General features: G+C 71.6%; 55 protein-coding genes. 31 read left to right on the top strand and 24 right to left on the bottom strand.

What is annotated here, in order from left to right; all coding sequences use genetic code 11:
• Positions 1-319: 319 nt before the first annotated feature.
• Complete coding sequence (locus ACFXBC_RS06275; RefSeq protein ID WP_385019272.1) at positions 320-3,514, bottom strand: sacsin N-terminal ATP-binding-like domain-containing protein; 3,195 nt, start codon at positions 3,512-3,514, stop codon at positions 320-322.
• Positions 3,515-3,806: 292 nt separating this feature from the next.
• Here ACFXBC_RS06275 and ACFXBC_RS06280 point away from each other — a divergent pair, with 292 nt between their 5' ends.
• Positions 3,807-4,217: a hypothetical protein gene (locus ACFXBC_RS06280; protein WP_385019274.1), complete on the top strand. Its 411-nt coding sequence runs from the start codon at positions 3,807-3,809 to the stop codon at positions 4,215-4,217.
• Between the two features lie 359 nt (positions 4,218-4,576).
• Here the strand turns inward: ACFXBC_RS06280 and ACFXBC_RS06285 are convergent, their stop codons facing one another.
• Together ACFXBC_RS06285 and ACFXBC_RS06290 are read right to left on the bottom strand one after the other, a co-directional pair.
• Positions 4,577-7,633: a BTAD domain-containing putative transcriptional regulator gene (locus tag ACFXBC_RS06285; protein ID WP_385019276.1), complete on the bottom strand. Its 3,057-nt coding sequence runs from the start codon at positions 7,631-7,633 to the stop codon at positions 4,577-4,579.
• A gap of 113 nt (positions 7,634-7,746) precedes the next feature.
• Positions 7,747-8,697, bottom strand: coding sequence for an aldo/keto reductase (locus tag ACFXBC_RS06290; RefSeq protein WP_385019278.1), 951 nt, complete (start codon positions 8,695-8,697; stop codon positions 7,747-7,749).
• Positions 8,698-8,751: 54 nt separating this feature from the next.
• Here ACFXBC_RS06290 and ACFXBC_RS06295 point away from each other — a divergent pair, with 54 nt between their 5' ends.
• Both ACFXBC_RS06295 and ACFXBC_RS06300 read left to right on the top strand, forming a co-directional pair.
• Positions 8,752-10,932 carry a hypothetical protein gene (locus tag ACFXBC_RS06295; RefSeq protein ID WP_385019280.1) on the top strand — a complete coding sequence of 727 codons (2,181 nt, stop codon included), beginning with the start codon at positions 8,752-8,754 and terminating at the stop codon, positions 10,930-10,932.
• Between the two features lie 185 nt (positions 10,933-11,117).
• A complete protein-coding gene (locus tag ACFXBC_RS06300; protein WP_385019282.1) occupies positions 11,118-11,681 on the top strand; it encodes a GNAT family N-acetyltransferase in 564 nt (187 codons plus the stop codon).
• Positions 11,682-11,765: 84 nt separating this feature from the next.
• On the opposite strand, the gene ACFXBC_RS06305 is transcribed toward ACFXBC_RS06300, so the two are convergent.
• Positions 11,766-12,683 carry an NmrA family NAD(P)-binding protein gene (locus ACFXBC_RS06305; RefSeq protein ID WP_385019284.1) on the bottom strand — a complete coding sequence of 306 codons (918 nt, stop codon included), beginning with the start codon at positions 12,681-12,683 and terminating at the stop codon, positions 11,766-11,768.
• Positions 12,684-12,777: 94 nt separating this feature from the next.
• On the opposite strand from ACFXBC_RS06305, the gene ACFXBC_RS06310 reads away from it, so the two are divergent.
• Complete coding sequence (locus ACFXBC_RS06310; protein WP_385019286.1) at positions 12,778-13,353, top strand: TetR/AcrR family transcriptional regulator; 576 nt, start codon at positions 12,778-12,780, stop codon at positions 13,351-13,353.
• A 78-nt stretch (positions 13,354-13,431) separates the two neighbouring features.
• Here the strand turns inward: ACFXBC_RS06310 and ACFXBC_RS06315 are convergent, their stop codons facing one another.
• Positions 13,432-14,067: an FMN-dependent NADH-azoreductase gene (locus tag ACFXBC_RS06315; protein WP_385019288.1), complete on the bottom strand. Its 636-nt coding sequence runs from the start codon at positions 14,065-14,067 to the stop codon at positions 13,432-13,434.
• Between the two features lie 222 nt (positions 14,068-14,289).
• On the opposite strand from ACFXBC_RS06315, the gene ACFXBC_RS06320 reads away from it, so the two are divergent.
• On the top strand, positions 14,290-14,712 hold the full coding sequence (locus ACFXBC_RS06320; protein ID WP_385019290.1) for a winged helix-turn-helix transcriptional regulator: 423 nt from the start codon (positions 14,290-14,292) through the stop codon (positions 14,710-14,712).
• A 214-nt stretch (positions 14,713-14,926) separates the two neighbouring features.
• Here ACFXBC_RS06320 and ACFXBC_RS06325 read toward each other — a convergent pair whose 3' ends face one another.
• The 6 genes from ACFXBC_RS06325 to ACFXBC_RS06350 form a co-directional block, all read right to left on the bottom strand.
• Entirely contained in the window at positions 14,927-15,559 is a 633-nt protein-coding gene (locus ACFXBC_RS06325; protein ID WP_385019292.1) for a hypothetical protein, read from the bottom strand.
• Between the two features lie 35 nt (positions 15,560-15,594).
• Positions 15,595-16,293, bottom strand: coding sequence for a class I SAM-dependent methyltransferase (locus tag ACFXBC_RS06330; protein WP_385019294.1), 699 nt, complete (start codon positions 16,291-16,293; stop codon positions 15,595-15,597).
• A gap of 259 nt (positions 16,294-16,552) precedes the next feature.
• On the bottom strand, positions 16,553-16,762 hold the full coding sequence (locus tag ACFXBC_RS06335) for a DUF397 domain-containing protein (protein WP_385019296.1): 210 nt from the start codon (positions 16,760-16,762) through the stop codon (positions 16,553-16,555).
• 113 nt (positions 16,763-16,875) lie between these two features.
• Positions 16,876-17,082, bottom strand: coding sequence for a DUF397 domain-containing protein (locus tag ACFXBC_RS06340; protein WP_385019298.1), 207 nt, complete (start codon positions 17,080-17,082; stop codon positions 16,876-16,878).
• 116 nt (positions 17,083-17,198) lie between these two features.
• Positions 17,199-17,408, bottom strand: coding sequence for a DUF397 domain-containing protein (locus ACFXBC_RS06345; protein ID WP_385019300.1), 210 nt, complete (start codon positions 17,406-17,408; stop codon positions 17,199-17,201).
• Positions 17,405-18,244, bottom strand: a complete 840-nt coding sequence (locus tag ACFXBC_RS06350; RefSeq protein ID WP_385019302.1) for a Scr1 family TA system antitoxin-like transcriptional regulator — start codon at positions 18,242-18,244, stop codon at positions 17,405-17,407. Before ACFXBC_RS06350 ends, ACFXBC_RS06345 begins: the two co-directional genes overlap by 4 nt.
• Before the next feature lie 168 nt (positions 18,245-18,412).
• Between ACFXBC_RS06350 and ACFXBC_RS06355 the strand changes: the two genes are divergently transcribed.
• The 11 genes from ACFXBC_RS06355 to ACFXBC_RS06405 all read left to right on the top strand — a co-directional run bounded on the left by ACFXBC_RS06355 (position 18,413) and on the right by ACFXBC_RS06405 (position 24,729).
• On the top strand, positions 18,413-18,613 hold the full coding sequence (locus tag ACFXBC_RS06355) for a hypothetical protein (protein ID WP_385019453.1): 201 nt from the start codon (positions 18,413-18,415) through the stop codon (positions 18,611-18,613).
• Positions 18,607-18,810: a hypothetical protein gene (locus ACFXBC_RS06360; RefSeq protein ID WP_385019304.1), complete on the top strand. Its 204-nt coding sequence runs from the start codon at positions 18,607-18,609 to the stop codon at positions 18,808-18,810. The genes ACFXBC_RS06355 and ACFXBC_RS06360 overlap by 7 nt, the downstream gene beginning before the upstream one ends.
• Positions 18,807-19,214 (top strand): hypothetical protein, encoded by a 408-nt coding sequence (locus ACFXBC_RS06365; protein WP_385019306.1) that lies wholly within the window; start codon positions 18,807-18,809, stop codon positions 19,212-19,214. Before ACFXBC_RS06360 ends, ACFXBC_RS06365 begins: the two co-directional genes overlap by 4 nt.
• Positions 19,211-19,735, top strand: a complete 525-nt coding sequence (locus tag ACFXBC_RS06370) for a GNAT family N-acetyltransferase (RefSeq protein WP_385019308.1) — start codon at positions 19,211-19,213, stop codon at positions 19,733-19,735. Before ACFXBC_RS06365 ends, ACFXBC_RS06370 begins: the two co-directional genes overlap by 4 nt.
• 257 nt (positions 19,736-19,992) lie before the next feature.
• Complete coding sequence (locus tag ACFXBC_RS06375) at positions 19,993-20,214, top strand: hypothetical protein (protein WP_385019310.1); 222 nt, start codon at positions 19,993-19,995, stop codon at positions 20,212-20,214.
• Positions 20,198-20,710, top strand: a complete 513-nt coding sequence (locus ACFXBC_RS06380) for a DUF6879 family protein (RefSeq protein WP_385019312.1) — start codon at positions 20,198-20,200, stop codon at positions 20,708-20,710. Before ACFXBC_RS06375 ends, ACFXBC_RS06380 begins: the two co-directional genes overlap by 17 nt.
• Positions 20,707-21,540 carry a helix-turn-helix domain-containing protein gene (locus tag ACFXBC_RS06385; protein WP_385019315.1) on the top strand — a complete coding sequence of 278 codons (834 nt, stop codon included), beginning with the start codon at positions 20,707-20,709 and terminating at the stop codon, positions 21,538-21,540. The genes ACFXBC_RS06380 and ACFXBC_RS06385 overlap by 4 nt, the downstream gene beginning before the upstream one ends.
• Positions 21,541-21,646: 106 nt before the next feature.
• Entirely contained in the window at positions 21,647-21,784 is a 138-nt protein-coding gene (locus ACFXBC_RS06390) for a hypothetical protein (protein ID WP_385019317.1), read from the top strand.
• Between the two features lie 14 nt (positions 21,785-21,798).
• Positions 21,799-22,986 (top strand): cupin domain-containing protein, encoded by a 1,188-nt coding sequence (locus ACFXBC_RS06395; RefSeq protein ID WP_385019455.1) that lies wholly within the window; start codon positions 21,799-21,801, stop codon positions 22,984-22,986.
• Positions 22,983-23,888, top strand: coding sequence for an aldo/keto reductase (locus tag ACFXBC_RS06400; RefSeq protein WP_385019319.1), 906 nt, complete (start codon positions 22,983-22,985; stop codon positions 23,886-23,888). The genes ACFXBC_RS06395 and ACFXBC_RS06400 overlap by 4 nt, the downstream gene beginning before the upstream one ends.
• 238 nt (positions 23,889-24,126) lie before the next feature.
• Positions 24,127-24,729 (top strand): phosphotransferase, encoded by a 603-nt coding sequence (locus tag ACFXBC_RS06405; RefSeq protein WP_385019321.1) that lies wholly within the window; start codon positions 24,127-24,129, stop codon positions 24,727-24,729.
• 99 nt (positions 24,730-24,828) lie between these two features.
• Here ACFXBC_RS06405 and ACFXBC_RS06410 read toward each other — a convergent pair whose 3' ends face one another.
• Entirely contained in the window at positions 24,829-25,740 is a 912-nt protein-coding gene (locus ACFXBC_RS06410) for a DUF3027 domain-containing protein (protein ID WP_385019324.1), read from the bottom strand.
• A 440-nt stretch (positions 25,741-26,180) separates the two neighbouring features.
• On the opposite strand from ACFXBC_RS06410, the gene ACFXBC_RS06415 reads away from it, so the two are divergent.
• Genes ACFXBC_RS06415 through ACFXBC_RS06430 form a run of 4 tightly spaced genes read left to right on the top strand, consistent with a single transcriptional unit; the run spans position 26,181 to position 29,627 of the window.
• Positions 26,181-27,530 (top strand): MFS transporter, encoded by a 1,350-nt coding sequence (locus ACFXBC_RS06415; RefSeq protein WP_385019326.1) that lies wholly within the window; start codon positions 26,181-26,183, stop codon positions 27,528-27,530.
• A 27-nt stretch (positions 27,531-27,557) separates the two neighbouring features.
• A complete protein-coding gene (locus tag ACFXBC_RS06420; RefSeq protein ID WP_385019328.1) occupies positions 27,558-28,040 on the top strand; it encodes a DUF2771 domain-containing protein in 483 nt (160 codons plus the stop codon).
• 4 nt (positions 28,041-28,044) lie between these two features.
• A complete protein-coding gene (locus ACFXBC_RS06425; protein WP_385019330.1) occupies positions 28,045-28,758 on the top strand; it encodes a futalosine hydrolase in 714 nt (237 codons plus the stop codon).
• Positions 28,755-29,627 (top strand): 1,4-dihydroxy-6-naphthoate synthase, encoded by an 873-nt coding sequence (locus ACFXBC_RS06430; RefSeq protein WP_385019332.1) that lies wholly within the window; start codon positions 28,755-28,757, stop codon positions 29,625-29,627. The genes ACFXBC_RS06425 and ACFXBC_RS06430 overlap by 4 nt, the downstream gene beginning before the upstream one ends.
• A 143-nt stretch (positions 29,628-29,770) precedes the next feature.
• Here the strand turns inward: ACFXBC_RS06430 and ACFXBC_RS06435 are convergent, their stop codons facing one another.
• A complete protein-coding gene (locus tag ACFXBC_RS06435) occupies positions 29,771-30,154 on the bottom strand; it encodes a cold-shock protein (RefSeq protein ID WP_328318150.1) in 384 nt (127 codons plus the stop codon).
• Between the two features lie 279 nt (positions 30,155-30,433).
• Here ACFXBC_RS06435 and ACFXBC_RS06440 point away from each other — a divergent pair, with 279 nt between their 5' ends.
• Positions 30,434-30,742 (top strand): hypothetical protein, encoded by a 309-nt coding sequence (locus tag ACFXBC_RS06440; protein WP_385019334.1) that lies wholly within the window; start codon positions 30,434-30,436, stop codon positions 30,740-30,742.
• Here ACFXBC_RS06440 and ACFXBC_RS06445 read toward each other — a convergent pair.
• Positions 30,712-31,353: an HAD family hydrolase gene (locus ACFXBC_RS06445; RefSeq protein WP_385019336.1), complete on the bottom strand. Its 642-nt coding sequence runs from the start codon at positions 31,351-31,353 to the stop codon at positions 30,712-30,714. The two genes, ACFXBC_RS06440 and ACFXBC_RS06445, sit on opposite strands and share 31 nt — an antisense overlap.
• Positions 31,354-31,440: 87 nt before the next feature.
• On the opposite strand from ACFXBC_RS06445, the gene ACFXBC_RS06450 reads away from it, so the two are divergent.
• The 4 genes from ACFXBC_RS06450 (at position 31,441) to ACFXBC_RS06465 (ending at position 35,574) form a co-directional block, all read left to right on the top strand.
• Entirely contained in the window at positions 31,441-32,445 is a 1,005-nt protein-coding gene (locus ACFXBC_RS06450) for a FecCD family ABC transporter permease (RefSeq protein ID WP_385019338.1), read from the top strand.
• Positions 32,442-33,542, top strand: a complete 1,101-nt coding sequence (locus ACFXBC_RS06455) for a FecCD family ABC transporter permease (RefSeq protein ID WP_385019340.1) — start codon at positions 32,442-32,444, stop codon at positions 33,540-33,542. The genes ACFXBC_RS06450 and ACFXBC_RS06455 overlap by 4 nt, the downstream gene beginning before the upstream one ends.
• The gene (locus ACFXBC_RS06460; protein ID WP_385019342.1) at positions 33,539-34,486 is read left to right on the top strand and encodes an ABC transporter ATP-binding protein; all 948 of its coding nucleotides are present in this window, start codon (positions 33,539-33,541) and stop codon (positions 34,484-34,486) included. Before ACFXBC_RS06455 ends, ACFXBC_RS06460 begins: the two co-directional genes overlap by 4 nt.
• Positions 34,487-34,575: 89 nt before the next feature.
• Complete coding sequence (locus tag ACFXBC_RS06465; protein WP_385019344.1) at positions 34,576-35,574, top strand: ABC transporter substrate-binding protein; 999 nt, start codon at positions 34,576-34,578, stop codon at positions 35,572-35,574.
• A 161-nt stretch (positions 35,575-35,735) separates the two neighbouring features.
• Here the strand turns inward: ACFXBC_RS06465 and ACFXBC_RS06470 are convergent, their stop codons facing one another.
• Positions 35,736-36,257 carry a DUF4232 domain-containing protein gene (locus ACFXBC_RS06470; protein WP_385019346.1) on the bottom strand — a complete coding sequence of 174 codons (522 nt, stop codon included), beginning with the start codon at positions 36,255-36,257 and terminating at the stop codon, positions 35,736-35,738.
• 391 nt (positions 36,258-36,648) lie between these two features.
• Complete coding sequence (locus tag ACFXBC_RS06475) at positions 36,649-37,830, bottom strand: hypothetical protein (protein WP_385019348.1); 1,182 nt, start codon at positions 37,828-37,830, stop codon at positions 36,649-36,651.
• 225 nt (positions 37,831-38,055) lie between these two features.
• On the opposite strand from ACFXBC_RS06475, the gene ACFXBC_RS06480 reads away from it, so the two are divergent.
• The gene (locus ACFXBC_RS06480) at positions 38,056-40,590 is read left to right on the top strand and encodes a helicase-associated domain-containing protein (protein WP_385019350.1); all 2,535 of its coding nucleotides are present in this window, start codon (positions 38,056-38,058) and stop codon (positions 40,588-40,590) included.
• Here the strand turns inward: ACFXBC_RS06480 and ACFXBC_RS06485 are convergent.
• Both ACFXBC_RS06485 and ACFXBC_RS06490 read right to left on the bottom strand, forming a co-directional pair.
• Complete coding sequence (locus ACFXBC_RS06485; protein WP_385019352.1) at positions 40,553-41,449, bottom strand: VanZ family protein; 897 nt, start codon at positions 41,447-41,449, stop codon at positions 40,553-40,555. The two genes, ACFXBC_RS06480 and ACFXBC_RS06485, sit on opposite strands and share 38 nt — an antisense overlap.
• Before the next feature lie 79 nt (positions 41,450-41,528).
• A complete protein-coding gene (locus tag ACFXBC_RS06490; RefSeq protein WP_385019457.1) occupies positions 41,529-42,353 on the bottom strand; it encodes an alpha/beta fold hydrolase in 825 nt (274 codons plus the stop codon).
• Between the two features lie 416 nt (positions 42,354-42,769).
• On the opposite strand from ACFXBC_RS06490, the gene ACFXBC_RS06495 reads away from it, so the two are divergent.
• A complete protein-coding gene (locus ACFXBC_RS06495) occupies positions 42,770-44,524 on the top strand; it encodes a DNA repair helicase XPB (RefSeq protein ID WP_385019354.1) in 1,755 nt (584 codons plus the stop codon).
• A gap of 78 nt (positions 44,525-44,602) precedes the next feature.
• On the opposite strand, the gene ACFXBC_RS06500 is transcribed toward ACFXBC_RS06495, so the two are convergent.
• Positions 44,603-44,749, bottom strand: coding sequence for a hypothetical protein (locus ACFXBC_RS06500; protein WP_385019356.1), 147 nt, complete (start codon positions 44,747-44,749; stop codon positions 44,603-44,605).
• Between the two features lie 168 nt (positions 44,750-44,917).
• On the opposite strand from ACFXBC_RS06500, the gene ACFXBC_RS06505 reads away from it, so the two are divergent.
• Positions 44,918-45,355 carry a VOC family protein gene (locus ACFXBC_RS06505; protein ID WP_385019358.1) on the top strand — a complete coding sequence of 146 codons (438 nt, stop codon included), beginning with the start codon at positions 44,918-44,920 and terminating at the stop codon, positions 45,353-45,355.
• Positions 45,356-45,377: 22 nt separating this feature from the next.
• Here the strand turns inward: ACFXBC_RS06505 and ACFXBC_RS06510 are convergent, their stop codons facing one another.
• From ACFXBC_RS06510 to ACFXBC_RS06525, 4 genes are all read right to left on the bottom strand, one after another.
• Positions 45,378-45,539 (bottom strand): hypothetical protein, encoded by a 162-nt coding sequence (locus ACFXBC_RS06510; RefSeq protein ID WP_385019360.1) that lies wholly within the window; start codon positions 45,537-45,539, stop codon positions 45,378-45,380.
• A 159-nt stretch (positions 45,540-45,698) separates the two neighbouring features.
• On the bottom strand, positions 45,699-46,727 hold the full coding sequence (locus ACFXBC_RS06515) for a S66 peptidase family protein (protein ID WP_385019362.1): 1,029 nt from the start codon (positions 46,725-46,727) through the stop codon (positions 45,699-45,701).
• Between the two features lie 85 nt (positions 46,728-46,812).
• Positions 46,813-48,027: a methyltransferase domain-containing protein gene (locus ACFXBC_RS06520; protein ID WP_385019364.1), complete on the bottom strand. Its 1,215-nt coding sequence runs from the start codon at positions 48,025-48,027 to the stop codon at positions 46,813-46,815.
• Between the two features lie 83 nt (positions 48,028-48,110).
• Positions 48,111-50,282, bottom strand: coding sequence for a SpoIIE family protein phosphatase (locus tag ACFXBC_RS06525; RefSeq protein WP_385019366.1), 2,172 nt, complete (start codon positions 50,280-50,282; stop codon positions 48,111-48,113).
• Between the two features lie 508 nt (positions 50,283-50,790).
• Here ACFXBC_RS06525 and ACFXBC_RS06530 point away from each other — a divergent pair.
• The gene (locus tag ACFXBC_RS06530) at positions 50,791-51,384 is read left to right on the top strand and encodes a transglycosylase SLT domain-containing protein (RefSeq protein ID WP_385019368.1); all 594 of its coding nucleotides are present in this window, start codon (positions 50,791-50,793) and stop codon (positions 51,382-51,384) included.
• Between the two features lie 354 nt (positions 51,385-51,738).
• Complete coding sequence (locus tag ACFXBC_RS06535) at positions 51,739-53,826, top strand: HelD family protein (RefSeq protein WP_385019370.1); 2,088 nt, start codon at positions 51,739-51,741, stop codon at positions 53,824-53,826.
• 70 nt (positions 53,827-53,896) lie between these two features.
• On the opposite strand, the gene ACFXBC_RS06540 is transcribed toward ACFXBC_RS06535, so the two are convergent.
• On the bottom strand, positions 53,897-54,589 hold the full coding sequence (locus tag ACFXBC_RS06540) for a copper homeostasis protein CutC (RefSeq protein ID WP_385019372.1): 693 nt from the start codon (positions 54,587-54,589) through the stop codon (positions 53,897-53,899).
• A gap of 139 nt (positions 54,590-54,728) precedes the next feature.
• Between ACFXBC_RS06540 and ACFXBC_RS06545 the strand changes: the two genes are divergently transcribed.
• Entirely contained in the window at positions 54,729-55,397 is a 669-nt protein-coding gene (locus ACFXBC_RS06545; protein WP_385019459.1) for a hypothetical protein, read from the top strand.
• Positions 55,398-55,516: the final 119 nt, after the last annotated feature.

The following is a 55,516-nucleotide window of genomic DNA, read 5'->3' on the forward strand; positions in this document are numbered from 1 at the left end:
CGGCGGCCACCGTGGCCGTTATACGATTTTTTGGTCCCCATGTGGAGACGGGGACGGGGGTTGGTTTCGACAATCCGGGTGGCCCATGTGGTCTGTGTCGTCTGGTGACTTCACAGACCAGACAAGCGACGTGGGTGAAAGGTTGTGCCCGATGTGAAGATTTCGAAACCGTGCGGAAACCGAAGGGTGACGGCGCCCCTTCGGGACCGGCCCCGCCGAACCACCCGCCCCCGCCGGACCAGCAGCCTCAGGCGGATCAGCAGCCTCAACCGAACCAGCAATCCCAGCCGAACCAGCAGCCCCCGCCGGCCCACCCGCCTCAGTCGAACCAGCGGTCCCGCTCCAGCTCCTCCGTCCGGGACGGGTCCTCGATCAGTGCCGCCACCTCGAACCGGCGCGGCCACTGCCCCGCCGCCCAGGCGAGCCCCGCCGCCACCCCCTCAAGCGTGGCCGCGTGCACCACACCGTCGCGCGTCCGGTGCCAGTCCAGTTCGACGCCGTTCGCCAGCAGTTCGCCGTGCTCGACGTACGTACGCGGTGTGCCGGCCCCGAGCAGCGCCCGTACCGCGTCCGGGACCTGGTGCTCCTCCCCCGCCGTGGTCACCTCGGCCTCCACGCTCTCGCTCAGCCTGGCGACCTGGAGCAGCTCGGCCAGCTCGGCGGCCCGGTCCGGGGCCACCGGGAGCAGCGCGGCGCCCGAGGTCAGCGGGAGCAGGTCGGGGGCGTCCGCGACCAGGGCGTCGGCGGCGTCCACCACCCGCACCTCGCCGTCCACCACGGCCCGCAACTCGTCCGGCAGCGTGACCTGTTCCGGGTCGAGCAGCGCCAACCGGCCGTACAGCGCGTGCAGCTGACGGGCCGACACCGTACGGTCCGGATCGGCGAGCCGGGTCAGCAGCTCGGCCGCGCCGCCGGGCTCGTCGAGGAGGGCGGCCACGGAGGTCCGTACCCCCAGGGCGCGCAGCACCTGCTCGTCGTCGAAGCCGGTGGCGTCCGCCTCGTCGTAGAGACCGGCCAGCAGCGGATCACCGCCCGCAGCCCGCAGCCCGGCCGGGCGGCGGCCGTCGAGCACCGGGTGACCCCGCAGCCACCAGGCGGTGTACGGGCGTACGGACTCGGTCGTACCGTCCGGGAGCAGCACCCGGACCGGCTGGGTCAGGGCGTCCCGCAGCGGCGGCCGGGAGAGCAGGGCGAGCGCCTGCGGCCAGCGGTCGTCGTCGACCAGCTCCAGGTCCCGTACGGCGACGATCTCCGTGGCCACCGGCGGCAACGGGGTCTGCGCCAGCTGGTCGAGCACGTCCTCGCACCAGACGTCCACCGCGTCGAGCAGCCCGGCGTCGTCCGGCTCGGCGAAGTCGCCCTCGCGCGGTTCGAGTTCATCGGGGTCCAGGACCACATCGGTGGTGCGGACCAGGGCGAAGGTGGCGAGCACCCCGCAGGCGGTCAGCGGCTGCTCGCCCCAGCGCTCGGCCAGCTCGGCGTCGCACAGGGCGAGTTCGCCCTCGCGCATGACCGAGGCGAACGGGGATCCTGGCAGCACCAGTTCACCGGCCGGCACGGTCTCGCCGTCCTCGTCGGGGAGCGCGAGCGCCCCGAGCCAGGGCTCGTCGCCGGGCTCCAGCTCCGCCTCACGGACGAGCCCGAGCACCACATCGGCGAGTTCATCGGCGTCCAGGGCGCCTTCGTCGTCCTCGTCGTACCAGCTCTCCCCGGCCTCCATGGAGGCGGCGACGGCGGCCCGCACCTGCGGGGTCGTCAGGACGGTGCGCGGGGTGGCGGGCAGCGCGCCCAGCTTCTCCAGGAGCGGATGCGCGGCCTCCGGGTGGGCGACCTTCAGACCGAGGCGGGCCAGGTCGGCGGGGGTGTCGGCCAGCGGCAGCAGCACCTGCCGGGGCCCGACGGCGGTACGGCCTGAGGCGAGCGGCACCGGCAGCCCGGAGAGCCGGTCCGGGTCGACGCCGGCCAGGGTCTCGTACAGCCGCCGCCACCAGGACGGCGGGCGTTCGGCGCCGCCGATCCGGTCGATGGCGTCACCGAGCGGCAGCCGGCCGACGCTCAGTGTGCGCAGCTCGGTACGGCGTTCGAGCCCGGCGGGCAGCAGCGTCGGCAGCACTTCGGCCAGCACGCGTACGGTGTCCTCGCCCGCGCCCTCGACGACCTCGGCCTCGAAGGGGCGCAGGGCCCGGCGGCGCGCGCCGCCCGCCTCGTCGTCCGCGCCTTCCGTGTCCTCCGGTGCCACGTCCTCCAGCGGCGCGGCGGGGGCGAGGAACGCCACCCGGTTCAGCCGCTCCAGGATCGCGGCCCGCAGCGCGCCGTCCAGCTCGCCCTTGCCGAGCGGGCCCGGCACCAGGTCGAGGGTGGCGACCGACACCGGCTCCCAGCCGCCGAGCAGCTCCGCGTAGCCGTCGGCGGCCCGCTGCACCAGGAAGTCCGTGAGCGGCCCGGGGGCGGGGTGACGGCGGGTGGTGTCCAGCGGCAGCGAGGCGATGAGCAGCGCGGGCACACCGAGCGGTTCGTCGGTCGGGGTCGGCGCGTGGACGACGGGGGCGGTGCCGGGGCGTACGGGGGCGCCCTCGCCGTCCACCGGGACGGCCCAGGTGACCGACCAGTGCGGGCGCAGCCGTTCCTCGACGGGCCGGTCCGCGAGCAGCGCGCGCTCCAGCGGCCCGTGGTGGGCGACGGTGCGCCAGCGGTGGATCCCGCCGCCCGCCGCGCTGTCGTCGATGTGGACGTACGCCCCGTGCTCCGAGCGGGCCAGGGTGCGGATACCGTCCGGGGTCTCGACCACGATCTCGGCGAGGCCGGGCAGGGTCAGCAGCAGCGCGTCGTCGATCGCGGCGACCAGGCGCCGGGCCAGGTCCTCCGCGCCGGCGTCGCGCAGCGGCAGGATGACGACGGTGTCGTACCCGTCGGGCGCGGTGCCCTCGGCGGGCAGCGGGAGCCGCAGCAGCGGTACGTGCCCCTCGCGCCGCCGCAGTTCGTCGGCGAGGCCGCCGTCCGATGTCTGCTCCGCCGCGGTACGGGCCGCTTCGGCCGCCAGTGCGCGGGCCTCGGCGAGGGACCACCGGACGCCGCCGTGCCGGCCGACGACCGCGGGCTCGTCGCTGACCGCGAGGACGGCGGCGAACCCGACACCGAAACGGCCGACCGCGGCGTGGGTGTCGGCTGTTCCTGAGCCGGGCCGCTTGGCCGAGGCACGGAGCGTACTCAGCGACTCGACGCCGGCGGCGTCCAGCGGCGCCCCGGTGTTGGCGGCGACGAGTACGGCCGGCCCTCCGCCATCGCCCGGCCGCAGGGTGAGCCGGAACCGGCCCGGCACCCCCGCACGGGCCGCCGCGTCGGCGGCGTTCTGGGCCAGCTCGACGACGAGGCGGTCCCGGTAGCCGCCCAGCGCGAGGTCCTCCTCGGCGTTGGCGTCCTCGCGGAAACGGGCGGGGGCGGCGGCCCAGGCATCGAGCACGCCACGCCTCAGGCGGGCCGTCCCGAAGGGGTCGGCTGCGTCTGTCGCTTCCACGGTCACGGCTTGTGCTCCTCTGTGGGGCGGGGGTACGGATCTGCGGGGCGGGGGTACGGAGGACCGTCCCGGTCCCGGGTGAAGGTATCGCGTACCAGGGTGCGGGGAGGGGCGCGGGTGGCGCGCCCGGGGTGGGCTTGGCTTGATCCTCTCCCCGCGGCTCCCCCGACTTGTTGGCGCTCTGTTGGCGGAGGCCGGGACGCTTCTCCACGTGGCCCACTGACGGGCCGCGCGCCCCGTGTCGGGTGTTCCGGCCACCCGTGCGGGGGCGCTGATCAGCAAAGGAACAGGTATGAAGCGTACGTTGCGCACCTCTGCGGTCTCCCTGCTGGGAGCCGCCGTAGCGGTCATCGGTATGGCCACCGCCGCATTGCCGGCGCAAGCAGCCACCGCCAAGTCATCGGACTGCACGGGGGGATACCTGGCCCGTGGGAACGGTGAACAGGACCTGGTCGGTCACCTGGGCTTCTGCCCGTACGGCGACATCGTCATGGTGATGGACATCACGGCTGACGGCTACAGCGTGGGCGCTCGGGTCGACGACGGGAGCGGAAAGTACCGTTACTGCAAGGCCAGCGGCCTCGGCAAGAAGAAGACCTGCAACTTCGACCTCCGTGAGAACAGGACCATAAAGATCCACGGGTACCTGTCGAAGAAGGGGCACAAAACCATCTGGCTCCAGAACTACACCTTCGACAACTGAGCCTGCCGCCCGCGCGGAAGGGCTGAACTTCCTCCGCCCCTCATCACAGGGGAGTGAGGGGACCGCACCGGCGGCAGCTGTGCAGGTGCCGGGCGTCGGAAGTTTCCCGGGCGTCCAGGATGGCGCAGGCGTCAAGGGTTACGTGAACGGGGACGGGCCCCCCCCCGCGGGGGCCGGGGGGCCCCGGGGGGGGGCGCGCGTGCGGGGCTGGGGGGGTGACGGGGGGGGGCGAGCCCGGGGGGGTGTGGGTGTGGGCGGCGTGGGCGCGGGCCGCCGGGGGCGCGCTGTGCTGTGTGTGGGGGGGGGGGGGGGCGCGCCCCCCCCCCCCCCCCCCCCCCCCGTCTCTCTCCGTGCTCCGCTCAGCCGGCCTGCTCCGGCACCTCGGGCAGCCCCAGCAGCTTCCGCAGCCCGGGCAGTTCGGAGCTGTCGGTGCCGGCCAGATCGTCGAGCGCGGCCCGCCACTGGGCCCGCGCCTCGTCCCCGCGCCCTGCCGCCGCGAGCACCCGGCCGTACTCGTGCCGTGCCAGGCCACTCGCGTGGTGGTCGCGCCGCTCCACGGCCCGGTCGACAAGTGCCGCCGATTCCGCCACCGCCCCCTCCGTACGCCTGAGTTCGCGCAGCGTCCGGATCAGACCGAGGCGGGTGTGGGTCTCGGCGTGCCAGTCGGAGAATTCCCGCAGGCCGGTCAATCCGCGCTCGAAATGACGCCGGGCCGCGGCGGGGTTCCCGGCGCGCAGCAGGGCGTAACCGATGTTGCAGTACGCCGTGTTCCTGATCCTCGGATCATCGGTACGCTCCGCGAGGGCGAGGCTGCGCTCATGGCAGTGGACGGCCTCGGCCGGGTCGCGTTGTTCGACCAGGTTGCCCAGATTGCCGAGTACGACCGACTCCCCCACCGGGTCGTCCAGTTGACGGGCCAGCCGCAGTGCCTCCCGCAGGGCCTCCTCCGCCTCCTGGGGCCGGCCGAGCAGGTTGAGGAGTGTGCCCCGGTGGCTGAGTGACCGCCGCACCCCGACCAGGTCGCCCGACGCCCGGAGCATGCCGAGGCCGCGGTCGATCAGCGAGAGCGCCTGCTGGAGGCGGCCGGAGAGGAAGTGGAATCCCGCGAGGTCGCTGAGGGCGAGCGCCTCCGCGCGGACGTCCCCGCTCGCGCCGGCGGCGAGCACCGCATGGGTGGCGAGCACTTCCATCTCGCCGAGCCTGCCCTGCCGTTGCAGGAAGGGGAAGAGCTGCCTGACCACACCGGCCGACGCGGCGCGGTGGTCGGTCGGCGGGTCATCGGCCGCGACGGTCTGCCCCACCAGCGCGACGATATTGGCCACCTCCGCCTCGGCCCAGGCGGTGATGTCGGCGGGGAAGGCGTCGTCCTCGCCCTCGTCGGTGCGCCCCTCCGGCGGGGCGTACATCCGGTCCTCCCGGTCCTGGCTGGGCGGCAGGACCGCGCAGAGCAGGCGCCGGGTGCCCGCCGCGTACCATCGCAGGGCCGTACCCCGCAGAACGGCGGGCGAGGGCGTCCGCGTGGCCGCTTCCTCGCGGGCGAACTCCCGCACCAGGTCGTGCGGGAGGAACCGCTCCGGTACGGGCTCCTCCAGGAGGGCCGTCTGTACGAGCCGGTCGAGCGCGTCCGCCGCTCGCGTGGGGGAGAGCCCGCTGAGCCGGGCCAGCAGCGGCGAGGTGTAGTCCGGCAGGTTCACCGCGCCGATGCGGCACAGGGCGCGTGCCGCGTCCCGGTCGGCGGACCGGTCGGATGCGCGCAGGGCCTGGACGGCGACCGTCAGCGGGCGCCGCACGCTCAGGTCGTCGTACTCCAGGTGCTCCAGCAGACCGTCCCCGGCCAGCCGGTCCGCCAGCCGGTCGGGGGCCAGCGTGCCGCGCGCCGCGAGCCGGGCGGCGACCACCCGGAGCGCCAGCGGCAGCCCGCCGGTGAGGCGGACGAGCTGGTGGTCGGGGCCCACGCACTCGCGGCGGCCGGACGCGGCCCGCAACAGCGCGGCGCTCTCCGGCGGTGTCATCGGCCGCAGGGTCATATGCCGTGCGCCGTCCAGCGCGGTCAGCGGATATCTGCTGGTGACCAGCACCCCGCATCCGGCGCCCGCGGGCAGCAGCGGCCGGACCTGGGCGGCGCCCGCCGCGTCGTCCAGCACCATCAGGGTGCGCGTGGGCGCCAGGAGGGAGCGCAGGAGCGCGGTGCCCGCGTCCGGGTCCTCCGGGATGGACTGCGGCGCCCGCCCCAGGGCCCGCAGCAGCGCGGCGAGTGCGCCGCGTGGCGAGAGCCGGGAGCCGTCGGGCGCCGCCCCGTGCAGATGGACGTAGAGCTGCCCGTCCGGGTAGGTGTCGCGCAGGTCGTGCGCGACCTGCGCGACGAGCGCGCTCTTGCCGACGCCGGGCATACCGCTGACGACCGCGAGGCGCGGCCCGTCACCCGCCGATCCGTCGCCGACCGGCCCCTCACCCACCGGGCCCTCACCCACCGGCCCGTCACCCACCGGCCCATCACCCACCGGTCCGTCGCCCGCCGATCCGCCCAACGCCGCACGGAGCGCGGCCCGTTCGGTGTGCCGCCCGGTGAAACAGCCCGGCGCCGGCGGGACCTGCGCGGGGACGACCCGGGCGGCTCGCGGATCGCCGGCGTGGGGCGCGGGGGCGGCCGTGCGGGCGGGCCCGAGTACCTCCCGGTGCGCGGCGGCCACCGCGGCTCCCGGCTCGGTGCCGAGTTGTTCCGCGAGGGTGCGGCGCAGCACCCGGTGCACCTCCAGCGCCTCCGCCTGGCGGTCCGACCGGTGCAGGGCGAGCATCAGCTGCCGGTGGAACGCCTCGCGCAGCGGGTACTGATCGGCCAGCTCCGTCAGTCCGGGAACCAGCCCGGCGGCGGAGTGGCCGAGCGCGAGCCGGGCCTCGGCCCGCCACTCCAGCAGCGACAGCCGCTCCTCCTCCAGCCGCCGCACATACGAGTCGTCGGCCAGTGGCGCCCGTACGCCGTCCAGCGGGGCGCCGCGCCACAGCGCCAGCGCCGCCCGGGACTCATGGAGCACCTCGGGCCACCGCCGTGCGGAGCCCGCCGTCCTGGCCGCGACGACGTGCCGCTGGAAGACCCGTACGTCCAGCTCGTCCTCGCTCACCGAGAGCCGGTATCCGGTGTCGAGCGCCCGCAGCCGGTGCGGGTCGTCCAGCATCCGGCGCAGCCGGGCGGCGAAGTTCTGCAACGAAGCTCGGGCGGTGGGCGGCGGGCTGTCGCCCCACAGCATCTCCCGCAACGCCCCGGTGGACACGGCCCGGCCGGGCTCCCGCAGAAGAGCGGCGAGCAGTACGCGGATCTTGGTACCGCCCACCCGGTGGGGCTCCCCGCTGGCGGGATCGAACAGGCAGACCTGCCCCAGCAGCCCGAACCGCAGTGCGGTGCCGCTTCCCTCCAGCATCGTTCCTCCCGCGCCCACGGATCTGCGCTGTGGCCGAATCGTAGCTCCGGTGCCCGTGCCGGGCCCGAGGCCGCCCCCATGATGGTGGCAACCTGGGCCGAGCACGGTTGCCGTCAGGCGGACGCGGCGTCCAGCGACCGCAGTTCGTCCTCGGAGAGGTGCAGGTCCGCCAGGGCGACGAGGGCCGGCACCTGGTCCACCACCCGGGCGGAGGCGATCGGTGCGACCACGGTCGGCTGCTGGGCCACCCAGGCGATGGCGACGGTGGCCAGCTGTACGCCGTGTGCCGACGCGATCTCCTCCATGGCGGCGAGAACCCTGGTGCCGCGCTCACTGTCCGCGTAACCACCGGCCAGGCCGGGCATGTCGCGCACGTTGTCCAGCGGGCGGCCCGGCCGGTACTTGCCGGTCAGGAACCCGGAGGCGAGGGCGAAGTAGGGGACGCAGGCCAGTCCCTCCCGCTGGACGATGTCCCGGCGTTCGCCCTCGTAGGTGTCACGGGAGACGAGGTTGTACTGGGGCTGGAGCACCTGAAAGCCCGTCAGGCCCTCCTGGCGGGCGAACCGCAGCATGGCGTCCAGGCGTTCCGGGCCGATGTTGGACGCCCCGAGGGCCCGCACCTTACCGGCGCGCACCAGGCCGTCGAACGTCGTGACGACGTCCTCGACCGACACGGACTCGTCGTCGAAGTGGGCGTAGTACAGGTCGATGCGGTCGGTTCCCAGACGCCGGAGCGAATCGTCCACGGCCGACTCGACATTGGCGGGCGCGAGCCCCTTGCGCTCCGGGTGGTCACCGACCTTCGAGGCGATGACGATGTCGTCCCGGTTGCCGCGCGCGGAGAGCCAGTTGGCGATGATGGTCTCCGACTGCCCGGGCTGGTTACCGGGGAACTGGTAGATGTACGAGTCCGCGGTATCGATGAAATTCCCGCCTGCGGCGGCGTAGGCATCGAGCACGGCAAATGATTGCTCCTGGTCGGCCGTCCAGCCGAACACGTTGCCGCCCAAGCACAACGGGGCGACGGAAATACCGGACCGGCCGAGGTTCTTGTGATCAAACATGACCTCATTAGACACCTGGCGCGACAACGGCAGACGGCGGCAGTGGGGGGATACGTGACGGAGAACAGTGCGCGGGAGAACGAGGGGAAAGGAAAAAAAGAGGACAGGGAGAAGGAGAACGACGGGGCGCGGCTGTCGTCGACGGTCGGCACCCTGGGCGCTTGTACGGCGGCGATGGCGCTTGCTCTCAGTCTGGCGGCGACCACGGAGGCCGTGACCGGGGATTCGGTCGTCTGGTGGCAGCTCGCCCTGGTTCCGTTCGTGTTCTTCATAGCGGTCAGAGCGGAGACAGTCTCCCGGCGGGCGCTCCAGCACAACAGGCGCGTCCTGGCCTCACGCCCCCTGAAGGGCGCGGCGCTGCACGAGCACCTTGAGGACCACACCTACGTGCTGTATCTGCGGGCCTTCGGCCGCGACCGGGAACTGGCCACCACCCAGCCGGTGCGTGGCATGTGGGCCTGGGCGCTGGCGCTGACCGGCCTGTCGTCGGTGGACTCCCGGCGTACGTGGGAGGAGCGCATCGTCCTGCCCTTCCTGCGCCTGGGCCGCGTGATCAGCGTCGGCGAGCCCGGCGAGGCCCTGCCTCCGCTCGGCGCTGCCCGCTTCTATCTCCCGCAGGACAACTGGCGGGCCGCTGTCTCCGAAGCGATCCGCCGGTCCCGGCTCGTCGTCATGGTGGCGTCGGTCAGCCCGGACGAGTCGGCCGATGGCACCCTCTGGGAGTACACGGAGGCGGCACGTCTGCTGCCGGCCGAACAGATCGTGCTCATCGTCCTCGACGACCCCGACGGCTATGACCGCTTCCGGGGACTCACGGCAGCGTACGCGGACCGGCGGTCCCGCGAACCCGGCCCGCCAGGAGCCCAGTCGGGGCGGGCCCTGGTTCCACTGCCGACGCTTCCCGACCACGGCGGGATGGTCCGGGTCGCCCGGCGCTCCCGGCGTTCGCGTTCTCCGCTCCTCGGGGCGATCGTGTTCGGTTCCGGCCGCGAGCCCGAGTTCGTCCCGCTGACCGGGGCCGCGCGGCCGGTGGCCCGGCTCTCCCGGCAACTGGCCGTGCGAAGAGTGGTCCGCGACTTCGTGGCCCGGCTCGAACTGCGGCTCCCGGGGCGGGCGGTCGTGCCCTGGGGCGTCCCCCGGGAGCTGCGCTGGATGCTCCTGGCCCTCCCGCTCTGGCTCCCCTACGCGAACTTCGTGGGCAAGAGCCATCGCGAGGGCCCCGGTGTCAAGGCCGTCTTCATCGTCCTGCCTCTGCTGTTCGTCTACGGATACTTCAGAACACGTATCGAAACCGGTGCACAGGAACTCGACCGGGGGGTGCGGATCCTGCCCCCGGAGGTCGCCACAGCCGCGCCCCCGGAGACGCGGGGCGGGCGGACCGTGCCACGGATCGAGCCGACACGGTCCTTCGTGCAGCGGCAGTGGACCACCTGGTTCTACGGAACGACGGGTCTGGCGGCCCTCATCCCCCTGGGCGCGGCACGGTACGGCAGCGACGTGTGGCTGTGGGGCTGCCCCGTGCTCGTGGGCGTGAGTGTGTACGGGTTCCGCGTGGCCCGGCGCCGCGCCACCGCCTACCGGCGCCGCCTGCGTACCCCCGAGGACATCCACGCCGAGGAGAGCGTGCTGCTGCTCCATCCGGAGACCGGCCTCCCCGGCTGGGACGAGCGGGCGTGGCGGGCTGTCGAGCAGTGGTTCCCGCGGTGCGGGGAATTCGTCGCCGTGGGCCCGGCGGACGACCCCCCGCCAGGCAGCGGGTGGGCGCGCCTGGACCTGCCCGCGGACGACGTCCGCCCCGTCCTGTCCGCCGCCCTGGTGCACGCCTGGCTGGTGGTCGCGGTGGCTGTGCCGGACGCAGAGAACATATGGCGGTTCTGCGAAGCCGTACGCCTACGGAACCCGCCGCACGTGGTGCTCCTCGTGACCGGTGGTGGCGAGCAGTACCGGCGGTTCGCGGCCGGTGCCGCAGCCGAGTTCCGGCGCGGGGCCGGGCGCTTCCCGCCACGCGGGCCCGGCGCCCGCAGGTTTCCCCGGCTGCCGGACCTCCCGCCTCTCGCGCCGGAGGCCGACGGAGCCCAGCTGACCGCCGTGATCCGCTTCACCCAGGGCTGGGATACCCACCCGCACACCTTCGAACCGCCGCTCCCGTTCACCGATGCGCGGTCCGTTCCGTCACGTCTGCGCTTCCGGGACGAACTCGGCCCGCATCTGGCCCCGTTGCGCGTGCGGACGTGACGAGACGGTCGCCGCTCCCGACCCGCCGTGCGAATCAGGCCGCCCGGCGGGCCGTTCCGTACCGTACGGAAGCGGCGACCTGCTACTGCCTCCCCCTCAAGTCGCAGCAGTATCAAGGGATTCCTGTCGGCACCGCCCGAATAAATCCGTTGAACCGCCCGGCCCGCCCGGGCAGGATCCGCTCCGTGGACACCTATCTGGAGACCGACCGCCTGGCCCTGCGCCGCTTCACAGCCGACGACGCGGACCTGCTGATCGAGCTGGACAGCGACCCGGCGGTGATGCGCTACCTGAGCGGGGGCGAGCCGACCGCCCCGGAGACCGTCCGCGAGCGCCAACTGCCAAGCGTTATCGCCGGATACGAGAAATGGCACGGCGATCTCGGACTGTTCGCCGCGCACGAGAAGGACGGCGGCGCGTTCATCGGCTGGTTCTGCCTGCGCCCCGAACCGCAGGGCCCGCTGGACGAGGCCGAACTCGGCTACCGGCTGCGGCAGGCGGCCTGGGGCAAGGGGTATGCGACCGAAGTATCACGAGGTCTGCTGGAGAAGGCCTTCACGGGACTCGGCGTACGCATGGTGTGGGCCGAGACGATGACCGTGAACCAGGGCTCACGCAACATCATGGAGAAGCTCGCCATGACGCTCGTCGAGACCACCCCCACTCCCCCCGACATGGCGATGGTCGAGGGCGCCGAGCACGGGGGCGTGCGGTACGAGATCACCAGGGAGCAGTGGCAGCGGCAGTAGCCGCACCGCACGCCGACGCGCCCCCTGCTCCGTACCGGCGCGAACCGTGTGCCACGCCCCGCTGTCGGGAACCGGGCGGTCCCGTCAGGCCGTCAGATGCTCGCGCGCCCAAGTGGCGAACGTGGTCAGGGGGATCCCCAGCCGCCGGGCGAATTCGGGTCGCGCCGGATGGCCGAAGGCGTTGGTCCACTCATGTCCGGCGCCCCAGCTGGGCATGCCCGCCGCGAGTGCTTCCTCCAGGCTCATCGACGGCGCGACGACGGGCACGCCCCACACCGCGGACAGGGTCTCCGCGATCTGCCTCATCGTGAGCCGGTCACCGGCCAGCTCCAGCTCCACCTGGTGAAAACGGTCGGGGTCGCCCAGTGCGCGAGCGGCTGCCGCGCCGATGTCCTCATTCGACACCACCGCCACTTCCGTGTCCGGCTTCAGCACCGTGGCAAGGCCCCCGCTGGGCCCGTGGGGCACGAGCGCGGGGAAGTTGTCCATGAAGAACGCGGGCTTGATCACGGTCCAGCGCTCGAAGCCCGCGCCGCGCACCGCCTCCAGGATCGCCTGCTTGGTGTCGAAGTACTCCTCGACCGCCGCCCAGCGGCCTTCGGCCCAGCCGGGTGCCCGGGTGTGCTCACCGACCCCGCTGGTCGAGGACTGCACGAACTGCCGTACCCCCGCCGCTTTCGCCGCGTGGATCAGGTTCGTAGCCTGCGCCAGCTCTCCCGCGAAGTCGACACTCGTCTCGGTCATGGGCGGCATCTGCACCGAGAACACCGCGCGGGTCCCTTCGAGCGCGGGGCCCAGGGAGGCCCGGTCGGAGAGATCCGCCTGCACCAGTTCGGCGCCCAGCGCCTCGATGGCCAGGGCGGGCTCCGTACGCGGGTTGCGTACGAGCGCACGTACCGGCGTTCCGGCGGCCAGGAGAGCGCGGGCGGTGGCCCCGCCCTGACGACCGGTGGCTCCGGTGACGAGGACGGGTGCGGATGCGAGTGCGGCGTCGGTGGTCATGGTTTCTCTCCCCACGGAAGAAGAAACGGCGGGGCCCGCCGTTTAGACTCGCCTAAGATATGGCGGGCCCCACCGTTTAGCAAATGAGGAGACCATGACCGGCCAGCGAGCGGACGCCCGCCGTAACTACCAGCGCATCCTCGCCGTCGCCGAGGCCGAGGTCGCCGCGCACGGCGCCGACGCCTCGCTCGAACAGATCGCCCGCACCGCCGGCGTCGGATCAGCCACCGTGCGCCGCCACTTCCCCACCCGCCGGGCCCTCCTCGACGCCGTCTTCCAGGAGCGCATCGAGAAACTCTGCGCGCACGCCCGCCAGTTGATCGGATCCGACGACAGCCGCGCCGCCCTCCTGGACTGGCTGCAGGGCCTCGTCGCGTACGCCGTCTCCGCCCGCGGACTCGCCGACACCCTCACCTACGAGCCCCCTACGGACGAACCCGCCACGCACTCCTGCGGCAACGCACTCGAAGAAGCCGGCACGCCTCTGCTCCAGCACGCCATCCGCGACGGAGCGGTCGAGCCCGGCGTCACCTTCCACGACCTGCTCACCCTGAGCGTCGGCATCGCCCTGGCCACCGAACACCACAGCAGACCCGCGGCACAGGCGGACCGTCTCTTCCGCCTCGCCGTCGAAGGCGTCAGCCCTGCGCGGAGGACCCCCACGTCCTGAAGGCGGAAGCCGGCTCTTGTCACGACGGGAGGGCTGCCCGGCGGCGTCGCGGGCAGTGGTCCGTGACCGTGGGGAATGTCAGGCGGCGTTCGCGGTGGCGACCGCCGCGGCGATCTCACGGACACGGTCGTGTGCGTCGGCCATGGAAGCCTCGTACATCGGGAGGAACTGTGCCAGGGACGGTGCGTGGGGGGCCATGGTCATCTCGGGCGCCACAGTGGTGACATCGAGCCCCAGTTGCCCCTCGTGTCCGAGCACCGCCTCAGTGGTGGGCACGACGTAGTCCAGGCCGTGATTGGGCGCGCCAGGACCGTAGCTGCCACCTCGGGCGGAGATCAGCACCGCGGGACGGCCGGCAGCCGGGGACGGCCTGAAGGTGCGGCCGTAGACCATGATGTGGTCGAGCCAGGCCTTGAACACCGACGGCATCGAAAGGTTGTACATCGGCACCGTGAACAGGTAGGCGCTGGCGCCGAGGAACTCCTCGATGAGCTCGTCCTGCAGTGCGGCCGCGGCAGCCTCCTCGTCGGTGTGATGGGCGGGATCGGTGACGCGGGCGGTGATGCCGGCGGCACTGAGATGGGGCACGGGGGCCGCGGCGAGGTCGCGGTGGACAACGTTGCCGCCCCAGCCTTCGAGGAAGGACCGGGCGACCTGACGCGAGACCGAGCCCTCGCCGAGTGCCGAGGAGTCAATGTGAAGCAGGTACGACATGGAGGGGGTTCCCTTTCGGTAGCGCCGTGTTCAGTAGTGGCGCGTTCAGTAGTGGCGGAGTGCTCAGAAGTGGCGTGCTCAGTAGCGGCGCGAGAGCGCGCTCCAGTGACCGACCGGAGCGAGTCGTCACCGTGAAGTGGTACGCCGTGAAGTGGTACGGGGTCGCCGACCGGGTGTTACATACTGGTCGTGCGGTTGCACACCAGATGAGAGGCGAGTGGGATGGCGTCAGCGCGACAGGTCAGTGGCCCGTGCCAGACATGGCCGGAGAACAGCGCGTTCATCCGTGAGGTGCTCGATCGCATCGGCGACAAGTGGACCGTGCTGGTCGTCAGTACCCTGAGCGCCGGCCCGCTGCGCTACTCCGACTTGCAGGCGAGCGTCCCGGGTATCTCCCAGCGGATGCTGACCCAGACCCTCAAGCACCTTGAGCGGGACGGACTGATCACGCGGACCGCGTACGCCGAGGTCCCGCCGCGAGTGGAGTACGAGCTGACGGATCTGGGGTGGTCCCTGCTGGAAGCGGTGACGGCGCTGGCCGGCTGGGCGGCCGCCCACCACAACGAGATCGCCGGCAACCGGGCCGCCAGCGAACTGACCGGAGTCGGCCGAGGCAGGACAGCGGTCAGCGGATCGGCGGGCTGAGCCCTCGGCGGGGCTTCACGTTCTCCTCCGGCTCGTGGGCGGCGCACCCGGGTCCCACTCGAACGACCGTATGACGATCTGCGATCCCCCGGGCCGGGTTGGCTGCTCAACCATTCTGCTCACCTCACCATGAGTGCGTAACACCATCATGGGTGAGTAAGAGAGACCTTACAAAAGGCACGTTGAAGTACGTCAGCATCGCCTGTCCGGCACCTCAGGCCGGGATCAGTTCGGTGCGAACGATGGTCCGCGCACGCTCGTTCAGCGCCTGCGCGTCGCGGTTCCTGAGGTGCGGGGCGATGAGGTTGAACATGTCGGCCATGCGCTTGTCGATGCGACCGGAGTTCACCTGCGGATAATCGTCCAGCGCAAGCTGCCACGAACTGCACGCCGCCTCAAGGTGGCCGATGGCCAGCTGCCGTTCCGCGAGAATCGCACGCTCCTTGACACGGGTCCGGCGATAGACGCCGTACCGCAGCTTGTCCGATTCCTGCATGGCGGCTACCGCTCCAGTCAAATCCCCCATCTCGTAACGGACTTGGCTCGTGTGATAATGGAACGAAGCGGGATCGTACGAGCCGAGCGGCTTACCGCGCGACTCCGCGCGGTCCATGGCCAGTTCGGCCTCGGCCAGGCACTGACGTGCTGAGCGGTGCTCCCCGATCTGTGCGGCAGCATGGGCTTGTTCCGTCATCGCGGCGACCGTGGCCACATCGGACATCCCTATACGAGTCCTGGCTCCCCGCTGAGCGCTTCCCATGCGCCCCACCACGTCGGGCCAGTCCGGCACGGCAAGGGCGAGCGAAAAGAGAGCAGCATTGAGGACAGTCCGGCGGGAAGGGTCCATGTCTGTCCCTCCTAGATCAATAATCGCGCAGCGACTCACTTGCGGGATGCCGTCACGAGCAGTGTCTCGGCGGTGCGCTGCTCAGTGCCGGGTGCGGGCAGCATGTCGACGGTGACATCGGTCAGCCCGGCCGCGACGAGCAGCGTCGTCCACAGGTGTTCCCGGAGTACCCAGCGACGCATCGTGGTCGGGGTTCCGTCCGGTGTCCTCGCCGGAATGTCGGCGTGCACGACAGCTGTCTCAGCGGGTTCGCCGTTCGTGTAGTGGGCAAGAGTCGAGAAGACCAGCCGCCCGCCCGGCCGCAGCGCGGCGCACGCCGCCGGCAACAGATCGCGCGGGTCGGTGAAGTCGACGGCCCCGAAGACGCTGTACAGCACGTCGTAGGAACCGTGCATGGTGCGCAGGTGCTCCACCGCCTCGGCGTGCACCAGGTGCAGACGCGGGGCGAGGCCCGAGTAGAGGCTGGTGGCCATGGCGTGCTGGGCGGCGGAGGCGTCGACCGCGATAACCCGTACGGGCTGGTGACGTGCCACCAGGTACGAGGCTTGTCGGGCGGATCCGGCGCCGAGGTCACCGACGCGCAGGCCGGTCAGGTCACCGAGGACCTCCGCGCCGGGCCCGCCGTCCTGGCTCCAGGCCCAGGAGAAGGTATCGGGGACGGAACGATCGGTGGCGGCACGGTTGCGGCCGTAGTGGTGCCAGAGGTCAGCGGCGGTCGTCGTCACCCGCCTCATCCTGGCCGGTGCACGCCTGGGGCGGGGCGGTTCGGCAGAACCTCACCCCTACAGGGCTCGGGGGGGGGGGGGGGCGGGGTCGGGGACTCCCACCCGCGGTGTTGGGGGGGGGGGTGTTGTGTGGGGAGAGCAGCCAACACCCCCACCCACCGGGCCCGGGGCCAGGAGCGCCGAGGAGACGTGGGGGCGGTGCAGTGTGAGTTGCTGCGGCACACCGAGGACGGGCGGCCCTGCACCCGTATGTCTCAGCCCAGAGTGGTCAGGCGTCGCCGAACTCTCCATCCCTGACGCCTGCCACGAAGGAGGCGAACGCGCTGGCGGGAATGGACAGGACCAGGCCGCCCGGGTTCTTGGAGTCGCGGACGGGGACGATGCCGTGTGGGGCGATGAGGTTGGCGGCCACCTCGATGCACTGACCGCCGTTCTCACTGTACGAGGACTTGAACCAGCGGGGGGTTTCAGTCGTCATGGGCGCCCTTTCGTAACTGGTCGATCATGGCCACGGATGCCGCTTGGGAGGCAGCTTCGGCCTGTATCGGCACCGGGATCAGCGCTGAACTGGTACGCCCCGGACCAGAAGGGTCAGACGCCGAACTCTCCACCCTTGACACCTGCCACGAAGGAGGCGAACGCACGGGCCGGGACGGACAGGACCGGGCCGCCCGGGTTCTTGGAGTCGCGGACGGGGACGACGCCGTGCGAGGCGATGAGGTTGGCGGCGACCTCGACGCAGGCGCCGCCGTTGTTGCTGTACGAGGACTTGAACCAGCGAGGGGATGAGGTCGTCACGGAGTGCCCTTTCGTAACTGGTCGATCATGTCCACGGATGCCGCTTGGGAGGCAGCTTCGGCCTACATCGGCAACCGGGGCCAACCCTGAACCCGTACGCCCCGGAGCCGGACCTGTCAGACGCCGCCGAACTCTCCACCCCTGACGCCCGCCACGAACGAGGCGAACGCGCTGGCGGGAATATCCAGGACCGGGCCGCCCGGGTTCTTGGAGTCGCGGACGGGGACGACGCCGTGCGAGGCGGCGAGGTTGGCGGCGACCTCGACGCAGTTGCCGCCGTTGTTGCTGTACGAGGACTTGAACCAGCGAGGGGATGGGGTCGTCACGGAGTGCCCTTTCGTAGCTGGCTGATCATGGCGACGGTCGCCGCCTGCGACAGCGCTTCGGCCTGCAATTGATGGTAGGCCGTCAGCATGGGCATCACGGAGGTGGCCTCGCGGTCCACGTGCCCCTGCGCTTGAGACTCGGCGTAGCAGAGCACGGACCGATCAGGCAGGGTCAGAAGATTCACGGGCAGGTCGAAGGTACGACGTTCGCCTATCTCGAACGGCGCCAACTGAAGCACTGTGTTGGGTAGCTCGGCGTATTCGACGAGCCGCGCCAACTGAGCATTCATGACGGACGCCCCGCCAACTGGCCGGCGGATGCAGCTTTCATCCATGGTCACGAACACCATGGGCGGGCGGTTCCGTACGAGTGCCGCCTGCCGCTCCGCCAGGAACGACACCCGCTCGGCTGCCTGCTTGGCCGTGATCGCCCCCCGCCGCACCGCGCTGTCAGCCAACACCTGTGCGTATTCCGGCGTTTGCAGCAGACCGGGAATGATGCCGATTTCGTATAGCCGGATCTCGGTCGCCCGGCCCTCATGCCCCACGTACTCCCGGAACCCCTCCAGCAGGGAGCCCCGTCGCATTTCGTGCCACTCGCGCTCGAACGAGTCGGCCGATCCGGTGAGACCGAGCGCAAGGTCGACCTTGCGCGAGAAAGGAAGGGTCGGCGGCTTACGACAAGTTTCCACAGCCGAAACATGCTGGCTCGAACACCCCAGGCTTCTGGCCAGGTCTTCCTGGCTCCAGCCACGCTCCTCCCGCAACCTGCGCATACGGGCACCGTAGGCCGCAGCAGGGCTGCTCTCGGGGTTCAACTCCTTGCGATTGACCATCCGGTCACCCCAACTCATCCTTCGTTACTGATTACTTGAAGGGATCCCGACTCTAGGCCACGCTGAGCCGCCCTGGTAGTGGAATGACTACAGAGAGGAGCGGTGGTGTCCGCACATAACACCCCGAATGAGCAGGAACCTTCGTACGTACCGGATCTCGGCACGCTCATGGTGGACACGGGGCACGGAAATCGGACCGGGGAGTTCCGGGGGCTTGCCGGTCCGTACTGGTCGCTGCGGCCTGTCAGCGGTGGGCCGGAGTGGGAGGCGGCCCCCGAGGACGTACGGCCGCCGACCAGGGCGGAGCTGCTGACCGCCGAGAACGCCCGGATCAACGCCCGCAGCCGCCGCAGGGGGCTCGCATGGTGACCCCGGCAGAGGAAGAACCGTGCCGCACGTGCGAGGAGTTCGACCTCGCCGAAGCGGTCGCCAGGGCCGAGCACGACCCGAGCAGGGAGACCGACTGCCGGGTCCTGCGCAGGCGCCACCAGCAGGCCGACCACGGAGGGCAGGAGCACGGAGGACCGCAGTACGAGGCGCAGGAGTACGGCGGGCGGCAGTCGTGACGTACTCACTGGTCCGGCTGGCTCTCGTCGCGGGGGCGCTCCAGGTCCTCCTGCGACGGCGCCTCCCCCGCATCCTGCTCGTACTCACCCGTCAACGCCCCGAGCGGCCCGCCCTGTTCGCGGAACTTCAGCGCATTGAGACGGACCTCGCGTACCGCGCACGGTTCTTCGCAGGGCTGAACGCAGCACTCGCCGAGCGGAACGCGGAACGCATCGCTGAGCTGGAAGCGCTCCGGACCGCGCTCGATCAGCTCCGTATCCCGGTCTCCCCGACAACGGCGGGCAAGGGGACGTTCGGATGCTTCACCAGCGCTTCGGGTGGTTCACCAGCGCCGTCAGCCCCCTCCTCCCCCAGGCTGGAACGATGGGCTGAACACGCGCACGAAGGGGCCGGCATTCCATGAAGGACACGCCAGAGGGCGGCATCGCGGGCGAGGCGACCTTGCTCGTTCCCGCCACGGATGAGCATCTGTCGCTGCTCGCCCAGTGGTTCGCCGACCCCGAGTTCGTCCGCGACTGGGGCGGGCGGCCTCTCGCCCGCGAGGAAGTGGCCGCCAAGTACACCGGGAGGCGGCATCCCGCAGTGGTCTCGTTGCTGGTCCTCAGGGGCGTCGACGCCGTGGGGTACGCCCAGTACGTCCCCGCCGGCCCTCACGAAGGCGGCATCGACATGGTGCTCGTGCCGCACGCACAGGGCCAGGGTTACGGCCCCGACGCCGCCCGCGCCCTCGTCCGGTACCTCCATACCGTCGTGGGATGGGACCGGGTAACCGTCGATCCCGAAGCCTCCAACCACCGGGCTATCAGGGCATGGAGCAAGGCAGGCTTCCGCCCGGTCGGCCCACGGGGCAGCCAGCTGCTGATGGAGTGCAGGTCCGCACAGAACGGGCCGTCACGACCGGCCCCGGAAGATGCCTCCTGCTGAGGACGGGCCGAGCTCCTTTCCCATTGCCAACTGGATTTACTGGTTGTCCAGTTGGGCTGGTCAGACGCCGCCGCCACGCGGCAGTCCACCGGCTCAAGCGTCTACATCATTGCGTACCGGGGGCCCGGCCGAGGTGGCCGAGGACCTGTTTATGCAAGGACGCGCATAGTCGCACTCACACATGGACGCGCGGGGCCGCCCCCCTCTACTGTCGTTCGGCAGATGACCTGAACGGGTCCGGGGCGAGGGGGTTTGGCATGTCCGAACGTTCGGCACTCACACGGCTCACGGGTAATGGCAACGGCAATGGCAAGGGCGAATGCGGAGAGAAGGACTGTCCGAACGTGTACCGCACGGCGACGGGATCGTTCGTCGTCCAGGGTGACGTGTCCGACGCCTTCGCCCCGCCCACCGGGGAGGGGCTCGTGGAAATCCCGGAGGCGGTTCTCAGGGAGGCAATCCGTGTACTTGGATGGTGACGCGTGGAACGACTGCTTCGATTCCATGGAGCATGAAGCATGGCGGCTGGAGACGCTTTCCGCCTACACCATGCCCCAGGAAGCGGAGAAACTGAAGCGTTTCCTTGCCGGCGAGAAGTCTCCGGACGATTACACGTCCGACTGGATGGACGAAGTCCGACAGTGGACTTCGGAAGGCAAGAGCGTGGGCAGGGTGCACGTCGTCACTCGCCCGCTCTCGGACTACCTTCGGTTCGAGTTCGAGTACTACTACCGACATCACGTGAAGGCGGGCGAGGAAATCCGAATTCTCGACCTCACCGGCCGGGATAACCCAGGGCTGCCGGATCAGGATTTCTGGATGTTCGATCAGTCCAAGGTGGTTCTTATGAACTACCTGCCGGACGGAACCCAGATGAGCCGTGAACTGAACGAGGGTGATCCGGAACCGTATCGGCAGTGGAAAAGAATCGCTGTTGCCGAGTCCGTACCATTCCTGGAGTATGTGAGCGGGTGACGTTCGCCCCCGAGCAGCTGGGGCAGCCGAAGCACGAACTGGCGGCCCTGCTGAAAGAACTGCGCAAGCGAGCCGGTCTCACTGGGGACCGGCTCGCTCGGCGTTGCAACATGTCCCAATCGAAGATCAGTCGAATAGAAAACGGGAAAGCTCAACCGACCCTCCTTGACCTGGAGTGGATTCTCCGGGCCGTGGCGGCCTCTCCCGAGTTGGCCGATGAGGTTTTCTCCCTCGCAAGGCTGGCGAACACAGAGTGGCAAGACCTGCGTTCGCTTCGACGCAGAGGGCTGGAGAGGAAACAGACCGAACTTGCCGCCCTCGAATCAACGTCAACCGAGTTCAGGTACTTCCTTCTTTCGATGATCACAGGACTGCTGTCGACTCCGGAGTACATCCGCGCCAGCCTCGCCCATTCACCCGCCGATACCTCCAGGACAGTCACCCGGAAGCTGGAACGGCAAGAGATTCTGCATGACACGACGAAGCAGTTCACCTTCATTCTCACTGAACAGGCAGTGAGATGGCCTCTGTTACCCCCGACCGCCATGGCCATGCAGATCGACTGGCTGGCCTCCCTCAGCCGGCTCCCACATGTGAAGCTGGGAGTTATCCCGATCTCGGGGCACAAACCCATGGCACCGATGGACACCTTCACCGTCTATGACCATACTCTGGCCACCGTGGAGAACACGACCGGTGTCGTGGTTCTGAGAGATCCGCGGGATATCGCGATGCACTTGGACTTGTTCTCCACTCTGGAAGGGTATGCACTGTTCGATGACAAGGCGCGGGAATTATTGGCGAAGTGGTCCGACATCTGCCGCTCATGATCTTTAGTCCATAACAGGAAAGAATCACACAGGCACCCTCTTCCGGGTCAATGATTACCTTCCCGTTCGATCCCGGACTGGAGTTCCCGGAAGAGAGGTAGGTCTGATGATGGAGCACGAGACCACGGCGGCGGCCCCCGAAGGGGGTGGCCTGATCATCGCGAAGCGGAGAATCGCAGCCGCGCGCACGCGCGCCGAGCAGGAGTCGGACAACTCCAGCGGCCGTTCCGACGGCAACGACTGATGGGCGCGCCCACGTTGCTCGACTCAGCCTCGTGGGCGGAGCGTCTGGGCGGGGACACCTTCCTCGCCCAGACGTACCACCGCTCTTACGCACACATTCCCGGCGCCGCCGACGCAGCGGGGCTCCTCGCTTGGGACGACCTGAACCGGATCGTCGCCGCACACCGGCTGGAGCCACCCCGGCTCCGCCTGTCGGTTGACGGCGAAATGGTTCCGCTGCACCGCTACGCAACCCTGACGACGAACCGCCGTGGGGTCACCTGGTCTCGCATCCAGCCGTCCGAGTTCCATGCGCAGCTCAGAGAGGGGGCCTCCCTGGTGCTCGATGCTGTCGAGAAGATCCACCCTGCCGTGCGGGCGGCTGCCGAGGGGCTGGAGCGGTTTCTCGGGACCTCGGTGCAGGTCAACGCCTACGCTTCGTGGACCGAGCGGGAGGGCTTCGGCCGGCACTGGGACGATCATGATGTCGTTGTCGTGCAACTGCACGGCTCGAAGCGATGGCGCCTGTGGGGTACGACCCGTGAGGCGCCCGCCTTCCGGGACGTGGAATCGCCGGACGAACCGGAAGGCGGCCCGCTGGCAGACCTTGTCCTGTCGGCGGGGGACATGCTCTACCTGCCACGGGGCTGGTGGCACTCGGTCGCTGCCGACCAGGGGACGGAATCACTGCATCTGACCTTCGGTCTGGTACCGCACACAGGTGCGGATCTGATGCTCTGGATCGTCGACCAGCTCCGGGCATCCCTCGCACTGCGCCGAGACGTTCCCCGCTTCGGGGCCCCGGCGGAACAGTCGGACTTCATGGACGCCCTGCGTCGTGCGGTGACCGACACGATGGCGGACCCCCGACTTGTGGAGCGGTGGGCCGAGTCGATCGACACGACCGACCTGGGCCACGCCGTTCCCTCGCTGCCCTACATCGAAGGGCTCCCCGCGCGACGGGAGATCGCGGTCAGGCTCACCGCTCCGAGGGCACGCCTGACGCAGAACCTGGAACAGGGCACGGTTACCTTCGCGGCAGCCGGTACGGCATGGGACTTCGCGGAGGCCGTCGCTCCCGCGCTGGGCACGTTGCTGACCAACCAGCCGACCACACTGGGCGAGATGGCTGACTCCGCCGGGCTGAGAGTCAAGGACGTGGCCGAGATGGTCTCCGCCCTCATCGACGGCCACGCCGTCGCGGTCGTAGCGACAGCGCTGTGACCGCCGCACTCTCCCTGGGGACATACCGTGTGCGTGCCGTCGGCCAGGCGGCACGGATCGCCCTGGCTGCCGGTAGTCCGTGGCTGGATACGGCGCCCAACTACGGCAGGGGGACGGCACATGAGGAACTGCGCCCGGTTCTCGGGGAGTACCCGACCGTGCGGGTCGCCACGAAGACAGGTTTTCTTACGGCGGCACAGGCGCGCCGTGCTCTGGCCGCTGAGGTGTTCACTCGGGAGGAAGCGGACAGTGAGCACAGCCTTGAGCGGGGCTTTGTCCGTTGGCAGACGGAGCGTTCACTGGCCGCGCTCGGCCGCGTGGACCTGGTGTTCGTGCACAACCCGGAGCATCACGGACACGACCTTGACCGTGCCGCTCTGCACAGGCGCGTGCGGGAAGCCTTCACAGCGTTGGAGGAGTTCACCCAGGCGGGCAGGATCGGCGGGTACGGCGTCGCCACGTGGTCGGGCCTGACCTCGGGAGCGTTCAGCGTTCCCGAGTTGCTCGGGCTCGCCCGGCAGGCGGCTGGTTCCCCTGTGCATCACTTCGCGGGTTTGCAGTTGCCCGTCAGCCTGGTCATGGATGATCCGATCAAGCAGGCACTGAACGGTGGCGGACCGCTCACGCAGGCGAAGGACGCGGGGCTGATCACGTTCGGCTCCGCTCCCCTGCATGGCGGTGAACTCCTCGATGCCATGGCCCCCGAGCTGGTGAGTCTCATCCGTCCCGGCCTGTCGGCCGCAGCCGCAGCCCTGCTTGCCGCCGGCTCGTGCCCCGGCCTCGATATCGTCCTCACCTCCGCGAGCACGCGCGAGCACTGGGACGACGTGGCCAAGGCCCTGGCTGCTCCGCTGACGTCTCACGAACTCAGGAAGGTGATGGATGAACTCGCCTCTGCATGAAGAGGTGAGGGCTCTGATGGAGGCCGCTCACCACAGGGCGGCCGAGGCTCTGGGGCTCATCTGCACGGATCCGTCGGCGTGGGGGTTCCTCGGAGTCACCCTCGGGAGACGGGCGGGAGACAGGTGGCTGCGAGTCGGCCGGACGGCGCGGAGGAATGCGGGCAGAAAGGAGGGGGAGGGCATCACCGGGGCTGCGCTGCTCGTCCCAGGGGGCGTTCCGCGTCCTCGGCTGCACGGAGTGCACGACTGGGTCGACGGGGACTGGGCCTTCGAGGCCGAAGTCCTGGATTACATCGCGCAGCCCGTGGTGTCCGCGGACCGGGCCGACATCGATCACGCCCCGGGGCTGAGTGACGCGTGGTGGGAAGAGCTTGGCCAGGCGCTCCGCCTGCTCGCCAAAGCGGAGGGGGTGAGGACGACCGTGCGGGACGAGTGGATGGAACGGGCCTTCCCACAGTTCCTCGGCGTTCCCCCTCCCGCCAGGGTGCAGCGGGTGACCGGCCACGGTGACCTGCACTGGGGCAACCTCACCACCGCACCCCTCTGCCTGCTGGACTGGGAGAGGTGGGGATCGGTGCCGTACGGGTACGACGTGGGGCTCCTGCACGCCAACAGCCTGCTCGTGCCGGAGGCTGCCGCCCGTATCCGTGGGGAGTTCGCCCACATCCTGGATTCTCCGGGCGGCCGGATCGGGGAGCTCGCCGCCTTGGCGGAGATGCTGCAAGCGGTCGCTCGTGGCTGGTATCCCGAACTCGCGCCCCGTCTCATGGCCCGCGCGCATGCCATCACCGGAGTGCGCCCGCCCGCCCCGGCACACGCCGAAGTGCCCGAAGCGAAGTGAAAGCGTGATCGGACCGCCGCTGTGGCCCCGTCAGCTCCGGGAGGGAGCGGCAGGGCCGGAGAGGCGTTGAGGGGGAAACCCCGCTGCCCACCCCACCCCTCAGGAATGCCCCAGATCGTCCGCGCCCGCCTCCGCCGAGGCCGAGACCGAGCCGCCCTCCGGGTCCGGGCGCAGGGCGAACGCGTCCGCCGCCGTCGAGTCGAGTACCAGTGGCGCAGGCCGCAGTGGCTTCGGCATGACCGCTGCCTCCGAGTGGCCGCCGCAGCCGTACGACAGGGAGACCACATGCCCGTCCGCGGGGCCGAATTCGTTTCCGCAGACCCCGAAGGCCTGGCGCAGTGAGCCGGCGAGCGGGATCAGGAAGGCACAGGTCACACAGGAAGCGGGAGCCGCTTGGGCCATCGGGGTCTTCGGGCCGTACTCCTCGTCCCAGCGGTCCGCCGCCTGGTGCAGGCCGTACCGGGAGAGCACCCGCGCCCGCCGCATCCCCAGCTCGTCCGCGACCGCCGCGACCGTGCCGCGGGCCGGGGCCGCCGTGCGGTCGATGACCTCGGCGTCCTCCGCTTCGACCCGCTCGGCCAGCTCCTCCGAGAGGACGGAGTTGGGCGGCGGCGCGTCCTCGCCCGAGAAGCCGGGCTCCAGGCGAAGATCCTCCGCCTCGGTGGGCAGCAGGTCGCCGGGGCCCATGTCGCCGGGGCGCAGCCGCTCGCTCCACGGCACCCACTCCGGGGCGAGGAGCGAGTCGGAGCCGGGCAGCAGAACCGTCTCGTCAAGCGTGACGACCTTCGCCCGGGAGGCTCGGGCGACCGTCACCGCCCAGCGCCAGCCCCGGTACCCCGGCTCCTTGCACTCGAAGTAATGGGTGACCACCCGGTCGCCCTCGGCCACCGCAGAGACATGCTCGCCCACCACCCCGGGGAAGGCGGCTTCCTCCGCCGCCTCGCGGGCGAGGCCGACCGCCTCGGCGCACAGGCGGTCGGGGGTACGGCTTCTCGTCGTCGCAGCACTCACAGGTCTCGCTTCTCTCCTACGCCGTCTCACGGGTGCGCCGGACGAACTTCGCGTACGAGCGACGGGCGGAGCGGACCGGAGGACCGCGTCGACGTCCGCGCCCGACATGCCCGGGGGCGCACCTTCTCCCACCCATTCTGCGGGATAACGGAGAGGCGCACAGCCGAGGGCGACCGCCGGTGGCGCGCTGGAGGCTGCAGACCGCACCCGGGCGGATGAGCCCGCGGCGTCTGGCGCCGTACGTCGCAAGGCGGACATCGCCCCGGTGACCGAGGTCACTGGGCGGTTCCGACAACGCAGCGAGGTGCGGTGACAGGCGTCGCGGGCCCGCCCGGGAGTGGTCGGCAGCCTCCGTGCACGCTACCTCTTCTCCGGCTCTCGTCCCACCTGCGCGTCCGAATCCCGGTTCGGGTCGTACGGGGTTGGGGCACTATGACGGGGTGACCACCGCAAGGTCGTCCGACGGATACAGCCCGGCACGCAGGGTGGGGCGGGCCGTCGGTCATGCCCTCCATCGGCCGTTCACTGGTACCGCGAAAGGGATCAGACGGGCGACGAACGCCCATGGGGCGGGCGAGTCGGGCCTGGGCAAACTGATCGAGCTGCACGCCGTGAACAGCGCGGGCGACGTGATGATCACGGTCGCGCTGGCCTCGACCGTCTTCTTCTCCGTACCGACCGACCAGGCCCGCGGCCGGGTCGCGCTCTACCTCCTGGTCACCATGGCGCCGTTCGCGCTGCTCGCCCCGGTGATCGGCCCGCTGCTCGACCGGCTGCCGCACGGCCGCCGGGCCGCGATGGCCGCCGCGATGCTGGCCAGGGCGGTGCTGGCGCTCGTCATGTCGGGGGCGGTGGCCACCGGCGGGCTTGAGCTCTACCCGGCCGCGCTGGGCGTGCTGGTGGCGTCGAAGGCGTACGGCGTGGTGCGCAGCGCGGTCGTCCCGCGGCTGCTGCCGCCGCGGTTCTCGCTGGTCAAGGCCAATTCCCGGGTCACGCTCGGGGGGCTGCTCGCGACCGGTGTGGGGGCGATGATCGGGGCAGGGCTGCACCGGATCGGCTCCGCCTGGCCGCTCTACGGGGCGTCCGCTGTCTTCCTGTTCGGGGCGTTCCTGGCGTTCACGCTGCCCCGCAAGGTGGACTCCGCCAAGGGTGAGGGAAAGGCCCGGCTGGTGGAGCAGGCCGACGGGCGCAAGCCGTCGCTGCGCACGGTCGGCCCCTCCGTGCTGAACGGGCTGGTGGCCAACTCGGCGCTGCGCTCGCTCTCCGGCTTCCTGATCTTCTTCCTGGCCTTCCTGCTGCGCGAGCATCCGATGGCCGGGCAGAACGCCGCGGTCTCGCTGGCCATCGTCGGGGTGGCGGCCGGCGGGGGCAACGCGCTCGGTACGGCCGTCGGCGCGCTGCTGCGCTCACGCGGGCCCGAGGTCATGATCGCCACGCTGCTCGGGGTGGCGCTCGGCACCGCGGTCCTCACGGCCGTCTTCTTCGTCTCGGTCATGGTGACGGTGCTGGCGGCGATCGCCGGGTTCGCGCAGGCGCTGGCGAAGCTGTCGCTGGACGCGATGATCCAGCGCGATGTCCCCGAGACCGTACGGACGTCGGCGTTCGCCCGGTCCGAGACCGTGCTCCAGCTGGCGTGGGTGGTGGGCGGCGCCATCGCGATGGTCCTGCCGCTCAACGGCATCCTGGGCGCTTCGGTGGGAGCCGCGCTGGTCGCGGTGGGTGCGGTCACGACCGTACGGGGGCTCCTCACGGCCGCCCGACGCGGCTCGCCGCACCCCCGCGTGGCGTGACCTGCGCCGGGCGATAGCCTTCGCCCCATGACCGTTGCGCTTCTTACTGGTAAGGGCCGCCGCACCGCCGCCGCTCTCGGTGCCGTGTCCGCCGGACTCCTCGTCCTGTCCGCCTGCGACAAGCCGACGCCGCTGGCGACCGTGACGGTCGGCACGAACTCGGTGCACTCCGAGGCCGCCTGCTACAACGACGGCAAGAGCCTGGACATGGCCGCGTCCAAGGCGTGTGCCGCGAAGAAGAAGGGCACCAAGTCCGTCAAGGTGGACCCGGACAAGACCGTGCGGATCGGGGTGGACCCGAAGATCGCCGACAAGGGCTGGGTGCTGCTGCTCAACGGCCAGCAGCTGACCGGCGTCAGCAAGAAGACCTACACGACGGTCCCGGGCAACGTCTTCTTCAACTCGCAGTACGGCGCCAAGGGCAACTCGTCGACGATCGCCATCGCCGAGGGCGACGGCACCACCAAGGTCTTCGGGCTCTGGTCGTTCGTCTTCAAGAAGGACGCCTGACGCCTTGCGTGTACTCATCGTGACCGCGGTCCCCGCTGAGCGGGACGCGGTCACGCGCGCGTTCGGGACCGGCACCACGGACCCCGGCGCGCGGCCGGGCGCGGGCGACGGCACGGACCCGGGCACGGGCACGGACCGGCTCGCGCGCGCCGGGAGTTACGACGTGATCGCGGCCGGGGTCGGCCCGCCCGCCGCCGCTGCCGGGACGGCGACCGCGCTCGCGCTCGGCTCGTACGGTCTGGTGGTCTCGGCGGGCATCGGCGGCGGCTTCCACGCTGCGCCGGGCTCGCTGCTCGTGGCCGACGCGATCGTCGCCGCTGACCTGGGCGCCGAGACGCCCGAGGGCTTCGTACCGGTCACGGGGCTCGGCTTCGGCACGGTCGAGCACCGGCCGCCCGCCGACCTGGTACGGGCCGTGGCCGAGGCCACCGGGGCGACGCCCGGCACCGTACTCACCGCTTCCACCGTCACCGGCACCGCGGAGCGGGCCGCCGGGCTGCTGGCCGCCCACCCCGGGGCCGTGGCCGAGGCGATGGAGGGATTCGGGGTGGCCGAGGCCGCGGCGCAGGCGGGGGTGCCGGTGCTGGAGATCCGGGCGGTCTCCAACGCCGTCGGCCCGCGCGACCGCGACGCCTGGCGCATCGGCGACGCGCTGGCCGCGCTCACCACGGCCTTCGGGAAGCTCGCGCCCGTACTGGAAGGTTGGACCCGCACATGACCGAAGCAACCGAAGCGCCGCTCCTCACCGATGCGCTGAAGATCGCCTTCTCGCCCTGCCCCAACGACACGTTCGTCTTCGACGCCTGGGCGCACGGCCGGGTGCCGGGGGCGCCCCGGATCGATGTGACCTTCGCGGACATCGACATCACCAACGGGATGGCCGAGCGAGGCGAGTTCGACATCCTGAAGGTGTCGTACGCGGTGCTGCCGTGGGTGCTCGGCGAGTACGCGCTGCTGCCGTGCGGCGGGGCGCTCGGGCGCGGCTGCGGGCCGCTGGTGCTGACCCGGGGCCCCGGTGTGGACCTCACGGGGAAGACGGTCGCCGTGCCGAGCGAGCGCTCGACGGCGTATCTGCTGTTCCGGCTGTGGGCGGCCGAGGTGGTGCCCGGCGGCGTCGGCGAGATCGTCGTGATGCCGTTCAACGAGATCATGCCCGCCGTGCGCGACGGCAAGGTGGACGCGGGTCTGGTCATCCACGAGGCGCGGTTCACGTACCAGGAGTACGGGCTGCACTCGCTGGCCGACATGGGGCAGCACTGGGAGTCCACGACGGGTCTGCCGATCCCGCTGGGCGCGATCATCGCCAAGCGGTCGCTGGGCGAGGAGCGGCTGCGGGAGCTGGCCCGCACGGTGCGCGCCTCGGTACGCCAGGCCTGGGACGACCCCGAGGTGTCCCGGCCCTATGTGCTGGGCCACGCGCAGGAGATGGACCCGGCGGTCGCGGACCAGCACATCGGGCTCTACGTGAACGAGTTCACCGCCGACCTCGGCGAGGACGGCTACGCGGCGGTCCGCGGGCTGCTCACCCGGGCGGCGGCGGAAGGACTCGTACCGGCGCTGGCGCCCGATGCGCTGAACTTCGCCTGACCCGGCAGGTGGGCCGGGGCGGTAACTCCCCGCCCCGGCCCACCGGGTGACCGCGTCCGTACGGTCAGGTTCGTACGGCCGGATCCGCACAGTCAGGCCCGCACAGTCAGGTCCGTACGGCCACATCCGTACGGTCAGGTCAGTCAGACGTCCAGCTGGTCGGCGACCGCGCGCAGCAGGCCGGCGATCTTCGCCCCGGCCGCCTTGTCGGGGTAGCGCCCGCGCTCCAGGCTCGGTGTGATGTTCTCCAGGAGCGTCGTCAGGTCCTGCACGATGGAGGCCAGTTCGTCGGGTTTGCGGCGCTGGGCCGCGGCGACCGACGGGGTGGGATCGATAATGGTCACGGTCAGCGCCTGGTCGCCGCGCTGGCCCGCGACGACACCGAACTCCACGCGCTGCCCCGGCTTCAGGGCTTCGACTCCGGACGGGAGAACCGACGAGTGGACGAAGACATCGCCCCCGTCGTCGCGGGAAAGAAAGCCGAAGCCTTTTTCCGAATTGAACCATTTCACCTTGCCGGTGGGCACCGTCTGTCCTCGTCCTCGTAGTCGTAGAAAACGGCTCTGGATAGCACTGCAGCGGGTCGCTCGACCCGCCGGGAGTCAGGCTAGTACCTCAGCGGGCGGTGTTTGCCGGGCAAACGGTGCCTGCCGACGCGCTCATGGTTCGGGGACCAGTAACGGGACGTCACTGCTCGGTTGCTTCGCGGCTCACTTCCTCCGCGGCTCGGTCCGCCCGCGGCCCAGTCCGTCCCCGGCCCGGTCGGCCGCGGTCCAGTTCCTCCGCGCAGGAACTACCCTGGCCGGGTGAGCAACGAAACCCAATCGGCCGATGCCCCTGACGAGACCCGAGCCGGTGACCGGCTAGTGCAGGCCGGCGCGATCATCTTCTTCGTGGGAGCTGTGGCGACCCTGGTCACGGTGGCCCCGCTCTTTCTCGGGACGCACCCGTTCCCGTCCGTCGCGTACGCCGTGTGCATGCTGATGGGCGTCGGCTTCATCGTCGCCGCCGCCGGTCTGCTGCGCTCCATCGGGGGCCAGCGCCGCCGGGCGCGCGCGGCGATGGCCGCTCAGGCGACGGCCACTCAGGCGCCCGCCGCGACCCCGGCCGCGTAGCCCTCCAGCCACGCGGGGAACTCGGTGAGGTCCGTCAGGACCACATCGGCTCCGGCCGCGCGCAGGTCGTCCGCGGCGATCGGGCCGGTCGGTACGGCGACGGAGAGCGCGCCCGCCGTGCGCGCCCCGCGTACGTCGCCGATGTGGTCGCCGACGTACACCGAAGCGCCGTGCTCGCGCAGCGCCTCCGCCTTGGCCTCCGCCCAGAGCCAGCCGACGACGGCGTCCGGCTCGATGCCGAGGTGGACCAGGTGGCGCACCGCGTCGGGCTGGTTCTTGGCGGTGACGACGACCGCCCGGCCGCCGAGCCGCCGTACCGCGGCCACCGCTTCGGCGGCGCCCGCCATCGCCGTGGTCGGCTCGATCGCGTATGTGGGGTAGATCTCACGGTAGCGGTCGCGCATCGCCGGAATCTCCGCTTCCGTAAACCACTCGGCCAGCTCCGTCTCCAGCGGCGGGCCGAGCCGGGTGACCACGAGGTCGGCGTCGATATACCTTCCGGTCTCCGCGGAAAGTGCCTGGTAGGCGGCGTGGATCCCGCGCCGGGAGTCGATCAGGGTCATATCCAGGTCGAAGCCGACCGTCAGAGGGTGTGCAGACATGCCCTCCATCCTCTCTCCGCTCCCGACCTGACCGGCCCGCCCGAAGGCGCTGAGCTTAGACTTAGCCAAGCCTTACCAACCTTCGGAATGGGTCAGATGTCAACTCCCGTGGCCCGCCGCCGCATCGCCTGGACGGCCGCCGCCGTCGTGGCCCTGCTGCTGGCGGTCCTGCTCAGCCTCGCGGTCGGGGCACGGGCCATCGCGCCGTCGGCGGTGATCGACGCGCTGCTGCACGGCGGGCACAGCAACACCGCCGAAGTCGTACGCCAACTGCGGGTGCCGCGCACCCTCATCGGCCTCATGGTGGGCGCCGCGCTCGCCCTGGCCGGGACCGTGCTCCAGGGCATCACCCGTAACCCCATCGCCGACCCCGGCATCCTCGGCATCAGCCAGGGCGCGTCCGTCGGGGTGGTGCTGGCCATCGCCTTCGCCGGGATCCACACCCTCACCGGATACGTCTGGTTCGCCTTCGCCGGGGCCGCTGCCGCGTCCGTCGCCGTGTACGCCATCGCCTCCCGGGGCCGCGGCGGCGCCACCCCGGTGAAACTCGCGCTGGGCGGCGCCGCGATCAACGCGCTGCTCGTCTCCGTGGTGCAGGCGGTCCTGACCACCAAGGCGTCGGCGCTGGACGAGTTCCGCTTCTGGCAGGTCGGCTCGATCGGCGGCCGGGACACCGATGTGGTGGGCCAGATCTGGCCGTTCCTGCTGGTGGGCGTGGTGCTGGTGGCCTCGGTCGCACGGGGGCTCGACGCGCTGGCGCTGGGCGACGACATGGCGCGGGGGCTCGGCCAGAAGGTCGCGACCGTACGCGTCGTCGGCGGGATCGGCGCCACCGTACTGACCGGCGTGGGCGTCGCCGCCGCCGGACCCATCGCCTTCATCGGCCTCGCGGTGCCGCACATCGCCCGTGCGATCGTCGGCAGCGACCACCGCTGGGTGCTGCCGATGGCGGCCCTCGTCGGCCCGGTGATGCTGCTGGTCTCCGACACCGTCGGCCGGGTCGTCTTCCCGCCGAGCGAGGTGCCTGCCGGGGTGATGACGGCCCTGATCGGGGTGCCCTTCCTGGTCACCCTCGTACGCCGGAAGGCGGTCCCGGCGTGACGTCCGCTGCGACGACGACCACCACCGCGCCCTCCACGGCCGCCGTGCGCCCTGCGGGGTACGCGCGGGTGCGGGCCGGGGGCGGCACCTTCCTGCTGCACCGGCGGGCGGCGGCCGTCGCCCTGGTGCTCGCCGTGCTGCTGGCCGCCACCTGTGTCGCGTACCTCTGCGTCGGCGAGGAGTTCATCGCACCCGGCGAGGTCGTCAGGGTCGTACTCGGCCGGCCCTCGCCCGACGAACTCGTCGTCGGGACCCTGCGGCTGCCCCGCATGGTCGTGGGGCTGCTGGTCGGCGCCGCGTTCGGGGTGGCCGGCGCCCTCATCCAGACCGTCGCCCGCAATCCGCTGGCCAGCCCCGACATCATCGGCATCAGCAAGGGCGCGGGCGCGCTCACCGTCGCCGCGATGTCCCTCGGGGTGACCTCGACCGCCGTCCTGCCGTACCTCTCGGTCATCGGCGGGATCACCGCCGCGGCCCTGGTGTACGTCTTCGCCTGGCGCGGCGGGCTGCACGCCACCCGGTTCGTGCTGATCGGCATCGGCTTCGCCATCGCGCTGGGCTCGGTCACCCAGCTCTTCCTGACCAAGGGCGACTACCTGGTCGCCCAGCAGGCCCAGATCTGGCTCACCGGCTCGCTGAACGGCCGCGGCTGGAGCCAGGCCGGGCTGCTCGGCTGGGTGCTGCTCGCGCTCGTACCCGCGGTGCTGTGGGCCGCGTACGCCCAGCGCACCGTCTCCATGGACGACGACACCGCGACCGCCCTCGGCGTACGGCTCGGGCGGGTACGGCTCGGACTCGTCCTGCTCGGCGTGGTGCTGGCATCGGTGGCCACCGGCGCCGCGGGGCCGGTGGACTTCGTGGCGCTGCTCGCGCCGCAGATCGCCCGCCGGATGACCAGGACCGCGCAGATCCCGCTGCTCTGCTCGGCGCTGACGGGCGCGTTCATCGTGGTCCTCGCCGATCTGCTGGGCCGCAAGCTCCTCGCGCCCACCGAACTGCCGGTGGGCGTCCTCACGGCGGCGGTCGGCGCCCCGTATCTGATCTGGCTGATCGCGAAGGCGCACGGTGCCCGCGGCCGCAGTGGAGGCAACGCATGACCGGGACGGCGACGAGCACGACCACGGGTACGACGACGGGCGGGGCGGCGGCCGGCACGGCGGCGAGCAGCAGGCTGACGGCGCGTGAGCTGACCCTCGCGTACGACGACCGCACCGTGGTCGACGGGCTCGACCTGGCGGTGCCGGACGGGCGGGTCACCGTGATCGTCGGGCCCAACGCCTGCGGGAAGTCCACCACCCTGCGGGCCCTGGGGCGGCTGCTCAAGCCGCGCAGCGGGGCGGTGCTCCTGGACGGCGCCGAGCTGGCCCGTACCCCCACCCGAAAGATCGCCCAGTCGATCGGGCTGCTGCCGCAGTCCCCCTCGGCGCCCGAGGCGATCACCGTCGCCGACCTGGTGGCGCGCGGCCGCCAGCCGCACCAGCACTGGTGGCAGCAGTGGTCGGACGAGGACGAACGGGCCGTCACGGGTGCCATGGAGCGCACCGACATCACCTCACTCGCCGAGCGCGCCGTGGACGAGCTCTCGGGCGGGCAGCGCCAGCGCGTCTGGATCGCGATGGCGCTCGCCCAGGAGACCGATCTGCTGCTCCTGGACGAGCCGACCACCTATCTCGACATCGCCCACCAGGTGGAGGTGCTGGACCTGGTGCGGCGGCTGAACAAGGAACGCGGCAGGACCGTCGTCGCGGTGCTGCACGACCTCAACCAGGCGGCCAGGTACGCCGATCACCTGGTCGCCATGAAGGACGGCCGGATCGTCGCCGAGGGGCCCCCGGGGGAGGTCGTCACCGCCCAGCTCGTACGGGAGGTGTTCGGCCTGGAGTCGGTCGTGGTCCCGGACCCGGTGACGGGGTCGCCACTGGTGGTGCCGGGGGCGCCTTGGGGCGGGGACGCGGGCGGGGGCCCGGTTTCCGGCTCGGGTGCCGGGGGCGGTGCCGGTGCAGGTGGGGCCGACGCGGGCGGTCGGGGCAAGCAGACGTGAGCCGCCGTAGGCAGACGTAAGCAGACGTGAGCAAAGGCCGTCCAACGGAACGAACGCCGTCGAAACGAACGCCGTCGAAAGGGCTCCTCATGAAGCACTTACTCCACCGTCGCCGTACCGTCGCATGCGCTCTCGTCCTCACCGGCGCGCTGGCTCTCACCGCCTGCGGCTCCGGTTCCGGCTCCGGCTCCGGCTCCGGCTCCACCAGCGGCAAGCCGTCCGGCGGGGCAGCCGCCACCCACACCATGAAGACCGCCATGGGCGAGGTGCGGGTCCCCGACCACCCCAAGCGGGTCGTCGTCCTGGACACCGCCGAGCTGGACTCCGCCATCACGCTCGGCGTGAAGCCGGTCGGCTCCACGCACGCCGATGTGAAGTCCGGCTTCCTGGACTATCTGCCCAGGGCGGATGTCGCGGGGATCAAGGACGTCGGCGAGATGCTCCAGCCCAACATGGAGGCCATCGCCGCGCTCAAGCCCGATCTGATCCTCACCAGCAAGGTCCGGCACGGCGACAAGTACGACCAGCTCAGCGCGATCGCGCCGACCGTCATGACGGAGAGCACCGGCTACCCCTGGAAGGCCAACTTCCGGATGCACGCCGAGGCGCTCGGCAGGCAGGCCGAGGCCGGAAAGGCCGTCGCCGCGTACAAGGCGCACGTCCGGCGCGTCGTGGCCGCGCTCGGCGGGCCGGCGAAGACGGCCGCCACGAAGGTCGGTGTGGTGCGGTTCGTGGAGGGCGCCGACATTCGGATCTACGGGAAGAAGAACTACATCGGCACGATCCTCGCGGACCTCGGCGTCGGCCGCCCGGCCATCACGGACAAGGCCAAGGACGGTTTCACGTACGACGTGAGCCCCGAGCGGATCGACCTGGCCAACGCGGATGTGCTCTTCCACTCCACGTACGGCGACCCGGCGAAGGCCAAGGAGACCCAGACCACCCGGAGCGGCCTGTGGAAGAACCTGACCGCGGTCAGGAACGGGAAGTCGTTCGGCGTCGACGACCAGCTGTGGATCCAGGGCATCGGCTACACGGCGGCGGACAAGGTCCTCGACCAGCTGCAGACGGACCTCACCGGCCGGTGAGCCCTGCCGGTACCGGCCGGTGATCCGTGCCGGTACCGGCCGGCCGGAGGCTGTACCGGCAGGCCCGGACTGCGCGGGCCCGCTCAGCACGGTGCCGCCGCTCCCGTCGAGGGGAACGGCGGCACAGGGGCACGGTGAAGTGCCGTGGCTACGCGGTCGGCTCAGGCACCGGCCTGCAGGGCGCCGATCTGCGTACCGGCGTCCACCGAGAGCTTGCCGTCGGCGAAGGACTCGCCCGGGATCGTGCCGCCGCCGGGGGTCCGGAGCGTGAACGCGACCTCGTCGGCCGACGCGCCCTTGGTGCTGCTGGGCACCTGGATGTCGAAGTGGACCGGGTGGCCGGGGCTGAGGGTCACCGCGTGGCTCTGCGTGCCGTACGCCTTCGCGGAAACCCCCTTCAGGGAACCGTGGTTGTAGAAGTGCACACCGCTGGGCGATCCGGCCAGCTTGCAGGACTCCGTACCGGGTGCCGCGGTCAGCGTGACGCGGTAGTGGCGGTGCCCGGCGCTGGAGGCATCCGGAGTGATCTTCGCGGTGTGGTTCGCGGGGCGGCAGGAAGAGACCTTGACGCCGGTCGCGGCAGACGCGTGCGAGGTGGTGGACGCCTGGGCGACTCCCACACCCGCGGCTCCTGCCAGGGCGGTGGCGGCGACCGTCACGACGAACTTGCGAGTCATACCCATGGCCAGCTCTCCTTCTCTCAGCTCCCGGTCCGGCCGGTCGGCCGGCCGAACCCCTGTCTGAGAACAGCTTGCCCGCCGCACCGGCCAAGATCGTCACGAGAGAGCAACACGCCTGCTACAGACGTAAACGGGGACACAGGGGACGCGGCGGGGCAGCGGCGGACGTGACGGGCAGCGGCTGGAGCGACGGGCAGCGGCTGGAGCGACGGCGGGCCGGTGAGGGCGCGGGCCAGTGAGGGGGCGTTGGGGGCGACGGCGGGCCGGTGAGGGGGCAGGCCGGCGTGACAGCGGGCCGGTGAGGGGGCGGGCCGGTGAGGGGGCGTTGGGGGCGACGGCGGGCCGGTGAGGGGCAGGCCGGCCAGGGGGCGGCGGGGCGACGGCGGGCGCCGCCCTACGGCAGCCGTCTCCGCGCCCGCCACACCAGATACAGCGCAGACGCACCGGCGGCCACCCGCAGGACCACAGGCCACACCCCGGAGACCGCGTCGCCCATCCCGTGCGAGGGGATCGGCGTACCCCACCGTCCGCTCGACCGCCCCCACAGCCAGACGATCCCGCCCGTCAGAGCCAGCCCCGGCAGCCCGAACACCGCCCATTTCGCCTCGGCCCTGCTGAGCCTGCGCGAGACGTACGCGAGGAGCCAGCCCGCACCGAGCGCGATCAGCGAGCCCAGTACGGCGCCGACCACCAGCAGGACCGCCGCGAGCAGCAGGAACGGCGAGGAGAACCCCCCGGCGACGGCCCGCACGGCGCCGCCGCCCCCGGCGGCCCGGACTCCACCCCCTACGCCCCCGGACGGCCTGCGGCCGAGCAGGGCCCGGCCACGACGGGGTTCCGCCTCGACGGCCGCTCCCCCGGCGCCGCCCCCGTCGGTCTTCCCGGGAGCGGCATCCGTACCGTCCGCCCCGTCAGCGCCCTCGTCGGACTCGCCGGAATCATCGGACTCTTCGGACTCCGCGCCGGGCGGCGGTTTGAGTATCTCGGGGATCTCGACACCCCCGGTGAAGCCCGGCACCGCGTCACCGCCGCCGAAGGACCCCGGCTGGATGCGCCACCAGTCCGGATCGCCGCCGGACGGGCCCAGTTCGTCCTCGCCCGCGAGGTGCGGCGGTGCGGCGGCCGTCGAGCGCGGGGGCGGCGGCGCGGGCTTCTCTCCCCGGCCGAGCCCCCATCTGCCGCCCCCGGCACCGGTCTTGCCCAGACCGACCCGGCCGAGACCGGCCCGCGCCTGCCCGGCCGCCCCGTCCTGCCCGGCGCCCGCCGGATCGTTCCGCCGCGGGCGGGGCATCCGCCGCGCCCGGTCCCGTACCGGCTCGGGGTCCGGCTCCGCCACGCCCGCCGGCGGGCCCGCGCCCGTCGCCGCCGCCACCTGCTCGGCCGGTGTGCCGAGCCGGCCGAGGATCCGGCGCACCCCGGCCTCGCCGCCCGCGTCCGCCCCGGCGCGCTGCCGGTCGATCTCGCTGCGCAGCGAGGCGACGAGCCGCATCCGGTCGGCCGCGGTCAGTTGCCGCTGGGCCAGGTCGCCCACCCGGCTCAGATAGTCGTAGACGAGCTGATCGCTCTCGATCCCCACGGACTCGCACCCCTTCACGCCGCTCTGCACCGACCGTAGCTCCCCCACCGCACACCGTCCGTACTCCCGGCTCCCTCACGCGCTCTTTTCCCGCTGTCCTCCGCCGTCCTGCCCGCATCCCCGTGGACGAAGTCATCGGGTCCAACGTGGGGCGATGCGCCATCTCCCGGTAAATCTCAGTAACGTGGGCCGGATGGGACCCGTCCGCACGACCGGGAGGCGCACGTGCCGGAACGAACACGCAGCACGCCACCGCGCACCCTCGCGGAGGCTCTGCGCACCCGCGACGACGCATCCCTGACCGGACTGCTGCGGGCGCGGCCCGACCTGCTGACCCCGGTGCCCAGCGATCTCAGCCAGCTGGCGACCCGGGCGGGCACCCGTGCGTCGGTCGTCAGGGCGCTGGAACACCTGGACCGGTTCACGCTCCAGACCGCGGAGGCGCTCGCGGTCGCCCCCGACCCCGCCCCGTACGAGACGCTCCTCGCCCTGATGGCCGGTGACGAGCACGACCCGGCGGTCGTGGACGCGCTGCCCGGTGCGGTGGAGCGGCTCCGTGAACAGGCCCTGATCTGGGGCCCGGACGACCGGCTCCGGCTCGTCCGCACCGCCCGCGAACTCCTCGCGCCCTCCCCCACCCACCCCTCGCCGACCGGCCTCGGGCCGACCGTGGCGGAGGCGACGGTCGGGATGTCGCCGGGCCGCGTCCAGGAGATCGTCACCGCGGCCGGTCTCGCGGGCACGCATGACTCGGTCTCCGCGGTCACCGCGCTGACCTCGCTCTTCACCGACCGGACCCGGATGTCGGCACTGCTCGACGAGGCGCCGACCGAGTCGCTGAACGTACTGAGCAGGCTCGTCTGGGGCCCGCCGTACGGGGAAGTGGCCGCCGCACCGACCCGGCCCGTGCAGTGGCTGCGCGATCACGGGCTGCTGCTGCCCGCCAGCGCGCGCACGGTGGTACTCCCCCGGGAGGCCGCGCTCCATCTGCGCGCCGGGCGCGCGCACCAGCAGGCGGAACCGGTGCCGCCGCCGGTGGTGCCCGCCCGCGAGTACGGTCCACAGGCTGTGGACGCGGCGGCGGCAGGCCAGGCGTTCACCGCGCTCTCCACCATCGAGGACCTGTTCAAGGACTGGGACGAGGGCGGCCCCGCAGTCCTGCGCTCCGGCGGGCTCAGCGTCCGCGACCTCAAGCGGACCGCCACCGCCCTGGACGTGAGCGAGCCGCTCGCCGCCTTCTGGGTCGAACTCGCCTACGCGGCAGGGCTGCTGGCCCCGGACGGCGAGGCGGACGAACGGTTCGCCGCCACCCCCGCGTACGACCTCTGGCTCGACTCGCCGGCTCAGGAGCGCTGGGCCGACCTGGTCACGGCCTGGCTCACCGCCACCCGCACCCCCGGGCTCATCGGTGGCCTGGACCCCAAGGGCCGCGCCCTGTCCGCGCTCGGCCCCGACCTGGACCGCGCCGCCGCGCCCGAGGTGCGCCGCCGGATCCTGGCCCTGATGGCGACCCTTCCGGAGGGCGCGGCGCCCGACCCGGACTCGCTGCTGACCCGGCTGCGCTGGGAGCGCCCGGTGCGCGGCACCGCGTCAGGCCGCAGCGCGGGCCCCGGCCCGGCCGCGGACATCCCCACGGCCCGCCACACCCACGGCGCGAGCCCGGTCGGCGATCTGCGCTCGCGCATCGCCCAGTGGACGCTGAACGAGACGGAGCTGCTGGGCATCACCGGACGCGGCGCCCTCTCCACCCACGGCAGGGCGCTCCTGGGCGACGCCACGCCCGGCACCGGCCCGCACCCCGCCCCGACCCCCGCCGAACTGGCCGCCGCCCGGACCCGCGCTGCCGAAGCGATCACCCCGCTGATCCCGGAGCCGCTCGACCACGTACTGCTCCAGGCCGACCTCACGGCCGTCGCCCCCGGCCCGCTGGAACGTCCGCTCGCCGCGCTGCTCGGGGTCGCGGCCGACATCGAGTCCAAGGGCGGCGCCACCGTCTACCGCTTCACGGCGGGCTCGGTGCGCAGAGCACTCGACGCCGGACAGACCGCGGCCGACCTGCATGCCTTCCTCGCGGCCCACAGCCGTACGCCGGTGCCGCAGCCGCTCTCGTATCTGATCGACGACGTCGCACGCAAGCACGGCCACCTCCGGGTCGGGGCGGCCTCGTCCTACGTGCGGTGCGACGACGACGCGGTCCTCAGCGAGATCCTGGCCGACACCCGGGCCCAGTCACTGCGGCTGCGCCGCCTGGCGCCCACGGTGCTGGCCTCCATGGCCGACCCGGCCGGGCTGCTCGAAGGGCTGCGCTCGATGGGCTTCGCCCCGGCCGCCGAGTCCGCCGAAGGCGACGTCCTGATCACCCGCGCCCACGCCTACCGCACCGCACCGCGCACCGCGCCCGCCCCGGTCCCGGAGGGCCCGCCGGTCCCGGACGACGTCCTGCTCGGCGCGGCGCTGCGGGCGATCAGGGCGGGCGACACGGCGGCCACGGTGGTCCACGCCCCGGTGCCGGAACACGGGGACCTGCCCCGGACCCCTTCGGCCGAGACGCTGGCCACGGTCCAGGCGGCGGCGATGACGGGCGCGGCGCTCTGGATCGGCTACGTCAACGCGGAGGGGGCCGCCAGCAGGCGCGTGATCGCCCCGGTCAGGGTGGAGGGCGGTTTCGTCACGGCGTACGACCACACCGCGGACGACGTCCGTACGTATCCGCTGCACCGCATCACGGGCGTTGCGGAGCTGACCGACGACCCGGCCTGACGGCCGCCCACCAACGGGCCGCCGTGGCCGCGGACTTCCCTGCCGGGGACTTCGCCGGGGACTTCTGGGTCTTCTTGGCGGTGGCGGCGGTCTTCTTGGGCTGGGTCTTCTTGGCCTGGGTCTTCCTGGACTGAGTGCCCTTGGACTGAGTCCCCTTGGACTGGGTCCCCTTGGTCTGAGTCTTCTTGGCAGCGTTCCTGGCGGCGGTCCTGAAACCGTTCCCGGCGGCAGATGTCTTCTTCGCGGGGGCCTTCCGCGCGACGGGGGCCTTCTCGGTGGCGGGGGCCTTCGCGGTGGCGGGGGCCTTCTCGGTGGCGGGGACGTTCCCGCCCAAGGCCTCCTCGCGGCGGGCCCTCGTGGCCGCCCGCTGCCACCAGTGGACGCGCCGGGGGTGCAGCGCCCGCCCCAGCCGCCGCCCGAGCAGCAGATAGCCGAGCAGCGCGCCCGTCGTGTTGAGGATGACGTCGTCGATGTCGAACGCGCGCCCGGTGATGACCAGCCCCTGCGCCGTCTCGACGAGCAGCATCACGAAGGCGGTCACCAGCACCACCCGCAGCAGCCCGCGCGCCTTGGGGATGAGCACCGGCAGCAGCACCCCGAAGGGCATCCCCAGCAGCACATTGCCGCCGACCTGCTTCACCGTGTCGCGGAAGGCCGGCTGGTCGACGTACGTACGGATCGAACTGCCGGGGGTGAGATTGGTGTGCGTGAGGTCCACCGAGGCCACGGAGGGCACCAGCGTCACCTTGGCCAGCGCGACCGCGAAGCCCACCATGCAGACGAAACCGACCAATAACACCAGGGCGCGCATGAGAGTGGAGGCCCACGTACGGCGCTGAAGTCGCGGTTCGGAGTCCATGACGCGGCGTGTACCCCGGCGGGGATGCGCGACACCGCAGGTTCGGCCCTGCCGGGAAGCCGCGCGTGCCGGCCCCGGCTCAGGCCCGGGGGAAACCGGCTGTCAGGAGGTCCAGCAGCCGGGCCGGTGCGTCCTCCTGGAGGAGGTGGCCGGCGCCCTCGATCCAGTGCAGCTCGGCCTGCGGCACGCGTGCGTGCAGCCACTCCGCGTACTCCGGAGGAAGAATGCGGTCCTCGCGGCCCCAGACGAGCCGCACCGGAAGCGACATACCGCCGAGCAAGTGCTCGTACGCGACGGTGTCCGCCTGCCTGATCTGGCTGTACTGGCGGTAGAACGCGGCCTGCCCGGACTCCCCCCGCCACGGTGCGAGGAAGGAGTCGAGAACCCCGGGCCGGAACCCTGCCTGCGTCGCGTGCCGCAGATGGGCGGCCACCAGGGCCTCGTGCGCGTAGCCCGGAAGTTTCTCGAAGACCTCCCGGTGCTCCAGGAAGAGCTGGAAGAGTCCTCGCTCCCACTCGCCGCCGCTCACCGCGTCCAAGAGGGTCAGATCCCGATAGTCCCTCTCCTCCAGCAGCAAGGTCCGGAGCGCCACCGCCCCGCCGATGTCATGGGCGACGACGCTGGGGCGGGACAGCTCCCAGTGGTCGAGGAGCCGGGCGAAGTTCCTGGCGTGGGCCGCCAGGCCGAGGTCCTGGCCCTCGCGCTGGTCCGACTGGCCGAAGCCCAGGTGATCGAAGAAGAAGACCTTGCGGGTGCGGGCCAGCGCCGGAGCGATGTCCCGCCAGAGAAAGGAGGAGTACGGCGTGCCGTGCACCAGCACGACCGGGTCCCCGCTGCCGAGGGCCCCCCACCGCACCACCCCTTCAGGCGTCTCGAATTCCCCGTCGAGTGTCCAGTCGGTCATGGTCCAGTCCGTCATGGACCAGTCGGTCATAGTCCTGTCCGTCACGGTTCTCCTCTCCTGCCTCTCCTGTGCCTCTCCTGCCTCTGCTGTTTCAGGAACAACACCTTCCACTGGGAAGATGCCCCGATAGCTCCTCAGCAAGGGGCGGGTGTGCCCTGCTCACGACGGGTGTCCACCGTGGTGTCGCGTTCCCCGGCGGGCACCGGCGCCGACGGCACCGGCTCCCCAGAGCCCGGGCGAGGTAGAATTCTTCGTTTCGCGTGAAAGTCGTACGCAGAGGACAGCGCCTCATCCCGGCGCACCGGCCGGACAACCCCGAAAGCGGTCGGCCCGGGGCAGCGCCCCAGTCATGACAGGTGTGGCGGGGGTGACGGGTGTGCTGTCAGTCACAGGACGGTCTACTTCCGGAGGTATGTGTGTCCTGCTTGATCGTCCAGAGTGACAAAACACTGCTCCTGGAGGTGGACCACGAGCAGGCGGACGCCTGCCGTCGCGCCATCGCGCCCTTCGCGGAGCTGGAGCGCGCGCCCGAGCACATCCACACCTACCGGCTGACCCCGCTCGGCCTGTGGAACGCGCGGGCCGCCGGGCACGACGCCGAGCAGGTCGTCGACGCGCTGGTCGAGTACTCCCGGTACCCCGTACCGCACGCGCTCCTGGTGGACGTCGCCGAGACCATGGCGCGGTACGGCAGGCTCACGCTCTCCAAGCACCCCGTACACGGCCTGGTCCTCACCTCGACCGACCGGCCGGTGCTGGAGGAGATCCTCCGCTCGAAGAAGGTCGCCCCGCTGGTCGGCGCCCGGCTCGACCCCGACACAGTCGCCGTGCACCCGTCCGAGCGCGGGCAGATCAAGCAGACGCTGCTGAAGCTGGGCTGGCCGGCCGAGGACCTCGCGGGGTACGTCGACGGCGAGGCGCACCGGATCGATCTGGACCAGGAGGGCTGGTCGCTCCGTCCGTACCAGCAGCAGGCCGTGGAGAACTTCTGGCACGGCGGCTCCGGTGTCGTCGTACTGCCCTGCGGGGCCGGGAAGACCCTGGTCGGGGCCGGTGCGATGGCCGAGGCCAAGGCGACGACGCTGATCCTGGTCACCAACACCGTCTCGGCCCGGCAGTGGAAGCACGAGCTGGTGAAACGTACCTCCCTCACCGAGGAGGAGATCGGCGAGTACAGCGGTACGAAGAAGGAGATCCGCCCGGTCACCATCGCCACGTACCAGGTCCTGACGACCCGCAGGAAGGGCATCTACCCGCACCTGGAGCTGTTCGACTCGCGCGACTGGGGCCTGGTCATCTACGACGAGGTGCACCTGCTGCCCGCGCCGGTCTTCAAGTTCACCGCCGATCTGCAGGCGCGGCGGCGGCTCGGTCTCACCGCGACGCTCGTACGGGAGGACGGCCGCGAGTCGGACGTCTTCTCGCTGATCGGGCCCAAGCGGTTCGACGCGCCGTGGAAGGAGATCGAGGCGCAGGGGTACATCGCACCCGCCGACTGTGTGGAGGTCCGGGTCAATCTGACGGACACCGAGCGGCTCGCCTACGCCACGGCCGAGGCGGAGGAGAAGTACCGCTACTGCGCGACGACCGCGACCAAGCGGAAGGTCACGGAGGCGCTGGTCCGCAAGCACCAGGGCGAGCAGACCCTGGTCATCGGACAGTACATCGACCAGCTGGACGAGCTGGGCGAGCATCTGGACGCACCGGTCATCAAGGGCGAGACGACGAACGCGCAGCGCGAGAAGCTCTTCGGGGCGTTCCGCGAGGGCGAGATCAGTGTGCTGGTCGTCTCGAAGGTCGCGAACTTCTCGATCGACCTTCCGGAGGCGACGGTCGCCATCCAGGTCTCGGGGACCTTCGGCTCACGCCAGGAGGAGGCACAGCGCCTGGGCCGGGTACTGCGCCCGAAGGCGGACGGGCACGAGGCGCGGTTCTACTCGGTGGTGGCCCGGGACACGATCGACCAGGACTTCGCCGCGCACCGGCAGCGGTTCCTGGCCGAGCAGGGGTACGCGTACCGGATCGTGGACGCGGACGACCTGCTGTCGGGGGCGGCGGACGCGGGGGCGACGGAGCTGACGGATCCCATGGGTTCGACGGATCAGACGGGTTCGACGGGTCAGACGGGTCCGGCCGACGCGCCGGACTCGGACGACGGGCCGACTCCGTAGCGTTCCCGGGCGGCCAGGCGGGCCGGGCAGATCGGGAGGTCGGTCAGGCCGACCAGCCACATCCGGATCCGGCCCGGTTCAGCGCCGGCCGTGCTCGCCGAGGATCATGACGCTGAAGGCGGCGGAGGCGAAGGCCCCCACCGCACGGACGGCGCTGCGGACGGGGTGGGCCGCGGGGGTACGCGGCGCGGAGGAGCGGGGCGCGGTGGCGGTTGCTGTGGTCATGTATCCATGATGGTTTTCCGGCGGTCGTGAGGCGTCAGGCTGTGGTCGGAACGTGCGCCGCGGTCGCGTACGACTCAGGAACCGCCGCCTACGACTCAAGAACCACGGGATCCCCTACGGGATGAGGAGACCGCGTCCCGGACGCGCGGGAGAGCGAGGCGGACCGACATGACGACCCGGTGGAGTCTGACCGTCGACTGCGCGGACCCGGCGGCGCTGGCCCGGTTCTGGGCGGTGGCGCTGGGCTACGTCGAGCGGCCGGCGCCCGAGGGGTTCGCCAACTGGCCGGAGTGGCTGCTGCACCACGGCGTCCCGGAGGAGGAGTGGAACGACGGCGCGTACCTCTCCGACCCGGAGGGTATCTCCCCCGGCCTCTCCTTCCTGAAGGTGCCGGAGAGCAAGGCGGTGAAGAACCGCCTGCACCTGGACGTGCAGGCGGGCGGGGGGCGCGAAACCCCGTGGGAAGTGCGGTGGCCGCGCGTACTGGCGGCCGTGGAACGGCTGACCGCCGCCGGGGCGACGGTGCTGCGCGAGGAGAGTCTTCAGGGCAGACCGGACCATCTCGTACTGGCCGACCCGGAGGGGAACGAGTTCTGCGTGGTGTGACGGCGGCCTGCCCGCGCAGGCGCTACGCCGGGACCGGGCCTTCGGCGAGCCCGTCCAGCCGCCGGTTGATCTCCTGCGCGAACTGGGCCGCCTCCGCTACGGAGATGGAGCCCAGGGAGATCCGGTGGCGGGGGTGTTTGCAGGCCGCGCACGCAGTCCTTCTTGTCGCACGTCCTTGTCGCACGTCGTCGCCAACACGGTCGGCTGGGGGCCGATCCGCTACGCCGGGACACGGGCTCGGCGGCTCCGGGCCCAGGAGAACTTACCCGTGGCGACAGCGTTCGGGCCGGGCCGTGCACTCCTGTGGGGAGGAGCCCGGTCCCGCTGCCTCCGGCCCGGGGCGTCAATCCAGTATCTGGGTCAGTTCGCTGTGGGTCGAGGTGTGTACGAGTCGGCCTTGTGCTCCGTTGACAAGGGGCAGGTACGGCGGAACGTGACCACACTCGACATCGGCGATGACCGGGACGTTCAAGGGGCCAAGTGCGTCCAGGACAGCCTGGTGCTGGGTGAGTGAGGGGGCGTCAGGTGCTGAGGTCCGGCCGACGAGGATCGCGTTCGCCCTGTCGAAGAAGCTCGCCAGCCGCATACCGTGCAGGTTCCTGCAGATGGTGAAAGCGTCGTCGCCGGCCGCTTCGACGTAGACGAGGAGGCCTTCCGGGGCCTCGGCTCGCGCGAAGGCGGAAACGTCGAGATAGGCCGTGCCCGTGAGGTTGCAGAGCGTTTCAATACAGCCGCCGATCAGGCGTCCTTCGACCTCCACGTCTCCCTCGGCGTCCAGCCTGGCCCACCTGCCGGGCGTGTCAAGTGTGTAGGTGCGAACGTCAGGTTGGGCGCTGTAGTCGTCCCAGCCCGTGGCCCGGTGGCGGTCGGGCGGAGTCTGCATCAAGCGGTTCCCTTGCGGAGCGGCGACGATGTCGAGCCACGTCAGGAGCCCATCGGGCGCCCGGTAGGGGGTGTCCATCAGGTTGTTGCCGTGCACCGTCGCTGTTCCGGTGAGGAGGGTGAGCGGCGTGATGAGGGTCGACATGTCGGAGTACCCGACGAGCCAGGTCGGCTCGGCTGCTCGCAACCGGTCCCAGTCGAGCAGGGGCAGCAGGTCGATCGCCGTCTCCCCGCCCCAGGGTGGCACCACCGCTCTGATGCCGGGTTCGGTCAGCATCGCCATCAGTTCCTCGGCGCGGTCTGCCGCGGGGGCGCTGACGTGACCGGAACCGTCCATGCACTGGCCGACCACCACGTCGTAGCCCCGGGCCTCCACATCGCGCACGGCCACGTCGAGGCGCGCACGCAGCCCGTTGGCGACTCCGCTCGAAGGAGAAGTGATGCCGACGCAGTCGCCGGGGCGCAAGGGGCGTGGATATCGAACCGTCATGCGCCGGATTCTGGCACGGCGGCACGGGGGCACCCGAGCGCTTTTCCCGAGGGCCGCCGGGTACCAAAAATCAGCCTCGGAAGCCTCAGATGGGAAAAGCCATCCGCGCCCCCGCCCCCTCCGGCGACACCAGGGCACTGCCCTCCGGGGTGAGTTCGGCTCGCAGGGAGTGGAGGGGGAAGCTGCCGTGCTCCTCCCAGGTGCGGCGGACGCGTTCCAGGGCGTCCCAGAGGTGGCGGGGGCCGCTCTGGTGGACGGTGCGGGGTGGGGGGCCGTCCTCCGCCCGTGCCCAGGAGCCGTCCGCCGCCAGCAGCCACACCATCCGGCGGCCGGAGTCGGGGTGGATGGCCGAGCGGATCTCGACCCCGGGGGTGTCCAGCTCGTAGAGCCAGCGCAGTTGCTGCTCCTGCCACAGGTCGGGGACGGGCCCGTCCGGAGGGCGTACGTCATCGCCTTCGCGCACGCGGGCGGCGGCGAAGACGTCGTTCAGTCCCGGCGGGTACTCCGCCTCCCGCCGGGCCGCCATGAACATCGCCGGGTCGGGGTGGACCCTGCCCCGTGCGGTGCCGTCGCTCCCCATGTCCGCCGTGATCAGCAGGGAGGTACGGGCGATGGTCGTGACGAGCCGCCCGCCGGGGCGAAGGGCGCGGAGCCATGACGCGGGGACCGGGCGTACGGAGACGGTTGCCATGATCCGGTCGTACGCCGGGTCCGGGAGTTCCCCGGTCGCGTCGAGCGCCGCCAGGTGCGGCGTGCGCCCGAAAGCGGCCAGGCGCATACGGGCGGCCTCGACCAGGTACGGGTCCACGTCCACGCTGGTCACGTTCGCGTCCCCGAAGCGGCGGGCGAACAGGGCGGCGGAGTGGCCGGGGCCCGTGCCCACGTCCAACACCTGATCCCCCGGCCGGACATCGAGCCGGTGCGCCATGGACACGATGAGCCCCGGCAGGGTGGACGACGAGGTGGGATCGCCCCTGCCGTGCTCGCCGGGGGCGGCGTGGTCGGCGTGGAGGGGGCCGACGCGGGTCACCAGCGTTTCGTTCGCGTACGCGGTGTGCAGCAGCTCGGGGGAGTCCCCGGGGAGATCGGCCAACTCCCACTCCGGGGCGGGGCTGTGCGGGATGCGCTGCCACCAGCGCGGAACGAGCAGGTGGCGGGGGGTGTTGCGTACGGCGTCATGCCAGGCGGGGGACTTGGCGGTCACCTGGTCGGCGAGTGCTCCGGCGGCTTCGGTCCAGGAAGGTTCAGTCCAGGAAGGTTCGATCCAGGAGGGTACGGTCCAGGAAGGTTCTTCGGGCATGCGGTCTCTTCTCGTCGGGCGCCGGCCCTGGCCGCGCCCAGGCAGGATCCGGCCCGTCCGGCCGCCGCCGTCGACCGGCGCGGTCAGGCAACGTGCGCCGGGCGGTACGGCGTGGCCTCGGCGATGAGGAGGGCCACGTCGTCGTGGTCGTCGGGGTGCCGCAGGGCGTGCAGGAGCCACTGGCAGGTGTCCTGGAGGGCCCGGCGTGGTTGGTCGAGGGCGCGGAGCAGGACGTCCAGGCGTTCGTCGATGGCGTGCTGGCGGGTCTCGACGAGGCCGTCGGTATAGAGGTGGAGCCGGTCGCCGGGGCCCAGGTCGAACGCGATGGTGTCGAAAGGGACGCCGCCGACGCCGAGGGGCGCGCCGGTGGGCAGGTCGAGCAGTTCGGGACGCCGCCCGGGACGTACGAGAGCGGGCGGGAGGTGGCCGGCGTTCGCGATGTGGCACCGGCGGGTGTGCGGGTCGTAGACGGCGTAGAGACAGGTGACGATGTAGTGCTCAAGGCCGCGGGTGATCTTGTCGAGGTGCTGGAGAACTTCGTCGGGCGCCAGGTCGAGATCGGCGAAGGCGCAGGTGGCGGTGCGCAGGCGGCCCATGGCTGCGGCGGCGTCGATGCCGTTGCCCATCACGTCTCCGACCACCAGGGCGGTCTTGTCGCCGGTGAGCGGGATGACGTCGTACCAGTCCCCTCCGACCTCGCAGGATGCCTCGGCCGGCTGGTAGAGCGAGGCGACCTCCAGACCCGCGAGTTCGGGCGGGCAGCCCGGCAGGAGACTGCGCTGGAGGGTGACGGCGGTGTTGCGGATGCTCTGGTGCCAGCGGGCGTTGTCGATGGCCACGGCGGCGCGGGCGGCGAGTTCCCCGGCGAGGATCACATCGTCCTCGTCGAAGGGCAGCGGGTTGCGGGCCCGCAGCAGGTCGAAGGCGCCGAGGACCTCGTTGTGCGCGATCAGCGGCACCGCCAGATAGGAGTGCACCCCCGCCCGTACGAACCGTGCCGCGGCCTCGGAGTCGCGGGCGATGCGCAGGAGATCCTCCCGGCCGGTACGGGCGACGATGACGGGCTGCCCGGTGTGGACGCACTGGGTGATCAGACGGTCAGGCCCGTACGCCGCCAGGTCCCCGACCTTGTCCGCGGCCGTGGTGGCTTCGGTGGGATAGGCGGACGCCACGGCGAGGGCGCGGAACAGCTCCGTGCCCTCGTCGGAGACGGCGTTGCGGCGGAAGGCCAGCACCGCATCGAGGACGTCGACGGCGGCCACATCGGCGAGTCCGGGAACGGCGACATCCGCCAGTTCCTGGGCGGTTCTCTCGACCTCCAGGGTGGTGCCGACGCGGGCGGAGGCGTCGGCGATCAGTGCCAGGCGGCGCCGGGCCCGGTCCGCCTCGGCGGTGGCCCGGTGGCGTTCGCTGACGTCGACGATCGAGGTCGCCACCCCGATCACCCGGCCGCCGGAGCTCTCCAGCCGGTAGTACGAGACCGACCAGGCGTGATCGTGGTCCGGGTCCGCCGGGGTGCGGCCGACTGCGTACTGGTCGATCAGGGGGGTGCCGGTGGTCAGGACCTGCCGGAGCGCGGATTCGATGGTGTCGACGTCGAGGAAGGGCAGGATGTCGTGGGGCCGGCGGCCGGTGTGGTCGGCCGCGCTCACGCCGTTGATCCGTTCCAGGGCGTCGTTGACCAGGATGTAGCGCAGTTCGGTGTCCAGGAGTGCGATGCCGATGGGGGCCTGCGATACGAGGCGCTGGGACAGCGCCAGATCGGTCTCGACGCGCTGCAGTCTGCTCTGGTCGGCGGCGATGCCCAGGGCGTAGACGTCGCCGCGGTCGTCCAGCAGCCGCATGTTGCGGAACTCCACCAGGCGCGTGCTGCCGTCCTTGTGCCGGATCGGGAAGGCGCCGGCCCAGCCCGCGCCGGTCGTCATCACCTCGGCGAACAGCTTGGTCACCGTGGTGCGGTGCTCCTCGCGGACGAGCAGCCGGGACGCGTACTGTCCCAGGGCCTCCTTCGCGGTGTAGCCGAACACCTCGTTCGCCTGCGGGCTCCAGAAGACGATCCGCCCCTGGAGGTCCAGGACGATCGCGGCCACACTCAGCAGATCGAGCAGTCCGCCCGGCGGCGACGGCCCGTCGACCCGGTCCTCATTCTCTCCAGTCGGCTGCTCTTCAGTTAGCTGCTCTTCAGTCGGCTGCTCTCCAGTCGGCTGCTCTCCAGTCAGTGGCTCTCCAGTCGGCGGCGGCTTGTCAGCTCCCATACCGGACAGCTCCCTCCTGCCGCAGCCCCGCCGGCCTTGCCCGCGAGACCTTTCCTTCCATGCTGCGCCCGAGCGGGCCGGAGCACGATCAGGGAGGGGCTTCCGCCTCCGGCGACCCGGGATTCTGCTGTGTACGGGGTGCTACGGAGAGTGGGAATTCGGGGCTCTGGGGCCGGTGATGTGTGAGCCCGCGCATAGGGCCCGCGTCACATAGGACGCCGCCTAGTAGACCCGCGGCGGACCTCCCCCTCCTGTACGGGCTCCCATCCCACCCCTGTCCGTTTTATCACTACATAAGGTCGTAGATCACATCATTGCCAGCGGCAGGGGGCCTCCCGCACGGTGTTGGACGTACCGGGGAGCCGAGCGCCGGACCGGGCGGAACACACCGCCCGCCATCCCGGCACCGGCCCCACGACACGGACCACGGCCCCAGCGCCCCACCCGTGCCGCCGACCCCCAGTCGGCCTCCCCAAGCGAACGTCCCACCACCTGGAGAGGTACCCCCATGACTGCCACCACCCGCCGCACCCTGAACCTCCGCCGCACCGCCATCACCGGCATCGCCGCCGCCGGCGCCACCGCCTGCGCCCTCTCACTGGCCCCGCACGCCCACGCCGCCGAACCCACCCCCGTAACGGCCTCCGCCGCCGTCACCGCCCAGGTCGCCAAGCAGGCCCACCACGCCGAGAAGGCCGCCCACGCCACCCCGGCGGTGAAGCACAGCCCCAAGGCCAAGCACGTCGACACCGTCGCCGCGATCGTCAAGGACAAGAAGTACAGCAACAACCTCGACGGCTGGATCAAGGAATCGCTGGCCATCATGAAGGCCAAGCACATACCCGGCAGCTACGACGGCCTGCACCGCAACATCATGCGCGAGTCCAGCGGCAACCCCCACGCCCAGAACAACTGGGACGTCAACGCCCAGAACGGCATCCCCTCCAAGGGACTCCTCCAGGTCATCCAGCCCACCTTCGACACCTACCACGTCAAGGGCACCAAGGACAGCCTCACCGACCCCGTCGCCAACATCGTCGCCGCAGCCAACTACGCCGCCGACAAGTACGGCTCGATGGACAACGTCAACTCCGCCTACTGACCCGGCAGAACAAGACGGACCAAGACGGAACGACCGCACCCCCACGACCACCTGAGTCCGTGGGACGGTCGGCTCCCCCGGGAGACGGCAGGACTCAGGTCCTGGTGAGGGCTGGAACAGGTTCATGGGTGAACCTGCTCCAGCCCTCACCCCTTTCCCCCGACACCCCGGTCAGCTCTTCCGTCCCCCCGGCCAACTCCCCCGGCACCCCGTACGGAAAAACCCGTTGGCCCCCACCCCCGCCCCCCGACTACAATCGCCGTTTCCCCCGCCTCCCCCAGGGAGCGCCGCCGCCCGGACGGAAACCGGCGGCCGCCACGTCGTGATCAGCCGTACCCGCCCGGAGGCCCCACCGTGTCCACGCACGTCACGCAGGACATTCCCGACGACACACTCGGCGACGAGCCCGCCGGTCCCCTCGCCCGCGAGCGCGCCCATCTCACCGGATCCCGCGCGGCCCTGCGCGCGATGCGGGAGGACGTCGAGGGGCTGGACATCCGCGACGTCGCCGCGAACTGGGTCAACGCCGCAGTCCTGCAAGCGCAGATCGACGACCGCATCAAGGCGCTCGCCGACCTGTCGCACACCCCGCTCTTCTTCGGCAGGCTCGACTACCTGCACGCCCCCGGCGCGGAGGTCGCCGAGGGCGGCGAGGGCGAGCGGTTCTACATCGGGCGCCGCCATGTGCACGACGCCGAGGGCAACCCGATGGTCATCGACTGGCGCGCCCCCGTCTCGCAGCCCTTCTACCGGGCCTCCACCAAGGACCCGATGGACATCGGGCTGCGCCGCCGTTTCGGCTACACGGGCGGTGAGCTGACCGCGTACGAGGACGAGCACCTGACCGCCCCCGCAGCGGCCGACCAGCACACCACCAGCAAGCTGCTCCAGGCCGAGATCGAGCGGCCCCGTGTCGGGCCGATGCGCGACATCGTCGCGACCATCCAGCCCGAGCAGGACGAGATCGTACGGTCCGAGCTCGGCGGCACCGTCTGTGTCCAGGGCGGCCCCGGCACCGGTAAGACCGCCGTCGGGCTGCACCGGGTCGCGTATCTGCTGTACGCGCACCGCGAGCGGCTGGCGCGCACCGGCACCCTGGTCATCGGGCCGAACCGGTCCTTCCTCCAGTACATCGAGCAAGTCCTTCCCGCCCTGGGTGAGTTGGAGGTCAAGCAGGCCACCGTCGACGATCTGGTCGCGGGCGTCGAGATCCGGGGCACGGATACCGCCGAAGCCGCCGTCATCAAGGGCGACGCCCGGATGGCGGAGGTGCTGCGCCGGGCGCTGCGTTCGCATGTGACGCTGCCGACCGAGCCCGCGATGGTCGTACGGGGTTCGCGCCGCTGGCGGATCCCGGCGTACGAACTCGAAGAGATCGTGGGCGAGTTGCTGGCCCGCGACATCCGCTACGGCGCCGCGCGCGACGCGCTCCCGCAGCGCATCGCGCACGCCGTGCTGGTACGGATGGAGCAGGCCGGCGAGGCGCCCGACGACCGGGTGCAGGACGCGGTGGCCCGTAACCCCGCGGTGAAGGCCGTGGTCAAGGCGGCCTGGCCGCAGGTCGATCCGGACAAGCTGGTGCTGCGGCTGCTCGGCGACGCCGAGTTCCTCGCCGTCCACGCCGAAGGCATCCTGACCGACGACGAGCAGCGGACCATCCTGTGGCAGAAGCCCGCACGGTCGGTGAAGTCCGCCAAGTGGTCCCTGGCGGACGCGGTGCTGATCGACGAGGCGGGCGACCTGGTGGCCCGTACGCACTCGCTCGGCCATGTCGTACTCGACGAGGCCCAGGACCTCTCCCCCATGCAGTACCGCGCGGTGGGCCGCCGCTGCACGACCGGTTCGGCGACGATCCTCGGCGACCTGGCGCAGGGCACCACGCCCTGGGCGACGTCCGGCTGGGCCGAGGCGCTGCACCATCTGGGCAAGGGCGACGCGCATGTGGAGGAGCTGACGGCCGGTTTCCGCGTGCCGCGCGAGGTCATCGCGTACGCCTCCCGGCTGCTGCCGCACATGTCGCCGGGGCTCGCGCCCGTCTCGTCGGTACGGGAGAACCCGGGCTCCCTGGAGGTGCGGGCGGCCGACGAACTGGACGCGGCGGCCGTCGCCGCCTGCCGTGACTCGCTGCGCCACGAGGGCTCGACGGGGCTGATCGCGGCCGACGCCCGTATCCCCGCCCTGTCGGCGGCGCTGACGGCCGCGGGCCTTCCCCATCTGGACCCCGGTGAGGAGACCAGCGCGGACTCCCGGCTGACGCTGGTGCCGGCCTCGCTCGCCAAGGGCCTGGAGTACGACTACGTGGTCCTGGACGAACCGGCGGCGGTGGTGGCGGGCGAGCCCGACCTGCGCACCGGGCTGCGCCGCCTGTATGTGGCGCTCACCCGGGCGGTGTCGGGCCTGATCGTGACGCACTCACTGCCACTGCCCGAGCAACTGGGCTGAGGCCCCCGGGGGTTGGCCTGGGCCCCGGCCGGGACTGGACTTGCGGCCCCGGGGCGGAACCCCGCACACCTCAGCCGCGGTCCAGCGCGCGCCGCCACTCCCGTACCGCGTCCGCGTCGACCGGCAGCTCCCAGCCGCCCGGCCGGGCAGCGCCACCGATGTGTACGGCGTCGACCCCGCCCGCGAGCAGCCGGGGAAGGTGTTCGAGCCACAGCCCGCCGCCGACCAGGATCTGCGCCTCGTACCCCGGCTGGCCGCTGCGCGCCGCCTCCGCGAGCAGGGTCGGCATGCCGTCCGGGACCCCGGTGGGCGAACCCGCTGTGAGGTAGGTGTCGAGGCCCGGCAGGTCGGCCAGCTCCTTGCGGAGCGCGTCGCGGTCGGCCGCGCGGTCGATTGCCCGGTGGAACGTCCACGGGCAGCCCTCGATCTCGGCGACGATCCGCTCGACCGCGACCAGATCGGGGTTGCCGTCGGCGTCCAGGAAACCGAGCACGAACTGGTCGGCGCCCTCGGCCCGCAGCCCCCGTGCCGCCGCCACGAGCGCGTCGACGTCACCGGCCGCGAACCCGTCGGCGAGCCGCAGCATCACGCGCAGCGGGATGTCGACGGCGGCGCGGATCGCCGCGAACGTCTCACGGGACGGTGTCAGACCGTCGGCCGCCATGTCGGTGACCAGTTCAAGGCGGTCGGCACCACCGGCCTGGGCGGCGACCGCGTCCTGTGCCGAGAGCGCGATCACCTCCAGGACTGCACGGTTGCTCATCAATTCCCCATCTTCGATCGAGCCGCTTCGATGGCTGCGGTCTACGGTCTACAGGTCTAGTCCAGTGGACACCTTACGGCCCGGCCTCGCGCCCTCGCAGCCCGCATCCGGCTCCCCGAAGTGGTCCGGCACCGGCACAATGGGCCTCATGTCGCAGGCCGCGCCCCACGATCTCGCCACCCGCTGGCACCAGGCCCTCACCGCAGCCCGCGGGGGCGCCACCGAGCCGGACGTGCCCGATGCGCGCCCGTACGCCGAGAACCTGCTCGCCCGCTGGGCCGAGCCCCACCGCCGCTACCACACGACCGCCCACCTCACCGCCGTACTGGATCACATCGACACCCTGGCCGGGCACGCCTCCGACCCGGCGGCGGTACGGCTCGCCGCCTGGTTCCACGACGCGGTCTACCGGCCGGACCGCTCGGAGAACGAGGAGCGCAGCGCCCAGCTGGCCGAGCGGGCGCTCACCGAGGCGGGGGTCCCGGAGGCCCGTACGGCGGAGGTGGCCCGGCTGGTCCGGCTGACCACCGGCCACGACCCGCGGCCCGGCGACTCCAACGGCGAGGTGCTGTGCGACGCGGACCTGGCGATCCTGGCCTCGGCCCCGGACGCGTACGCGCGGTACGCGGCGGCCGTACGGGAGGAGTACGCGTTCGTACCGGACCGGGCGTTCCGCGAGGGGCGCTCGGCGGTCCTGCGGGAGCTGCTCGGGCTTCCGGGGTTGTTCCACACGGACCACGGGCGGACGCGGTGGGAGCCGAGGGCGCGCCAGAACCTGGCGACGGAGCTGGAACTGCTGACGCTCTGACGGGTGGCCCAGGGACACCCGGGAGCCGTCCGATGGGCAGCCGACGGGCGTTCGAAATCCGTCCGGCGGGACGCGGCCGGGCCCGGCGGCGCGCAGCAGCGAGCGCGCCCCCGCCGTCC

The organism is Streptomyces sp. NPDC059398 (assembly GCF_042751845.1).
Classification (GTDB): Bacteria; Actinomycetota; Actinomycetes; order Streptomycetales; family Streptomycetaceae; genus Streptomyces.

What these genes read in the sequence shown, in the direction of transcription:
- ACFXBC_RS06290 (WP_385019278.1), bottom strand. Translation starts at nt 8,697, where the DNA reads ATGTTTGATCACAAGAACCTCGGCCGGTCCGGTATTTCCGTCGCCCCG.
- ACFXBC_RS06370 (WP_385019308.1), top strand. Translation starts at nt 19,211, where the DNA reads ATGAAGGACACGCCAGAGGGCGGCATCGCGGGCGAGGCGACCTTGCTC.
- ACFXBC_RS06335 (WP_385019296.1), bottom strand. Translation starts at nt 16,762, where the DNA reads ATGACGACTGAAACCCCCCGCTGGTTCAAGTCCTCGTACAGTGAGAAC.
- ACFXBC_RS06325 (WP_385019292.1), bottom strand. Translation starts at nt 15,559, where the DNA reads ATGGACCCTTCCCGCCGGACTGTCCTCAATGCTGCTCTCTTTTCGCTC.
- ACFXBC_RS06460 (WP_385019342.1), top strand. Translation starts at nt 33,539, where the DNA reads ATGACCGGGACGGCGACGAGCACGACCACGGGTACGACGACGGGCGGG.
- ACFXBC_RS06305 (WP_385019284.1), bottom strand. Translation starts at nt 12,683, where the DNA reads ATGACCACCGACGCCGCACTCGCATCCGCACCCGTCCTCGTCACCGGA.
- ACFXBC_RS06520 (WP_385019364.1), bottom strand. Translation starts at nt 48,027, where the DNA reads ATGCCCGAAGAACCTTCCTGGACCGTACCCTCCTGGATCGAACCTTCC.
- ACFXBC_RS06540 (WP_385019372.1), bottom strand. Translation starts at nt 54,589, where the DNA reads ATGAGCAACCGTGCAGTCCTGGAGGTGATCGCGCTCTCGGCACAGGAC.
- ACFXBC_RS06485 (WP_385019352.1), bottom strand. Translation starts at nt 41,449, where the DNA reads ATGGACTCCGAACCGCGACTTCAGCGCCGTACGTGGGCCTCCACTCTC.
- ACFXBC_RS06360 (WP_385019304.1), top strand. Translation starts at nt 18,607, where the DNA reads ATGGTGACCCCGGCAGAGGAAGAACCGTGCCGCACGTGCGAGGAGTTC.
- ACFXBC_RS06450 (WP_385019338.1), top strand. Translation starts at nt 31,441, where the DNA reads ATGTCAACTCCCGTGGCCCGCCGCCGCATCGCCTGGACGGCCGCCGCC.
- ACFXBC_RS06280 (WP_385019274.1), top strand. Translation starts at nt 3,807, where the DNA reads ATGAAGCGTACGTTGCGCACCTCTGCGGTCTCCCTGCTGGGAGCCGCC.
- ACFXBC_RS06545 (WP_385019459.1), top strand. Translation starts at nt 54,729, where the DNA reads ATGGGCCTCATGTCGCAGGCCGCGCCCCACGATCTCGCCACCCGCTGG.
- ACFXBC_RS06310 (WP_385019286.1), top strand. Translation starts at nt 12,778, where the DNA reads ATGACCGGCCAGCGAGCGGACGCCCGCCGTAACTACCAGCGCATCCTC.
- ACFXBC_RS06490 (WP_385019457.1), bottom strand. Translation starts at nt 42,353, where the DNA reads ATGACCGACTGGACACTCGACGGGGAATTCGAGACGCCTGAAGGGGTG.
- ACFXBC_RS06320 (WP_385019290.1), top strand. Translation starts at nt 14,290, where the DNA reads ATGGCGTCAGCGCGACAGGTCAGTGGCCCGTGCCAGACATGGCCGGAG.
- ACFXBC_RS06470 (WP_385019346.1), bottom strand. Translation starts at nt 36,257, where the DNA reads ATGGGTATGACTCGCAAGTTCGTCGTGACGGTCGCCGCCACCGCCCTG.
- ACFXBC_RS06525 (WP_385019366.1), bottom strand. Translation starts at nt 50,282, where the DNA reads ATGGGAGCTGACAAGCCGCCGCCGACTGGAGAGCCACTGACTGGAGAG.
- ACFXBC_RS06390 (WP_385019317.1), top strand. Translation starts at nt 21,647, where the DNA reads ATGATGGAGCACGAGACCACGGCGGCGGCCCCCGAAGGGGGTGGCCTG.
- ACFXBC_RS06505 (WP_385019358.1), top strand. Translation starts at nt 44,918, where the DNA reads ATGACGACCCGGTGGAGTCTGACCGTCGACTGCGCGGACCCGGCGGCG.
- ACFXBC_RS06430 (WP_385019332.1), top strand. Translation starts at nt 28,755, where the DNA reads ATGACCGAAGCAACCGAAGCGCCGCTCCTCACCGATGCGCTGAAGATC.
- ACFXBC_RS06375 (WP_385019310.1), top strand. Translation starts at nt 19,993, where the DNA reads ATGTCCGAACGTTCGGCACTCACACGGCTCACGGGTAATGGCAACGGC.
- ACFXBC_RS06465 (WP_385019344.1), top strand. Translation starts at nt 34,576, where the DNA reads ATGAAGCACTTACTCCACCGTCGCCGTACCGTCGCATGCGCTCTCGTC.
- ACFXBC_RS06500 (WP_385019356.1), bottom strand. Translation starts at nt 44,749, where the DNA reads ATGACCACAGCAACCGCCACCGCGCCCCGCTCCTCCGCGCCGCGTACC.
- ACFXBC_RS06355 (WP_385019453.1), top strand. Translation starts at nt 18,413, where the DNA reads ATGGTGGACACGGGGCACGGAAATCGGACCGGGGAGTTCCGGGGGCTT.
- ACFXBC_RS06515 (WP_385019362.1), bottom strand. Translation starts at nt 46,727, where the DNA reads ATGACGGTTCGATATCCACGCCCCTTGCGCCCCGGCGACTGCGTCGGC.
- ACFXBC_RS06285 (WP_385019276.1), bottom strand. Translation starts at nt 7,633, where the DNA reads ATGCTGGAGGGAAGCGGCACCGCACTGCGGTTCGGGCTGCTGGGGCAG.
- ACFXBC_RS06315 (WP_385019288.1), bottom strand. Translation starts at nt 14,067, where the DNA reads ATGTCGTACCTGCTTCACATTGACTCCTCGGCACTCGGCGAGGGCTCG.
- ACFXBC_RS06330 (WP_385019294.1), bottom strand. Translation starts at nt 16,293, where the DNA reads ATGAGGCGGGTGACGACGACCGCCGCTGACCTCTGGCACCACTACGGC.
- ACFXBC_RS06445 (WP_385019336.1), bottom strand. Translation starts at nt 31,353, where the DNA reads ATGGAGGGCATGTCTGCACACCCTCTGACGGTCGGCTTCGACCTGGAT.
- ACFXBC_RS06420 (WP_385019328.1), top strand. Translation starts at nt 27,558, where the DNA reads ATGACCGTTGCGCTTCTTACTGGTAAGGGCCGCCGCACCGCCGCCGCT.
- ACFXBC_RS06350 (WP_385019302.1), bottom strand. Translation starts at nt 18,244, where the DNA reads ATGGTCAATCGCAAGGAGTTGAACCCCGAGAGCAGCCCTGCTGCGGCC.
- ACFXBC_RS06530 (WP_385019368.1), top strand. Translation starts at nt 50,791, where the DNA reads ATGACTGCCACCACCCGCCGCACCCTGAACCTCCGCCGCACCGCCATC.